The sequence below is a fragment of the Bacillus sp. XF8 genome (genome assembly GCF_017498755.1).
Lineage (GTDB): Bacteria > Bacillota > Bacilli > Bacillales > Bacillaceae_G > Bacillus_A > Bacillus_A bingmayongensis.
This window is the reverse complement of the sequence record NZ_JAGDQK010000002.1, coordinates 1-57671: the sequence shown is the minus strand read 5'-3', so window position 1 is coordinate 57671 and position 57671 is coordinate 1. Positions and strand designations below refer to the sequence as shown.

General features: G+C 36.0%; 54 protein-coding genes, 1 tRNA gene, 4 pseudogenes and 2 other annotated features (1 of these 61 running past the window's edge). Of the genes and pseudogenes, 22 read left to right on the top strand and 37 right to left on the bottom strand.

All coding sequences use genetic code 11. From position 1 onward, the window contains the following. The 5 genes from J4P91_RS00725 to J4P91_RS00705 form a co-directional block, all read right to left on the bottom strand. Positions 1-30: the start of a TasA family protein gene (locus J4P91_RS00725; protein WP_207992579.1), read on the bottom strand. It extends 558 nt beyond the left edge of the window; the window shows 30 of its 588 coding nt (coding positions 1-30); the start codon lies at positions 28-30; its stop codon lies off the left edge, out of view. Positions 31-79: 49 nt separating this feature from the next. Beyond that, positions 80-655, bottom strand: coding sequence for a signal peptidase I SipW (sipW, locus tag J4P91_RS00720; protein WP_017152737.1), 576 nt, complete (start codon positions 653-655; stop codon positions 80-82). Between the two features lie 134 nt (positions 656-789). After that, positions 790-2058 (bottom strand): D-alanyl-D-alanine carboxypeptidase family protein, encoded by a 1269-nt coding sequence (locus J4P91_RS00715; protein WP_207992578.1) that lies wholly within the window; start codon positions 2056-2058, stop codon positions 790-792. 155 nt (positions 2059-2213) lie between these two features. After that, positions 2214-2441: a hypothetical protein gene (locus tag J4P91_RS00710; RefSeq protein ID WP_017152739.1), complete on the bottom strand. Its 228-nt coding sequence runs from the start codon at positions 2439-2441 to the stop codon at positions 2214-2216. 117 nt (positions 2442-2558) lie between these two features. Next, the gene (locus tag J4P91_RS00705) at positions 2559-3104 is read right to left on the bottom strand and encodes a hypothetical protein (protein WP_207992577.1); all 546 of its coding nucleotides are present in this window, start codon (positions 3102-3104) and stop codon (positions 2559-2561) included. A gap of 290 nt (positions 3105-3394) precedes the next feature. Here J4P91_RS00705 and J4P91_RS00700 point away from each other — a divergent pair. Next, positions 3395-3467: transfer RNA gene (locus J4P91_RS00700), tRNA-Val, on the top strand. A 97-nt stretch (positions 3468-3564) separates the two neighbouring features. Here J4P91_RS00700 and J4P91_RS00695 read toward each other — a convergent pair. Next, positions 3565-3690: pseudogene (locus J4P91_RS00695) on the bottom strand (site-specific integrase); the annotation flags it as partial. Positions 3691-3846: 156 nt separating this feature from the next. On the opposite strand from J4P91_RS00695, the gene J4P91_RS00690 reads away from it, so the two are divergent. Together J4P91_RS00690 and J4P91_RS29355 are read left to right on the top strand one after the other, a co-directional pair. Beyond that, complete coding sequence (locus tag J4P91_RS00690; protein WP_207992576.1) at positions 3847-4941, top strand: response regulator aspartate phosphatase; 1095 nt, start codon at positions 3847-3849, stop codon at positions 4939-4941. Further along, on the top strand, positions 4938-5066 hold the full coding sequence (locus J4P91_RS29355) for a hypothetical protein (RefSeq protein ID WP_279538523.1): 129 nt from the start codon (positions 4938-4940) through the stop codon (positions 5064-5066). The genes J4P91_RS00690 and J4P91_RS29355 overlap by 4 nt, the downstream gene beginning before the upstream one ends. 208 nt (positions 5067-5274) lie before the next feature. Here the strand turns inward: J4P91_RS29355 and J4P91_RS00685 are convergent. The 4 genes and pseudogenes from J4P91_RS00685 to J4P91_RS00670 form a co-directional block, all read right to left on the bottom strand. Then, positions 5275-5382: pseudogene (locus J4P91_RS00685) on the bottom strand (helix-turn-helix domain-containing protein); the annotation flags it as partial. A 236-nt stretch (positions 5383-5618) separates the two neighbouring features. Then, entirely contained in the window at positions 5619-5969 is a 351-nt protein-coding gene (locus tag J4P91_RS00680; RefSeq protein WP_207992575.1) for a YolD-like family protein, read from the bottom strand. Continuing rightward, positions 5966-7237 (bottom strand): Y-family DNA polymerase, encoded by a 1272-nt coding sequence (locus J4P91_RS00675; RefSeq protein WP_207992574.1) that lies wholly within the window; start codon positions 7235-7237, stop codon positions 5966-5968. Before J4P91_RS00675 ends, J4P91_RS00680 begins: the two co-directional genes overlap by 4 nt. 266 nt (positions 7238-7503) lie before the next feature. After that, positions 7504-7830, bottom strand: a pseudogene (locus J4P91_RS00670) (VanW family protein); the annotation flags it as partial. Positions 7831-8035: 205 nt separating this feature from the next. Between J4P91_RS00670 and J4P91_RS00665 the strand changes: the two are divergent. Further along, positions 8036-8185: a transposase gene (locus tag J4P91_RS00665; protein ID WP_207992924.1), complete on the top strand. Its 150-nt coding sequence runs from the start codon at positions 8036-8038 to the stop codon at positions 8183-8185. Positions 8186-8441: 256 nt separating this feature from the next. Here J4P91_RS00665 and J4P91_RS00660 read toward each other — a convergent pair whose 3' ends face one another. From J4P91_RS00660 to J4P91_RS00620, 9 genes and pseudogenes are all read right to left on the bottom strand, one after another. Further along, positions 8442-9425, bottom strand: a complete 984-nt coding sequence (locus J4P91_RS00660; RefSeq protein ID WP_207992572.1) for a glycerophosphodiester phosphodiesterase family protein — start codon at positions 9423-9425, stop codon at positions 8442-8444. A 79-nt stretch (positions 9426-9504) separates the two neighbouring features. Further along, positions 9505-10125 carry a glycopeptide resistance protein VanZ-F gene (gene vanZ-F / locus J4P91_RS00655; RefSeq protein WP_207992571.1) on the bottom strand — a complete coding sequence of 207 codons (621 nt, stop codon included), beginning with the start codon at positions 10123-10125 and terminating at the stop codon, positions 9505-9507. 60 nt (positions 10126-10185) lie between these two features. Beyond that, positions 10186-11049: a VanY-A/VanY-F/VanY-M family D-Ala-D-Ala carboxypeptidase gene (gene vanY, locus J4P91_RS00650; protein ID WP_207992570.1), complete on the bottom strand. Its 864-nt coding sequence runs from the start codon at positions 11047-11049 to the stop codon at positions 10186-10188. 117 nt (positions 11050-11166) lie between these two features. Next, entirely contained in the window at positions 11167-12264 is a 1098-nt protein-coding gene (locus J4P91_RS00645) for a HAMP domain-containing sensor histidine kinase (protein ID WP_207992569.1), read from the bottom strand. Continuing rightward, on the bottom strand, positions 12257-12952 hold the full coding sequence (vanR, locus tag J4P91_RS00640) for a vancomycin resistance response regulator transcription factor, VanR-F/VanR-M family (protein ID WP_207992568.1): 696 nt from the start codon (positions 12950-12952) through the stop codon (positions 12257-12259). Before vanR ends, J4P91_RS00645 begins: the two co-directional genes overlap by 8 nt. A 206-nt stretch (positions 12953-13158) precedes the next feature. Beyond that, positions 13159-13734 carry a recombinase family protein gene (locus tag J4P91_RS00635; protein WP_207992567.1) on the bottom strand — a complete coding sequence of 192 codons (576 nt, stop codon included), beginning with the start codon at positions 13732-13734 and terminating at the stop codon, positions 13159-13161. 197 nt (positions 13735-13931) lie between these two features. Next, positions 13932-14018, bottom strand: a pseudogene (locus J4P91_RS00630) (IS6 family transposase); the annotation flags it as partial. A gap of 223 nt (positions 14019-14241) precedes the next feature. Beyond that, positions 14242-14427, bottom strand: a complete 186-nt coding sequence (locus tag J4P91_RS00625; protein WP_017152752.1) for a DUF3976 domain-containing protein — start codon at positions 14425-14427, stop codon at positions 14242-14244. Between the two features lie 229 nt (positions 14428-14656). After that, complete coding sequence (locus J4P91_RS00620) at positions 14657-15076, bottom strand: hypothetical protein (RefSeq protein ID WP_207992566.1); 420 nt, start codon at positions 15074-15076, stop codon at positions 14657-14659. A gap of 1390 nt (positions 15077-16466) precedes the next feature. Here J4P91_RS00620 and J4P91_RS00615 point away from each other — a divergent pair. The 6 genes from J4P91_RS00615 (at position 16467) to J4P91_RS00590 (ending at position 27215) form a co-directional block, all read left to right on the top strand. After that, positions 16467-19352 carry a 2-oxoglutarate dehydrogenase E1 component gene (locus J4P91_RS00615; protein WP_207992565.1) on the top strand — a complete coding sequence of 962 codons (2886 nt, stop codon included), beginning with the start codon at positions 16467-16469 and terminating at the stop codon, positions 19350-19352. Between the two features lie 158 nt (positions 19353-19510). Beyond that, a complete protein-coding gene (gene odhB, locus J4P91_RS00610) occupies positions 19511-20770 on the top strand; it encodes a 2-oxoglutarate dehydrogenase complex dihydrolipoyllysine-residue succinyltransferase (RefSeq protein WP_207992564.1) in 1260 nt (419 codons plus the stop codon). Positions 20771-20953: 183 nt separating this feature from the next. Then, entirely contained in the window at positions 20954-22873 is a 1920-nt protein-coding gene (locus J4P91_RS00605; protein WP_207992563.1) for a putative thiazole-containing bacteriocin maturation protein, read from the top strand. Further along, positions 22873-24822 carry a TOMM precursor leader peptide-binding protein gene (locus J4P91_RS00600; RefSeq protein ID WP_207992562.1) on the top strand — a complete coding sequence of 650 codons (1950 nt, stop codon included), beginning with the start codon at positions 22873-22875 and terminating at the stop codon, positions 24820-24822. Before J4P91_RS00605 ends, J4P91_RS00600 begins: the two co-directional genes overlap by 1 nt. A 111-nt stretch (positions 24823-24933) precedes the next feature. Then, entirely contained in the window at positions 24934-26505 is a 1572-nt protein-coding gene (locus J4P91_RS00595) for a SagB family peptide dehydrogenase (RefSeq protein ID WP_207992923.1), read from the top strand. 116 nt (positions 26506-26621) lie between these two features. Continuing rightward, the gene (locus J4P91_RS00590) at positions 26622-27215 is read left to right on the top strand and encodes a class I SAM-dependent methyltransferase (RefSeq protein WP_207992561.1); all 594 of its coding nucleotides are present in this window, start codon (positions 26622-26624) and stop codon (positions 27213-27215) included. 33 nt (positions 27216-27248) lie between these two features. Here J4P91_RS00590 and J4P91_RS00585 read toward each other — a convergent pair whose 3' ends face one another. Then, complete coding sequence (locus tag J4P91_RS00585) at positions 27249-27659, bottom strand: DUF3908 family protein (RefSeq protein WP_207992560.1); 411 nt, start codon at positions 27657-27659, stop codon at positions 27249-27251. Positions 27660-28314: 655 nt separating this feature from the next. On the opposite strand from J4P91_RS00585, the gene J4P91_RS00580 reads away from it, so the two are divergent. The 3 genes from J4P91_RS00580 to J4P91_RS00570 all read left to right on the top strand — a co-directional run bounded on the left by J4P91_RS00580 (position 28315) and on the right by J4P91_RS00570 (position 32164). After that, the gene (locus tag J4P91_RS00580; protein WP_207992559.1) at positions 28315-29364 is read left to right on the top strand and encodes a Fic family protein; all 1050 of its coding nucleotides are present in this window, start codon (positions 28315-28317) and stop codon (positions 29362-29364) included. A gap of 576 nt (positions 29365-29940) precedes the next feature. After that, complete coding sequence (locus J4P91_RS29655; protein WP_374192007.1) at positions 29941-30123, top strand: aspartyl-phosphate phosphatase Spo0E family protein; 183 nt, start codon at positions 29941-29943, stop codon at positions 30121-30123. Between the two features lie 661 nt (positions 30124-30784). Further along, a complete protein-coding gene (locus tag J4P91_RS00570) occupies positions 30785-32164 on the top strand; it encodes a lytic polysaccharide monooxygenase (RefSeq protein WP_207992558.1) in 1380 nt (459 codons plus the stop codon). Positions 32165-32586: 422 nt separating this feature from the next. Here the strand turns inward: J4P91_RS00570 and J4P91_RS00565 are convergent, their stop codons facing one another. Then, positions 32587-33921 carry an FAD-dependent oxidoreductase gene (locus J4P91_RS00565; protein ID WP_207992557.1) on the bottom strand — a complete coding sequence of 445 codons (1335 nt, stop codon included), beginning with the start codon at positions 33919-33921 and terminating at the stop codon, positions 32587-32589. A 385-nt stretch (positions 33922-34306) separates the two neighbouring features. Next, on the bottom strand, positions 34307-35110 hold the full coding sequence (locus J4P91_RS00560; protein ID WP_207992556.1) for a zinc ribbon domain-containing protein: 804 nt from the start codon (positions 35108-35110) through the stop codon (positions 34307-34309). A gap of 199 nt (positions 35111-35309) precedes the next feature. Between J4P91_RS00560 and J4P91_RS00555 the strand changes: the two genes are divergently transcribed. Then, a complete protein-coding gene (locus J4P91_RS00555; RefSeq protein WP_207992555.1) occupies positions 35310-36143 on the top strand; it encodes a hypothetical protein in 834 nt (277 codons plus the stop codon). A gap of 14 nt (positions 36144-36157) precedes the next feature. Here the strand turns inward: J4P91_RS00555 and J4P91_RS00550 are convergent, their stop codons facing one another. After that, positions 36158-36841: a DUF2278 family protein gene (locus J4P91_RS00550; protein ID WP_207992554.1), complete on the bottom strand. Its 684-nt coding sequence runs from the start codon at positions 36839-36841 to the stop codon at positions 36158-36160. Between the two features lie 100 nt (positions 36842-36941). Next, positions 36942-38438: an L-lactate permease gene (locus J4P91_RS00545; RefSeq protein ID WP_207992553.1), complete on the bottom strand. Its 1497-nt coding sequence runs from the start codon at positions 38436-38438 to the stop codon at positions 36942-36944. Positions 38439-38782: 344 nt separating this feature from the next. Between J4P91_RS00545 and J4P91_RS00540 the strand changes: the two genes are divergently transcribed. After that, a complete protein-coding gene (locus J4P91_RS00540) occupies positions 38783-39145 on the top strand; it encodes a hypothetical protein (RefSeq protein WP_207992552.1) in 363 nt (120 codons plus the stop codon). 63 nt (positions 39146-39208) lie between these two features. Here the strand turns inward: J4P91_RS00540 and trpA are convergent, their stop codons facing one another. Genes trpA through trpE form a run of 7 tightly spaced genes read right to left on the bottom strand, consistent with a single transcriptional unit; the run spans position 39209 to position 45561 of the window. Further along, positions 39209-39970, bottom strand: a complete 762-nt coding sequence (gene trpA, locus J4P91_RS00535) for a tryptophan synthase subunit alpha (protein ID WP_026049265.1) — start codon at positions 39968-39970, stop codon at positions 39209-39211. Between the two features lie 3 nt (positions 39971-39973). Further along, positions 39974-41167, bottom strand: coding sequence for a tryptophan synthase subunit beta (gene trpB / locus J4P91_RS00530; RefSeq protein ID WP_017152774.1), 1194 nt, complete (start codon positions 41165-41167; stop codon positions 39974-39976). After that, positions 41164-41778, bottom strand: coding sequence for a phosphoribosylanthranilate isomerase (locus J4P91_RS00525; protein ID WP_207992551.1), 615 nt, complete (start codon positions 41776-41778; stop codon positions 41164-41166). The genes trpB and J4P91_RS00525 overlap by 4 nt, the downstream gene beginning before the upstream one ends. After that, the gene (gene trpC, locus J4P91_RS00520) at positions 41775-42536 is read right to left on the bottom strand and encodes an indole-3-glycerol phosphate synthase TrpC (RefSeq protein WP_207992550.1); all 762 of its coding nucleotides are present in this window, start codon (positions 42534-42536) and stop codon (positions 41775-41777) included. Before trpC ends, J4P91_RS00525 begins: the two co-directional genes overlap by 4 nt. Further along, positions 42537-43562: an anthranilate phosphoribosyltransferase gene (gene trpD, locus J4P91_RS00515; protein ID WP_207992549.1), complete on the bottom strand. Its 1026-nt coding sequence runs from the start codon at positions 43560-43562 to the stop codon at positions 42537-42539. Beyond that, positions 43559-44146, bottom strand: coding sequence for an anthranilate synthase component II (locus J4P91_RS00510; RefSeq protein ID WP_017152778.1), 588 nt, complete (start codon positions 44144-44146; stop codon positions 43559-43561). The genes trpD and J4P91_RS00510 overlap by 4 nt, the downstream gene beginning before the upstream one ends. Further along, complete coding sequence (gene trpE / locus J4P91_RS00505; RefSeq protein ID WP_207992548.1) at positions 44143-45561, bottom strand: anthranilate synthase component I; 1419 nt, start codon at positions 45559-45561, stop codon at positions 44143-44145. The genes J4P91_RS00510 and trpE overlap by 4 nt, the downstream gene beginning before the upstream one ends. Positions 45562-45612: 51 nt before the next feature. After that, positions 45613-45853: a binding site (T-box leader), on the bottom strand. A gap of 112 nt (positions 45854-45965) precedes the next feature. Further along, positions 45966-46204, bottom strand: a binding site (T-box leader). 307 nt (positions 46205-46511) lie between these two features. On the opposite strand from trpE, the gene putP reads away from it, so the two are divergent. Beyond that, entirely contained in the window at positions 46512-47978 is a 1467-nt protein-coding gene (putP, locus tag J4P91_RS00500) for a sodium/proline symporter PutP (RefSeq protein ID WP_017152781.1), read from the top strand. Positions 47979-48156: 178 nt separating this feature from the next. After that, the gene (locus J4P91_RS00495; RefSeq protein ID WP_207992547.1) at positions 48157-48546 is read left to right on the top strand and encodes an Ig-like domain-containing protein; all 390 of its coding nucleotides are present in this window, start codon (positions 48157-48159) and stop codon (positions 48544-48546) included. 76 nt (positions 48547-48622) lie between these two features. Here J4P91_RS00495 and J4P91_RS00490 read toward each other — a convergent pair whose 3' ends face one another. From J4P91_RS00490 to J4P91_RS00480, 3 genes are all read right to left on the bottom strand, one after another. Then, positions 48623-49066 (bottom strand): PH domain-containing protein, encoded by a 444-nt coding sequence (locus J4P91_RS00490; protein ID WP_207992546.1) that lies wholly within the window; start codon positions 49064-49066, stop codon positions 48623-48625. A gap of 363 nt (positions 49067-49429) precedes the next feature. Then, the gene (locus tag J4P91_RS00485) at positions 49430-49846 is read right to left on the bottom strand and encodes a VOC family protein (RefSeq protein ID WP_017152784.1); all 417 of its coding nucleotides are present in this window, start codon (positions 49844-49846) and stop codon (positions 49430-49432) included. A 385-nt stretch (positions 49847-50231) separates the two neighbouring features. Then, the gene (locus J4P91_RS00480) at positions 50232-51143 is read right to left on the bottom strand and encodes a DMT family transporter (protein WP_207992545.1); all 912 of its coding nucleotides are present in this window, start codon (positions 51141-51143) and stop codon (positions 50232-50234) included. Between the two features lie 207 nt (positions 51144-51350). Here J4P91_RS00480 and J4P91_RS00475 point away from each other — a divergent pair, with 207 nt between their 5' ends. The 4 genes from J4P91_RS00475 (at position 51351) to J4P91_RS00460 (ending at position 55282) form a co-directional block, all read left to right on the top strand. Next, positions 51351-52082: an alpha/beta hydrolase gene (locus tag J4P91_RS00475; protein ID WP_207992544.1), complete on the top strand. Its 732-nt coding sequence runs from the start codon at positions 51351-51353 to the stop codon at positions 52080-52082. A 92-nt stretch (positions 52083-52174) separates the two neighbouring features. Next, the gene (locus J4P91_RS00470) at positions 52175-52693 is read left to right on the top strand and encodes a YjcG family protein (protein ID WP_017152787.1); all 519 of its coding nucleotides are present in this window, start codon (positions 52175-52177) and stop codon (positions 52691-52693) included. Position 52694: 1 nt separating this feature from the next. After that, a complete protein-coding gene (locus J4P91_RS00465; protein WP_207992543.1) occupies positions 52695-53117 on the top strand; it encodes a GNAT family N-acetyltransferase in 423 nt (140 codons plus the stop codon). Between the two features lie 101 nt (positions 53118-53218). Then, a complete protein-coding gene (locus J4P91_RS00460; protein WP_207992542.1) occupies positions 53219-55282 on the top strand; it encodes an ATP-dependent helicase in 2064 nt (687 codons plus the stop codon). Positions 55283-55648: 366 nt separating this feature from the next. Here J4P91_RS00460 and J4P91_RS00455 read toward each other — a convergent pair whose 3' ends face one another. Further along, the gene (locus tag J4P91_RS00455; RefSeq protein WP_207992541.1) at positions 55649-55855 is read right to left on the bottom strand and encodes a cytochrome C oxidase subunit III; all 207 of its coding nucleotides are present in this window, start codon (positions 55853-55855) and stop codon (positions 55649-55651) included. 64 nt (positions 55856-55919) lie between these two features. After that, positions 55920-56279 (bottom strand): DUF1360 domain-containing protein, encoded by a 360-nt coding sequence (locus J4P91_RS00450; protein ID WP_207992540.1) that lies wholly within the window; start codon positions 56277-56279, stop codon positions 55920-55922. Between the two features lie 127 nt (positions 56280-56406). Here J4P91_RS00450 and J4P91_RS00445 point away from each other — a divergent pair, with 127 nt between their 5' ends. Further along, positions 56407-57054, top strand: coding sequence for a CotY/CotZ family spore coat protein (locus tag J4P91_RS00445; protein WP_207992539.1), 648 nt, complete (start codon positions 56407-56409; stop codon positions 57052-57054). Positions 57055-57117: 63 nt separating this feature from the next. On the opposite strand, the gene J4P91_RS00440 is transcribed toward J4P91_RS00445, so the two are convergent. Beyond that, positions 57118-57671, bottom strand: a 554-nt coding sequence (locus J4P91_RS00440) for a CotO family spore coat protein (protein WP_207992538.1), incomplete at its 5' end; no start/stop codon positions are given.

Genomic DNA, 57671 nt, shown 5'->3' with positions numbered 1-57671 from the left:
TCCCATTCCTAATTTTTTCTTTAAGGTCATGTCCATATCCCCCAATGATATCTATCTATTTATAGAGAAAATAACGGAATTACACAGATTGTCCAACATCTGTAGATTTATTTTTCTTTTCATTATCAATGCTGCGGATTGCACTAAAAATAGAAATTATAGAATACAAAAGTAAGCATACGCCTGGAATAATTAAAAGTAAGGCAGCTCCTGCTTTTGAATTTGCATAATTCAACAAATATCCCACATATGGAACTGTAATATCTTCATATTTTCCAATAACATTTTCCGCTAAGACTGGCTTTAAATCTGGGCCATTATTATTGTCACCTTTTGTTTCATACATTACTTTCCCATTTACATCTTTCACACCAATAATACGGTGAGTTACAATTTTTTTCTCATCTTCTTTAAACGTAATTACATCACCTTTTTTATATTTAGATCCATCCTTCGTTGGTTCAATCGCAATAATTGAGCCCGTTAAAAATGTTGGTTCCATCGATCCAGATAGTACCGTTTTAAATTGATATCCCATTACGGTTGGATCCCCACCGCTTGCTTTTGATGAAATGACAACAAACGCTAAGCAAACCATCAAAGCAAATAAAACAAATGAGATGACGTTACTAATAATCTTCAAAACTAGTTTCATCGCTATCTCCTCCTCTTTATTATGTATATGCACATAAAACTAGGATATCCTGTTTTGTTCTTAAAAGAGAACTTAAATTAATACTATAATGAACAATCCAAAAACGCAATAAAAAATAGGCAATTGCTCATTGCCTATTCCCCTTCTGAAACCGCATTCTTTTTAGCTCGTCTTACTACATATAAACCGATTATCATAAAGGTAATAAATCCAATTCCGATACTTGCCATCAACCCAATTGGATACGTAGGCTCAGCTGGCTTTATATTTTTTTGCGGCATTACAAATGTAACATCTTCCTTAGAAAGAACATTAATGCTTTCAATCGTTTGATTATTTTTCGTCACATCTACTGTCCCGATGACATCTCCGCGGTGAATTCCTTTTTGATATAGTTTTTCTTTATCAACCGGAGCCGCTTTAAAAACTGTTTTCACATTCTTTCCTTCATCTTTCTTTAACATCAATTCTGCACTTTTTTCAAGGTCACAATCTATGTTTTTATCTAGATATGTTGTTATCTGATGCCAATTATTTTTATCTAGCACCATTTGCTTTGTAAATTGCGAGAAGGAATGATCCGCGATTTGACGCATATCTTCGTAGATTTCTGGTCTTTGTGAGGCCATCACAACATTGATAATACGATTGCCATCTTTCTCATTTAATAATACAAGTGTATTGCGTGCTTCATTTGTAAAACCTGTTTTTCCACCAATACTGTATGGATTTTCAAAATAGGTAGATTTATTAAAAATAGAAACCGTTTGTTTAGATGTTGTAACCGTTATCCTTTTTGTATTCATAGCTTGTAAAATCTCAGGATATTGCTGAATCCCCCTCGTAATCATTGCCATATCATATGCCGTCGTATAATGATTCGGGTCATGTAAACCATTTGGCGTTATAAAATGACTATCCTTTGCCCCTAACTGCTTTGCTTTCTCATTCATCATATTCGCAAAGTTTTCTATACTTCCCCCAATACGTTCACCAATTACATACGCAACATCATTTGCACTCAGCACCATTAAAATTGTGAGCGCTGTATTACGATCGATCGTTTCCCCTACTTGAAATTCAAGTTGGTAGTTACTCTTTTCCTGATCTAATGCAGGTTGCGAAAACGTAAATTGCTCCTCTGGCTTCACATGCTCCATTAATAAAATAGCAGTCAATACTTTCGTCATACTTGCCGGGAATGCATGTTGATTTGCATTTTTATCGTACAAAACATCCCCTGTTTTTGCATCAATTGAAACTGCAAACTGCCCAAATACAGTTGGAGCTTGGCCAGGTGCCGGCACTGGTGCAATGCCAGTTTCAGCGTACAATGTCATAGGTGTCAAAAAGAGTAAACAAATAACCATAATAAAAACCGAAATTTTCTTACAATTCCTCATATGACTCTCCCTTTTCTATTTTCTTTTTGCTTTATATACTAATTCTACCAATCTGACATGAAATTGGTATTTAACTGGAAAAACAATCACCATTTTTCACTATATCATAATTTTACAAGAAAGGACATAATCATATGCATAAAAATAAGAAGGACTCATTCTTTCTCATCCTTCTCATCAACCAACAAATCTATTAAATTATTCCCAGCTTCCTCTTCTGTAATCTCATCGGTCATTCCCATGAAGGACCAGCCCTTTGAATCCACCCATTCAATAAACTCCTCTAAAAACTCATCATGAGAAACATCAACATCAAGAATCGCACCATTTATTGAAATCGTTCTATTTCTAGGTACACGCATCTTGAAAGATTTTCTTACCATTCGTATATGCTCCTTTAACCTATGAATATTTATAAATCTATTTTCTATTTCTGTTATATACTATTTCTATACAATTGTAAAAAGAAGTTCCTACCAAAACAAATATAAATTTAATATTTATTTGCTATGTTTCTTAATATATTCATCATAAGTAGGTATTTCACTAGCATCACCAGCACCCTCTTTTGCGCTGTTAAATATATCCCTCGCTTTCAATCCGTTTTGTCCGATATCCAGATCATGTAAAATACGGTGAACATATACTAAAGCTGTTGTATCATGATTTTGAACTGAAATATCAAGCAATTTTCTAGCTCGTTCCAAATCTTCTTTCAAATTCCCTTTACATAATGCAGCTGCTTCTTTTAACGTTGTATCAATTAATTTGAACCCCCATTTGTTCTCTTCCCAAGCTGGAGCATCCGCCTGCTCAAACTTCTCATACTTTTCCCAGCCTGTAATGTTATTTAAATCACTATGTGTTGCTCTTATCTTCATTCCAATATCTTTTGATTTATCCACTTCTTTGATTTGCCCAGTCTGTTCAGCCTTCATTTCTTTTTTATCTGCTTTATTGAAAAACATGATGCCACCAAATATCAATCCAAATAAAACAAGGCCTCCCATAACAAAAGCAATTCCTTTTCCTGTCCTTTTAAACAAAGTGACACACTCCTTCAAGTTATTTACCCTTTTAAATTATATTATTTTTAAATCGTATTATAGTATAAAATTAATATTCAACTTGATGAAACGCAAAGAATCAATCCTGCTTCATGAAGGAGTCATCCTCCTACTATTTACTATTAAACTATATGGAAATGTGCTCATAATAAATATAAACATATTATTCTACCAAGTTCCATTTTAAAGGTTATAGTTAAAAAACTATTGTAAGGTGTCACTTATTTTTGTATAATCAACCTAACAGAATTATCAGATATATCAATCATGATCCCGTAGCTCAGCAGGGAGAGCGCCACCTTGACAGGGTGGAGGTCGCTGGTTCGAGGCCAGTCGGGATCATAGTTGTAAAACCGTATCAGATAAATATTTGATACGGTTTTTACTTGTTTGGATTTACTCTCTAAACAGCCAGTGGTCACAGAATTGGTCACATTCCCTACAAAATCTCTTCTATTTTGTTAACCGCATCTTCTTGCATCGTTGGTAGTACATGCGAATAAGTGTCTAATGTGATTTTGATATTACTATGTCCTAAACGCTCGGAAATCACCTTCACATTCACACGTCATTTATTGCTACAAGTACCTTTGAGTCTAAGGTACTTTATTTATCAGAATATTCATAATTTTTTTGATAAATACTTACACACACTCTTCTTTATCCAGATTATGTTATATAATTATTTGAAATAACATATATTTTAGATGAGGAGGATACTATGAACGCTTCATTAAAGGGGAATGAGCAAATCACACAGTTATTAAATGATTGGTATGTAGAAATTCGTGCAAGACGTATAGCTAATGCGCACAAATTAAAAGAAGAAATTGATACTAAAACAGGAACTATTGAGGAAGACCAAAATCTATTAATATACTACTCTCTTCTTAATTTTAGATATCAATATTTGGTCGATAGCTTAAGCATCTCTAAGGATAGCTTTAAACAAAATGATTCTTTTGCAACACCAACAGATAACTTCTTAGCATATTATTACCACTTTTTTAAGGCAATTCATTCAAATATAACTGGCAGTCACACTATTGCTAAAACGCACTACGAAAAAGCTGAAGAGCTTTTAAAACATATACCAGATGAAATTGAAAAAGCTGAATTCTATTATGAATTAGCCATTTTCTATTGTCACACTCAAAAGTATATTCTTACTATTAATTATTTAACGAAAGCTAAAGAAGTGTTCTCTAGTCACAAAGGATATGAATTGAAAGTTGCTTTTTGTAATAACCTATATGGATTAGCATGTAACCATTTAAAAGAGTATGAATTGGCAGAGGAACATTTTGTTTCTGCAATAGATACATTCCAAAAAGAAAAGCAAGACTCTTATATTTTAATTGTGCGTCACAATCTCGGTTTAATGTATGCAAACCAAAATCTTTCTAGTCTAGCTATCCGCTATCTATCTGAAGTTAATCAAAAGTTAACAACTGACTACAAGGCAATTTTCATTCAAGCTAGAGAGCATTTCAAACTAGGAGAAGCAAATATTGCTTCAAAGTTAATTGAAAACGGATTAAATATTTGTAATAATTTAGGTAACGAAGGGTATATACATCATTTTACAATTTTAAAACTAATGAACGACAATGCCTCTACAGAAGATTTAGAAAAAGTTGTTATAGAAGGATTATCCTATTTCGAAAAAGAAGAATTATATGAGTATGTGGAAGAATATGCTGAAAAGTTAGCATTAAAATTTTATCAAGAAGACAATCACTCAAAAGCCAGTAAGTATTTCTATACAGTCAGCAAAGCTAAAGATAAAAATTTTAAAAAAGGAGCATTAAAATGAAGAAAATAGTATTAAGTTTACTCGGAATTTTGACAGTTTTAACTTTAAACTTTGGAGCATCTTCTTCACTAGATGTTCAAAAAACAGTTGAAATCATTACATACACACATGGACATACTGGTTGATTAGTTGTTTATTATTTTACAAATATAATTATAATACAGAAAGAGAGTGGCAATTATCCCACTCTCTTTCTTAATGAAATCTAAGTTTTATTATTTAACTGTTACGTAAGCAGGGTTCGCAGTAATGTAGAAGTACTTATATTTGTACATCTTAGAACTTATTTGAATTTAATTATTTAAACTGTACCAATTAAAAATTCTCTCTAAAAAGAGCAGCGTTATAGATTTGACGACAATATTGTAGCCAACGGTCTAACGTTTCTTTTTGTTCTTTCGTTGGGAAAGTCTCATATTTTTGGCTTAGCAACATTATCATCCCCTCCCTCTTTTTTCGATATAGTTTTTCAGATTCCTAAACACAAAACAGAATGTATGTTCCTTTTTCTGCTAGTACACACAAAGTTACATAAAAAGGAAATAGAAACTTCGTGCTATGCACGGACCAACAGAAGTCCCCTTCCCTACCACCTGGGCTATGCCCTGCACGTGCTTGAGGAAGGGGACTTCTGTTGGAGTACTGTTGGAATACTGTTAAATGCAGTTAAATACCGTCTACTCAGTGTCAATTATATCGATAAATTCAAACGTATTCTTATAATGAAACGCGTCCGTGCATATGACTTTCTTTTCTAAAGGATCGATATCAATAACAGTCATATAACTAGTAAGTACGTAACCATCCTCGTAGTATGTAATTAGTATTTCTTCGTCGGTTAGTAACGAAGTTAGTAGGCGATTCTCAATTCGTTCCTGGGCGTCTTGAGTAACGATAGGCCGTGGTACTTTCGTTTTCTCCTTAATGATTTCTCGTATACCAGCGAATTGTTCCGGCATACTCGCGAACGGCTGCCACTTCACCATCCCTCTTCCCCTCGGTATATTTGCGTTGTTTGCGTTATTCATGATTTATGTCCCCCTAGTAAAGTGTTTCTATATCTTGCGGTTGCACCTTTCGTATATGAAACGCCCCGTAATATACTATTTTTACCGAATCGTGTTCGAATTTCGTCCATGACTCGCGTTAAATTCATTTCCTTTTCTCGCTGTATTACATTATCGAATAGAGAAATTTGCTCTTCTCCTTCGTTTATTAAATTCGTTAGTGAAACACTGACTGATCTAATTGGGTCGCCAGTATATAATTCGTGTAAATAATATGTACAAACGTTGTATATATCCATCGTTAAATTAGTCGCTCGATTTAAGGTATGTGTTTTACAAATACCTCCGCCTCCTCCGTAACCTTTACTGCACCCGACTGAAAAGTGTACGGTTTGAGCGAGTTTATTTTGTCTTCTCAATCGATAGCAAACTTCCTCGGTATGTTCTAATAAGATAATCGGAAATTCATCTATCGTATAATCACGCAATAATATTTGATTTTTAGCTATAGATGTCGTAGCTGGAACGTATTTTTCAGCAATCCTACTTAAGTCAATTCCGTTTGCATGTAGATGAAGCTCCTCGCCTATCATACCGAATGTTTGCTTCAAGTATTTAAGCGGATAATTTGCTAAATCACCGATTGTATAAATTCCTTTTCGGTTTAACTTCGTTTCTGTCTTATACGATATACCCCAAAATTTACTGAGTGGTCTAATGCTCCATAACTTCTCGGGTATATCGTCGTAAGTCCATTGCGTTATTCCATCTTGAATCTTCTTCGCTTCGATGTCCATTGCGACTTTACTCATTAACAAGTTCGGACCAATACCGATTGTGCATTCGATACGAGTACGGTCGTAAATCTCATGTTTAAGTTTCAACGCAAATTCGTACGGGCTATCTGCAAATAAGTGTAAAGAAGCCGTCATATCCATAAAAAATTCGTCTATTGAATACTGGTGAAAGTCTTCTGGTGTTACGTATTGTAGCGCTAAGCTCGTTATGTAATTCGAACATTTAATATACGTATGCATGACTGGATTTACTATAAGTATGTCTGGTCGTTTGGGTATTTCGTATAGCCGGGCCATCTTTTTGACACCCAACGCTTTCAAAGGAGGAGTTGCCGCTAGTACTATCGACCCACTTCGATTAACATCGCCAACTACGGCAAGTTTTGTATATCGTGGGTCTAACCCTCTTTTAATACAACTGACTGATGCGTAAAAGCTACGTAGATCAACGCATAATATAATCCGATTAGGCAAAAGAGAATAATCATACAAGGGAATCACTCCTGATTTACAGAACATTTGTTCTTATTATATACGAACTTGTGTTCTTTTAAAAGTGTTTTTTAAGAAAATATTGGTTAAAAGGAATTCCCAATGCTACATAAAATTAAGATTATTATCACTTAATTTTATTTTTATAAATCGCATGGAAATATTTACTTTAATTTTAAAACGTTATATTCTTATATCCGGACATTATGCATTATTTAAAAAGGGGTTGAAGTTTTGATTAAAACTAGAACTGTTATATTAGTTGTCTTTATAGGGGGGCGTTTATCCGCATGGCGTACAAGCCGCCAGAAGGAAAAAGTTTCGCCCGGCTTCAACAAAAGACCGTTCAGCGTCTTTTCTGCCAGTTTTAGGTTAAATACCTTGTTTTCCTGATACACCATGTCAAAGCCGGTATTGCCGTTGTATAATGCGCAGCCCGCTTCAAAGAGCTTATAGAGCGACTGCTTTTCGGCAATGGTTTCCGCGTAGCGACGGCCATCAAGTCGCATACCGGCATAAAAACATATCTTCCTTTGCATGACCCTAACTGGCAGCAGGAGAGAGAATATCTGCGTCAATCTTTTTCTGCTCATGGTAAGCACCCGCTTTCTCATTTTTTGAACCCACAATGTCTACTGAAGAATTGCGGCGTAAATCGCAAAAGCGTCGTCAATGTGTAAATAATCCGTTGCTCTTGGGAGTATGCGGAGATGCGGATACCGTAAAACCTTTGAGCTGGAGTGCACCCGTCTTGGAAGGACGATAGACATATCGGAACGAATCAAGCCCGAATAGGAGATACTGCTGAAGCGATGGCGCGTTGAAAGGATATTCGCGTGGCTGAATCATTGGCGCAGACTGTCAAAAGACTATGAGGTTAGGAAAAGTTCGGCTGAGAGTTTCATCTATATCGCACATTTTGCCACCTTATTACGCAGATTTGTCTGAGATTTTGTGAATCCCTGTTCTTAGAAAATGCCACGGGTCTTTTTCCGCCTCGCGGGTTATTCTTTGATCGTTGTCGTACTTCTGTTTGAATATAAATAAAGTAAGTTCCATTCATCCAAAAACACCCCTGATTTCCTATACATAATGGAAATCAGGGGTGTTTATCGGTATATAAAACTTCAACATTATTAATAAGTCTTCTTTTAAAATATAAATGGTTAAACAGATGAAAAAACTTCGATTGTTATATCATCCCTTATTTCTTAAATAAAGGTGCTATTTTATCAATGCGATTTGTCCAAATTCCACCTGTATAATCGTCAGGAAGGCGTTTTATATCTTCAGATGAGTCAAATCCACTTGAAAATCCAAACCCATTTCCTCCTACAACGATAACTCGAGTATCTGCTTTATCCATTCGATTAAGAAAACGATTTGGCCATCCCCAAAGCCAAGGAGCTACTTTGTCTGGTATATGTAACTCTCCATGCTTCAGGCTTGAAGGCATGTAGCCAGTCCATCCTAACGCAATATAAGTAAGAAGATCCTTTTTCATGGTTGCTTTTGACATTGTTCGTAAACTAGGGATGCGCTCTTTTATCGCAGCAATTGGTTTATCGCCACCATATACAGTTAGTTGATCAAGGCGTTTCGCTGGTAATTTCTTGAGGTGAGTAGCCAATTGGATTCCTTCATTTTCATCATCACTTTTAATATGAATAAGAAAAGAACGATCTGGAAAATGGTTAAGTACTTCATCAAGTGTTGGCATAAGATTAATCCCTTTACCACGAAACGGGAATGTTTTCCCCCCATTAGCTGTATAACCGTAACCAATATCAAGTGCTTGTAATTCTTTTGTTGTAAAATCTCTTGTAACACCTTTACCATTAGTACGGCAATCAAGAGTCCAGTCATGAAAAATAACAAAATTATTATCTTTAGTTGGTTGAACATCAAACTCTACTAGATCAGCTCCAGCTTTAAATGCCGCTTCCATAGATGGAATTGTATTTTCTAAATAAGAATGTTCAGGTTTATTTATACGTTCTGCTGTACATGTATCACCCTCAATCCCTTCCATGCTAAATGTTTGCGAAAGTCCTCGGTGAGCAAGAAGAAGAGGAGTCCCCTCGTCCCTCTTAGCAAAAAAAGAACTGTTATTTACATAAACAAACACGAATAGGATAAAAATTATCCAAGTCGTTTTACGTTTCAGTAATCTTTTTATTTTGTTCATTGTATTCTCCTCTTAAATATTGGTTGAAATGATTTAAACAATGTTCTTCATTATATATACAGACAATCATAATGTTCATTTAGATAATTCTTCGAAATAAAAATGGATAATGAAGTAATATCATACCTATAAACGAGCAAACTAAATAAAAAATAGCCTCGTATTGTATTACTAGAGAAGATTTATTATCAAGCTTTTTTTCACCTCTTTTATATATCATTTTAAATAAAGCTCTATATAATAAATACCCAATAATCGCCCCTAGGGTGTTCATAAGTAAATCATCAATATCTGTAATCCTATGATTTAGCAATTGACTTAGCTCAATAGCCAATGAAAAAAATAATCCAGCATATGCAACATTTTTAATTGATCTAAACTGCGGCCAAATAGTTGGTAATAAAAAACCTAACGGCATAAACAGAATAATGTTCAAAATATACGTAGTAATGCCTTCAGAAGCAAAAGGGAGTAAGTTGATTTCACTTATACGAATTAATGTTTCATATCTTCCTATTACCCATATATTCCCTATCCCCGTCACCATATACACTAGCGCAAGGTAGAAAAGAAAAACATACACCCATAGAAAATGCTTAATAGATAAATTTTTTTGCGCCTTTAATAAAAATCCAATTTGAAACACAATACAAAAAATAATAGTACAAAAATAAGTATACAAAACTGTAAGTGTAAGCATATAGAATACGTCTCCTAACTTTACATTTAAACCTATGACTTTATCATTTTAGAACCTAATTCAAGAAAATGTGGTCACAATCACTCCATCTATATTATCACCAGATATTTCATACTGTTCATTCGCTGGTACTTCAACTTCGATTGTCTCATTTTGAGAAATGGGATAATATGAAATTGTATATTTTTTCCCATCAACACTAACAGAATTACTCTTTTCTTCTTTTAAATAATCCAAATATTCTTCCAAAGCTAAATTCATTTCCTGCATAATCGCACTGTGAGGCAAGCCGACATAGCGAATATGCCAAGGTTCATATTGAATTCCTGTAACATCCGTTTTATCCAAGGGATAGCGTAAGATAAAGCCGTATTTCCAAGAATTTTCTTCTATCCACTTTCCTTCAGGTGCTTTATCCATCTTCATTTGAGTAGATCCCACATCAAGCGATAACCCTAAATTGTGTTCGCTATGACCTGCTGGCAAAGCATAATCAGAATCCATTTCTTCGTAAAGTCTGCTTTGCTCATCTAAGTCTCGATAACCACTGCTAATTAAGAAATTACTAACCCCATCCTCTTCAGCCGCAGCTATCGTCTCCGAAAATTTTTCAGCTATTTCTTCTGATAATTTTATTTCACTATTAAGTAGCTGGTATCCGGTTGTTAATTCTTTGTGTGTAAATAAATTTATGATATCCGATTTTATACCAGCTTGTTGAACAGCATATTCACTGTTAACCAAAAGCAGATTCCCTTGATAGATCTGCTCTTCTGTAATCTCAATCTTTTGGGTATTTTCAGTAGCTGTATTATCATTTTGTTCATATATTTGATCCTCTACTTTATCTTGGGATATCGGTAATATATTAAAAATAAAAACTAGAAATAATGCAAAAACCAATAAAAATCCCCACTTTTTCATTTTTAGTCTCCTCCTTGATGTAACTTGTTTATAGGATAGGAAAAACTTTTAAAATAAAAAGTGGGGTAAATATTAAATTTTTCTTAAATTTCCACTTGGATTTTATTATTAATCTTCTTAGGAATCCGCCATTGGTAATCGGACTTCAAATATAGTGCGTATTAAATCACTTTCGGCAGTTATTGTCCCATTGTGTTGCTCTGCAATATTCTTCGCAATGAATAAACCGAGACCTGTACTATTTTCTTGATGAGTTCGTGCTTTGTCACCAGTATAAAGCATATCAAAAATATGAGGCAGTTCATCTGGAGGAATGGCATCCCCATAATTGATAACTTGAATAACTACTTCCTCTGAATCAATAAAACCGTTGATATCTACATACTGCCCCTCATACCCATAGCGATTTGCATTAATCAGAAGATTTTCAAACACACGTGCCAACAACTCTCCATCACCCATAATAGATAAAGGAGAAGTAATATTCATTCTTGCTATCAAATCGTTTTTCTCGAAGACAGGATACAACTCTTCTTTCAATTGAATAAGTAGCTCACTTAAATCGATTTGTTTCTTTTCAATTGGTAACATGCCATAATTCATCCTAGTTATTTCGAATAATTCATCAATTAACCTTTCTAAGCGTTGAGATTTGGTAAAGGCAATCGTTAAATAATGCCTGATCTGTTTTTCAGTCAAGCTATTATCCTTAAGGATTAAATCTAAATAACCTAAAACAGAGGTAAGAGGTGTGCGCAAATCATGAGCCAAATTTACTACTAACTGCTCTTTACTACTTTCCGAAAAGTCACCCCTTTCTATGGCTTGTTCCAATTTTTCACTTGCCAGATTAATGCCTTGTGCAATATCACTAAATTCATCATTTGACAATATTTGAACTCGATGCTTAAAGTCACCCTGAGCGAGATAATGAATTCCTTTTGAAATCTCATTGAAATAGGCAGAATAGGGTTTTGTAAGTAAAAAGAAAAATAATATCGAAAGCGTGATAAATAAAAGTAAAAAGACGTTAAGGTCTCCAATATTTTCTATGATTTTGCGAAAATAAGCTAGTGTATCTCCACGACTAACATTTGTATAATAATACAATTGGAGTACTTTAAAGAGTAGGTATGTTATGGCGATAGACAACAACATGCTTAAACCTAACAACATTATCATTTTTGAACGAAAGCTTCGTAGTATTTTACCCATTGAATTTATAACCTACCCCCCATACAGTTTTTATCAATTTGTTTTTTCGTTTATCCTCTTCAAGTTTTTTCCGCAAAGTACGAATATGAACCATAACGGTATTCCTACCTTCATAGTATGCATCCCCCCATACCTTCTGAAAAATATCTTCTGCACTATAAACTTTATTTGGATTACTGGCTAATAAATATAAAATTTCAAACTCTTTCGGTGTTAACTCAATATTCTTACCATATAGAGTAACTGTACGTTGTTCAGGAGAAATCTTTAATCCTCCAAATTCCAAGTTTGAGTTCTGTTTGGTTTTAGGTTGATTCAACTTCATAAAGCGCCGCAGCTGTGCATTTACCCGAGCTACCAATTCAATGGGTATAAATGGTTTCGTCATATAATCGTCTGCTCCAATCACGAGTCCCTGCACTTTATCAAAATCAGACGTTTTAGCGCTCAAAAAAATAATGGGCATATTATGTTTTTCGCGGATGCGACGTGTAACTTCATATCCATCCATTTTCGGCATCATAATATCCAAAATCAGTAAATCAATTGGTTGAGTCTGGATAACATCAATGGTTTCTTGCCCATCCGATACCTTAATGACATGATACCCTTCTTTCTCTAAATGTATAGCAACCAAATCAGCAATTTCAACATCATCATCAGCTATTAATATTGTTATATTTTTCATTTATTCCACTCCTAGACAAAGTTATCATTAATCGTCAATAAGTCAGACGAAGTTGTATCATAAAAAAACATCAGTTTTTGATAGTTAGTTCCGCAAAGTTAGTTTAACAGTGTGACAGTTAGTTGAATAATTTAGAGTTTTTATTTATATTCTATTGTTTCCTTTTCTTCTTTAAAAATATTGCCCATTAGCGGAATACAGAATGGCTAATTATTCACTTCTGATAATTTCCTGTATAATGAAGCCCTAGATACATTAGTAATTTCACAAATTTGATTTACAGTCATATTTCCTTCTTTATATAGCTTTACCGCATAATTCATTCCTGCGTGATTTTTATGATACTTCTTTAATCGACCTTTAAACTTTCCTTCTTTCTTAGCCAATTCAATCCCTTCACGTTGTCGCATCCGAATAAGATCTCGCTCTAATTGGTTAACACCAGCCATTACAGTAATTAAGAATTGGCTGTATGGATTATCTTCTGATAAATCAAGCCATGTATCTTTTAGTGATTTTAAGCCTGCCTTTTTATCTCGTATGTTATCGATTAATTCAAATAGATCTTGTGTACTACGAGTGATTCGAGTTAAGTCTGTAACATAAATGATGTCATCTTCCTGTAAATCCTCTAACATTTTTTGAAGTTGCTCGCGATCCTTTGTTGCTCCTGAAACTTTCTCTTCATATATAATATCCATTCCGATCTCGTTCAGCTGCTGAAATTGTCTTGAAGGATTCTGGCTAGTCGAACTGACACGAATATAACCGATTTTCCGCAAAATATCACCTCATTTTTGAGACAAGTCTTATGAGACGCTCTTAACTATGATTTTATCAGTCTACTACACTTGTATCAATAGAGTGAACCCTACTAATACAAGGATTGCTACCTTAACGTTTTAAATCCGAAAAATCCTGATGTTACCCGAATAAATAATGTTGAAAGAGATGTATAGATTCCTAATGGAATCTGTTCTTATGCAGAAATTCCAAATAGTTGATGAATGAACTTCAATTGATTTTGGACAGACTTGTCCCGTAAAGCAAGTTGTCCTTTTTTTAGAGTACTAGTATCAGTATGTCCAAGTTTATAGGGGATTACTTGCAAAGTTTGCACCAGAGCCGTTTTTCTTGCTCCAATTTTAAACGAAAGAAGAATCTTCATTCTAGCAAATTCAACTTCATCTTATATCGTCCTCTTCGAGAAAAAACAATATAGTTTAACGAAAATAAAAACCCTATTTTTGACAAACTATCAAAAACAGGGTTTTCATCCTATACTCTATTTATAATTTCTTAATCACCAATACAATCAACACAATAATCCCCACAAACATCACCGCTAAACAGCCAATCAGTTTATAAAAACCTCTCTTTGTGAGTGTATTATCTTTCGTAATATCTTTACGAACGAAGAAATACATAAATAGAATTAAAATAATACTTATACCAAACGCATAAAAAAACTGCATTTTTTCTCCTTCCTATATGTAAGACTTATTCTTCATTATTTCCCGCTTAGAACCACTTTACTTGCATATTTCTTTTTTGTAAAAATTCACGGATTTGCTCCACTTCTCTCCCGTTATAGTGCTTCTCTAAAAACATTTAAAATTGATCTTTTATTTTAAAAATTGGATTGTACGTAATCAAAATTCCTTCACGCCTGATTATTTCTTCTATTTCCTCTATTTTCCGCTGCTACTCTGACCAATTTTCCTCAATACATCTCACTTCAATTTTTTCATTTGCATTTGTATAAAATACAAATTTAAAACCAAGCCTATTTGATTTTACATGCTTATAGTCATCATACACTTCTACTTTTTCAATCTCTCCCCAACTAGCCCTTTTAGCACTTCCCCAAAATGGATCCTCAATAACTTCTTTATTACTTACACTAGAATAGTAGAAAAAAAGCAAGTAAATGAGCACCCAAGAAGCACCAAAAATTATAAATAATATACGTCTTATTTGCTTTCTTTTTGGTAATGCACCCAAGAGAATATACAACATAAACCATAGTATGTAAATAAAAGATAACAATGTAACACTTACTTCTTGTTGCCTATCGTACACAATTGGATGAAGTGAATTCACATAACTAATCTTACTTGACATAAAGTGAAACTTTAATCAGTGGGGGTTTTCTCCATCCCCCACTGATTATTAGCCCGCACCAATCGGGCCTTTACGGGCAGTTTATCTCCCACCTAACTTCTTTGCTTTCGCCGAATTTTGAGGTGGGAGTATTACTGCCCTAGAATAGCGGGATAAATGGAACAAAACCGAATATCGATAGAATCATAGAAAACACTATTGGCCCAATAACACTAACATTTTCATTATCCGTTTTCTTTTTCATTTTATTGCCCCTAATTTTCTCTTACATAAAAACATAGCATTCCTTCTTTCGTAAACCTCCCTCATATATGTTAATCCCTTTTATCCTAATTTCCATTTTATAACATCCATTTAATGGAATGTGCAAATTTTAAAAATCTATATATCCTATAACTTCATTCTAAAACGTTTTCTGATTTAAAGATTAACTAACAATACAAATGATTTAGATAAAAACAATTCAATATTCGCCATTTTATAGCACTTTTTTCTCATCGTTTTGACTACAACGACTATTTTTATAACCAAAGTGGCAAAGTATAACGAATGAAAACAACCAAAATATTCGATTTCTTTTTTATTCCTGCATCTATATAAATTGCTACTCTGAAAAACAAAAGCTCACCTGCACTCGTTTCCACTTGGTTTGGGGCTGAAAAAGGATCTAACAGGCGGATTCTCTCTCCCCTCTAGAGAAAAAGATTTTATGTCTTTTTCCATCGAAAGTTTTCGTTATATTAATCCTTCTCAAATTAGAAAAATTAGTATAGCTATATGCACTTTATTTTTTGTACATATACAAATCCTCTTCCTATTTGCATGAAATGAGCTATCGTTTTCAAGCAATTTTCTGCTATATTTGCAAAAACTAACGATTTATAAGTCATTTTCAAATCATAATCATCATTTACAAGCAAATTTTTCTTTTTTCCTTTCAATATTTAACACTATCGAAATAAAGTTTACGATAAATTCATAATTTTTTATTTTTTATACTATATTCTGTTATATTGTTGTATAATATTCTTGAAAGCGGTTATTATTTTAATATACATAAATCAAAAGGATTTTGACGAAACATTCTAACAATTTACTTTATACTTTTATCCGGAAGATTTTGTTTCAACCACGGATGTATCAGATGAAATCACCTATTTTTCCCTTAAAATTCCTTTATAACATGAAAGATTAACTTGGGTGATAAGTAATTGTGAATGTTTTTTTACAAAACGGATAAGTAATAACATTTGGTATTATGTAAATTATTGTAATAACATAAGAGTAAAGATAACATTTACATTCATTACTGGTTCATCAATTATGAAAAGAGTGAAATGCATCCTTTTCACACGAAAAAAGGAATATATGCATTGGGAGGTTTAAACAAATGACGAGGAAGAATACAGCGACAAACCCTTGGGCCAAATTCCATGGTCCGAACCTTGGCTATGTTATTGAACAGTATGATCGTTACGTGACTAATGAAGGTTCTGTTGATCCGGAATTACAAGAGCTTTTTGAAACTTTTGGAGCTCCTACATTCCAAGCTGATGTCGTAACGGGGGACAACAAAGAAACAAATTTTTCTCCTCAAGGTACAGGAAACATTGAAAAAATTCTTAAAGTGGTGCAAGTTGTAGAAAGTATCCGTTCATTCGGACATCTATCCGCTCATATTAATCCGATGGAAGATCCTACTGATGGACAATCCCTTATTCATGAAGCAATGCACGGATTAAACGATGCAGATTTGAAAGCGATTCCAGCAAAAACAGTATGGCCAGATGCGCCAAATGGTATTCACACAGCTCTTGATGTAATTAATAGATTAAAAGATGTTTATACAAAATCTTTAGCCTATGAATTTTCTCATATACAAGATAGTGAAGAACGTAAGTGGTTGCATCAAATGGTGGAATCAAATTCATTGCGTCAACCACTACCAAATAAAAAGCGAACTGCTCTGTTAAAACGTTTAACAGCAGTTGAAGGTTTCGAGCAATTTTTGCATAAAACGTTTGTAGGTCAAAAACGTTTCTCTATAGAAGGCGTTGATATGCTTGTACCTGTACTTGATGAAATTATTTCAGAAGGTGCTAAGGGCGGCGTAAATGACGTTATGATCGGTATGGCTCACCGTGGCCGTCTTAGCGTGCTCGCTCATGTATTAGAAAAACCATATAGTCACATGTTTGCTGAATTTAAACATGCAACTATTGAATCTGATAAATCACAAGATGTAATAAAAAGTAGTGTCGGCTGGACTGGCGATGTGAAATACCATTTAGGTAGAGAACAAGTTGTCGGATCTGAAGAAGCTAGCACACGCGTTACATTAGCAAATAACCCGAGTCACCTTGAGTTTGTTAACCCAGTTGTTGAAGGTTATGCACGTGCTGCTCAAGAAAATCGTAAAAAAGCTGGTTATCCTGAACAAGATGTTTCGAAATCTTTCGTAGTTTTAGTTCACGGTGACGCTGCATTCCCTGGGCAAGGTATTGTATCTGAAACATTAAACTTAAGCAGATTGAATGCATACCAAACTGGTGGAACAATTCATATTATTGCAAATAACTCAGTTGGCTTTACAACAGATAGCTATGATTCTCGCTCTACAAAATATTCAAGCGACCTTGCAAAAGGTTTCGATATTCCAATCGTCCATGTAAATGCTGACGATCCAGAAGCTTGTCTTGCTGCTGCTAACCTTGCAATTCAATATCGTATGCTGTTCAAAAAAGACTTCTTAATCGATTTAATCGGTTACCGTCGTTACGGTCATAACGAAATGGATGACCCAGCAGTTACGCAGCCACAAGTTTATAAAAAAATTAAAAACCACCCAACTGTAAGAGCCTTATATGCAAGCCAATTAGAAGCTGCAGGTGTTCTAAATACAGATGAGGTTGAAACAATTACTCAGTTTATACAAGAAGAGTTAAAAGCTGAATATGCACAAGTACCACCTGCTGATACTAGTGAAGCAGCAATTCATGTTAAAGTTCCAGACGTTGTTGCGAAAGGAATTCAACCGATTGATACAGGTCTTCCACTTGAAACACTTCGCGCAATTAACGAAGGACTTTTAACTTGGCCAGAAGGCTTTAACGTATATCCAAAAGTGAAGAAGATTCTTGAGCGCCGTAAAGATGCTCTTGAAGAGAACGGTAAAATTGAATGGGCACTTGCTGAATCGTTAGCATTCGCTTCTATTTTACAAGAAGGCACGCCAATTCGTTTAACTGGTCAAGATTCACAGCGTGGTACGTTCGCACACCGTCATATCGTACTACATGATACAGAAACAAACGAAACATATTCACCGTTGCACCGATTACCAAATATCAATGCATCATTCTCTGTTCATAACAGTCCGCTGTCTGAAGCTGCTGTTGTCGGTTATGAATATGGTTATAACGTGTTCGCTCCAGAAACTCTTGTTATGTGGGAAGCGCAATATGGTGACTTCTCAAATACTGCACAAGCATTATTTGACCAATATGTTTCAGCTGGAAGAGCAAAATGGGGACAAAAATCAGGTCTAGTTCTTCTTCTGCCTCATGGTTATGAAGGTCAAGGACCAGAGCACTCTAGCGCACGTCCAGAACGTTTCTTACAGCTTGCTGCTGAAAACAACTGGACTGTTGCAAACTTAACAAGTGCGGCACAATATTTCCATATCTTGCGTCGTCAAGCGTCAATCCTTGGTACAGAAGCTGTTCGTCCATTAGTCATCATGACACCAAAAAGCTTACTGCGTCACCCACTTACAGCTTCATCGGGTAGCCAATTAAGTGAAGGACGCTTCCAACCTGCGTTAGAACAAGAAAACCTTGGCACAAAACCAACCAAAGTAAAACGTCTTGTTTTAACAACTGGTAAAATGGCAATTGATTTAGCTGCAGAGATTGAGTCTGGTAAACATGAGTACAATTTAGATGAAGTTCATATTGTTCGCATTGAGCAATTGTACCCATTCCCTGCTGAAAAAGTTCAATCTATTATTAAAGGATTTAAAAACTTAGAAGAAATCATTTGGGTACAAGAAGAACCAAGAAACATGGGTGCATGGCATTACATGGCTCCAATTCTGTTTGAACTTGCTGGAGATAAAGTAAAAACAGGTTATATTGGACGCCCAGACCGCTCAAGTCCATCTGGTGGCGACCCACATGCACACAAAGCAGAACAAGAACTTATCGTTGCACACGCATTAGATACAAAATATAACTTCCGTCAAGACAAACAAGAAATCGAAGTTTATAGCAACTAACAACGAAAGTGATGTGCTCTAGCTCATTTGGGCAGAGTTCCTTACACTCAAAATCGTAAAGAATTTCTGCCCAATCAAGCTGGAAAAGATGGAGATTACCAAAGAAGAAAAAAGAAGACAAAACACAACGTTAGGCAAATAAGGGGAGGACATTTAAAATGATCGAAATTAAAGTACCTGAGCTTGCAGAATCTATTTCAGAAGGAACTATCTCACAATGGCTTATCAACGTAGGCGACAAAGTTGAGAAAGGTGGCAGCGTTGTTGAGCTTGAAACTGATAAAGTCAATGTAGAAATCATTGCAGAAGATTCAGGTATTGTATCACAACTACTAGGAGAGCCTGGGGATACAGTTGAGGTTGGTGACATCATTGCAATTTTAGATGCAAACGGCGCTGCAGTAAGTACACCTGCTCCAACAGCAGCTCCAGAACAACCAAAACAAGAAGTTACTGAAGCACCAAAAGCTGAGGCTCCAAGTGCAACGCAAAATAAAACAGCTTTACAAGGTCTTCCAAATACAGATCGCCCTATCGCATCACCTGCTGCTAGAAAAATGGCACGTGAATTAGGAATTGACTTAAATGAAGTACGCAGCACTGATCCACTTGGCCGCGTGAGACCGCATGATGTACAAGCACATGCTGCTGCACCAAAAGCAGAGCCAAAACAAGAAAAAACAAGTCCAAAACCAGCTATGGCTACTGAATTTGAAAAACCAGTTGAGCGCGTAAAAATGTCCCGCCGCCGTCAAACAATTGCAAAACGTCTTGTAGAAGTTCAACAAACATCTGCAATGTTAACAACATTTAACGAAGTTGATATGACTGCAATCATGGAATTACGTAAAGAACGTAAAGACTCATTCGAGAAAAAACATGATGTTCGTCTTGGCTTTATGTCATTCTTCACAAAAGCAGTTGTTGCAGCATTAAAACAATTCCCATTGTTAAATGCTGAAATTCAAGGTGACGAGCTTATCATTAAAAAATTCTATGATATCGGAATCGCTGTAGCAGCTCCAGATGGATTAGTTGTTCCAGTTGTACGCGATGCAAACCAATTGAACTTCGCTGAAATCGAAAGCGAAATTCGTGAACTAGGTAAAAAAGCACGCGATAACAAACTTACATTAAAAGAACTACAAGGTGGTACATTTACAATTACAAACGGTGGTGTGTTTGGCTCCCTTATGTCAACACCAATCCTAAACAGCCCACAAGTAGGTATTCTTGGAATGCATAAAATTCAAGTAAGACCAGTTGCAATCGATGCAGAACGTATGGAAAACCGTCCGATGATGTACATTGCTCTATCTTACGACCACCGTATTGTTGATGGTAAAGAAGCAGTTAGCTTCCTTGTTGCTGTTAAAGAAATGCTTGAAGATCCAAAATCATTATTATTAGAAGGTTGATAGACTTTCGAAATACAAAAGGCTGTATGAAAGAATCGATTTATTCGATCTTTCATGCAGCCTTTTTTTATTAAGCAGAAACTCTAAAATAATAACAATCAGTTAAAATTCATAAGGGACAAATCACAGTACATACACTAACAATGTGTGCCTAGAACAAATTTACTGATAAGGAGGAATACAATGAGTGCTCTGCCCGCTTCCACAAAACTAAAAATGAACAAGGATACCTTTTTCCTTCCCGACTCAAACGGGGGTGTCTATTTTCGAAATAACTCCAGCTCATTCCGGATGCAAGGTAATGGTATCTATGAATGGATTGAAAAATTAATGCCTATGTTTAATGGAGATCACACTTTGGAAGAACTAACAAGTGGACTCCCCCTCCCTTATCAAAATAGAGTGTTTGAACTTGGAGAACTTTTGCATCAAAATGGTTTCGTCCGAGATGTAAGTCAAGATTCTCCTCATCAATTAGAGGATGCATTACTTGAGAGATACGCATCGCAAATTGAATTTTTAGATACTTTCTCTCACTCAGGTGCCCTGAAACTTCAAATGTATCGACAAGCTAAAGTCTTAGCAATTGGATCCGGATCTATTTTCACTTCATTAGTTTCTTCTTTACTTGAATCTGGTTTACCCGAATTTCACTATCTGATTACCGATCCTGATGCAACAAATCTCTCTCGGCTAAACGAACTTGTGCAAAAAGCCTATACTGCCGATCAAGATGTACTTGTTCAAGAAATAGATACAACGATAGATTGTTCTTTGCAAGAAATTTTTCAACCCTTTGATTGGATTCTATATGTATCTCAAAATGGCAATATCGAAAAGCTAAGGGCTATACATGCAATTTGTAGAGAAGAAAAGAAAAACTTTCTTCCCGCTCTATGTTTGGAGCAAAAAGGCTTAGCTGGTCCTGTCATTACTTCAGACTCTGAAGAATGCTGGGAATCAGCATGGCATCGCATGCATGAAAACGCTCTTCACCAAGATCAATCACCAGAACCATTCTCTCCAATTGCTGGTGCTATGTTAGCAAATATTATTGTTTTTGAGTTATTTAAACATGTTACAGATGCTTCGAATAGGGAGAAAAACAAGCAATTCTTTTTACTAAATTTAGAAACGCTTGAAGGCAATTGGCATAATTTTATTAAACACCCACTTATAGCCACTAAAAGCTTTACGATAGAAATGATACAAGACCTTGATGAAACTCTCAAACAACATGCGGATCAAAATCATTCGAATGAACTTTTTCGTTTTTTTGACCAATTAACTTCAAGAACTTCTGGAATTTTTCACATATGGGATGAACAAAATCTAAAGCAATTACCGTTGTCTCAGTGCTATATTCAAGTCGCAAATCCGTTATCAGAAGGACCCACTACCCTCCTTCCTACGATAATTTGCGGTGAATTGACTCATGACGAAGCACGCCGCGAGGCAGGGCTAACTGGGATTGAAGCATATGTAACTCAAATGATTCATTTTCTCCTTCCTGAACAAGATGAATTTATTGGAATTGGTGCTGGGGAAACAATGCTAGAGGGTGTTTATCGTGCGCTACAAAATCATTTAACACACACATTGAGAACGCGACAATTGAGTCAAACAGAAGAAATTGCAGAGCTACACTTAACAGAGATTCATGACAAACATTGCCGTTTTTATTTAGATGCACTCCGCACAATACACGGGACACCAAAAATAGGAATTGGCGAAGAAATACTAGGTTTCCCTGTTATTTGGGTCCGCGTACACAACCAGTGGTATGGTAGTGCAAATCTAAATATGACACTAGCACTAAGAAGCGCATTACAACAAGCACTACTTCATTTCCAAAATCAAGAGCCTCCCTATAACTCTAATATATTATGGGAATCATCTGTCCTTTTACACGATGCAGAGTCGTTTAGAACTGAAGTACAAAAAGAAGAAGAGATTCCACATTTAGAGTCCTTACAATTAGCTTTACAGAATTTAAAAGAACATAATCTTCACCCCTACGTCCTCGACCTAGCAATTGAACCATTTTTAAAAGAAGGATTAGGTGGTGTAGTTGGTGTGGTAATAAAAGAGGAGGTAGACTGATGGATCGTAAAATATTAATTGTAGGAGACGGCACACTTGCAAACTATGTAAATCAGCAATTGTCGGTTCACTACCCTATCATTCATCAACATACGATCGAAGAATCCCTCCCTGAAAATATTCATCTCGCTCTTGTATTACACGATGGTTCTCCTCCCTCCATACATCAGAAAGCTGAACAAATATTTCGATCTGCTAACATCCCTTGGCTTCGTGGCTTTACTTCATTCGGCGAAGGGATTATTGGTCCTTATGTTAAACCAAATAAACCAGGATGTTCCTATTGTGCCGATGCAAGACGTTTTATAGCTGGCTTTGACCAAAAGGAAATGTGGGAATTACAACGGAAATATTCCTTACAAACGGATGATGTCATACAGAGGGATGTATGTGCAACGCAAACTGGATTACTACAAATGTGCCAGCTTATTCACGCTGAAACAGAAAAGATATTAACAGAGGGGCATACCTCTTTAGCAGAAGAACTAATTTTACTTAACATGCAAACATTTCAATGTTCACGTCATTCCTTTCTTCCTGATCCTCTATGCCCAATATGTAGTACAATACCAGATGACACTGAAGCTGCTGCCTACCTTTCTCTACAACCAAGTTTTAAAACAAATAGTGAGAGTTATCGTTGTCGTTCTATTGAAGATTTAAATACATTTTTGACGCAAGATTATTTAGATTATCGGACTGGACTTTTAAACGGGAAAATGCAACATTCCTTATTACCATTCGCTGACGTAATTGTAAATATGCCGTTACTTTTAGGTAATGAAGGGGTTGCAGGTCGAACACATTCATTCGTAACTAGCGAGGCAACCGCGATTTTAGAAGGGTTAGAAAGATACTGCGGAATGACTCCTCGCGGGAAACGGACGAATGTTCATGGTAGCTACCGAGATTTCGAAGATACAGCCATCAATCCTCTCACAATTGGTGTACATACGGATGAACATTATAAAAAAGCAGATTTCCCGTTCAAACCATTTGATCCTGATCAACCTCAAGATTGGGTATGGGGTTATTCTTTATCACAAGACCGTCCAGTCTTAGTTCCAGAATCAATTGCATATTATAGTCTAGGACACAGGGATGCTTTTGTCTATGAAACCTCAAACGGCTGTGCAATTGGAGGTAGTTTAGAAGAAGCGATTTTCCATGGTATTTTAGAAATAGTCGAACGCGATGCTTTCTTGCTAACTTGGTATGCGCAATTGCCACTTCCCCGCCTTGATTTAGCTTCTGCGGATGATGTGGAATTACAATTGATGATTGAACGAATGCGCACCATTACAGGCTATGATTTACATGTTTTTGACGCAACGATGGAGCATGGTATTCCAAGTATATGGGCAATTGCAAAAAATACAAAACAAGATGGCATGAACCTCGTCTGTGCAGGCGGTGCTCACATGGAACCACTACGAGCTGTTAAAAATGCTATCCATGAATTAGCAGGTATGTTGCTTACAATGGATGAAAAATTTGAAGCAAACAAGCAAAAATACGAAAAATGTTTACGTGATCCCTATCTTGTCACTCAAATGGAAGATCATAGTATGGTATATGGCTTACTAGAAGCCGAGGAACGCCTTCAATTTTTATTGAATGACGATCGGCATGTACAAACATTTCAACAAATGAATCAGCTAAAATCTATCGATAGGGATCTAACTTCGGATCTTCGCCATCTTTTAGATCGACTACATCACTCAGGGCTTGAAGTAATCGTTATTGATCAAACTGTCCCTCTCATACAGAAAAACGGGCTATCTTGTGTGAAAGTACTGATTCCTGGTATGTTGCCAATGACATTTGGCCATCACCTTACTCGTGTAAAAGGACTACAAAGAGCACTTACCGTACCAATGGAACTTGGATATATCGATAAGCCTCTTACATTTGAACAACTTAATCCACATCCACATCCATTTCCATAAGCCATAATAAAGTGAAACTTCCATCAGCGTTTTTTTCTTTATCCCCCCCCTCTCCTTTACTTTTGCTAAGTGTTGAGGTGGGGGTATTCGTGATAAGGAGGTCGATTGTTGATGCAACTAGAAACATTTCTACATCATTTACATTTTTCTACCGATGAAATTATGCCCCAAAATAAAGAAGTCGACTGGGCTGATGCCCCCCTTCCCTATAAACTATATCGTAATCTCCCCAGCATTCCTCTTTCTTTAGAAATACCGTTAACGCTACGCGATCAAAATATGTCTAACGAACCCACTTTAGAGCAAATCGGACATTGTCTCTGGTATACATTTGGCCTAACTCAATTATGTCAGCCTTCTTTCAATTTAACTGAAGAGCAAACAACAACAAATATATATCGGAGATTTGTTCCTTCAGGAGGGGCTTTATATCCAAATGAATTATATTTATATTTAAGAATTGAAACTATCCCATATGGCATCTATCATTACGACGTAGCACATCATCGTCTGATTTTGCTCCGGGAAGGAAATTTTGATTCTTATCTCACGCAGGCACTTGGGAATCGCTGTGATATATCCGCTTGTTTCGGTATTACTTTCGTATCAACAATGTTTTGGAAAAATTTCTTTAAATATAATAATTTTTCTTATCGGCTCCAAGGTCTAGATGCCGGCGTACTCATCGGTCAATTACTAGAGGCCACGAAACAATTCGGCTATACCTCTGGTGTATATTTTCAATTTCTTGATCGAGCTATTAATCACTTACTCGGACTATCTGAACAAGAAGAAAGTGTATACGCAGTTATTCCGTTATCTAACAAGCCCACAGCAGAATGGTTTCACCAAAATCATACAGCAACAGAAAACATCTCGTCTCACGAACTGTCTGAACTTCTTCCTCTTTTGCAACATGAACACTTTGTTCGCTCACAGGACGTTACAGCGTATCCTATGCTAATAAAAATGAATACAGCATCCATATTAGAATCAACAGAATCATTCCGTACGTTGCATGAAGAGGCGGAGGTTCCACACAATATGCAATCTTTCGTACTTCCCGAAGTGGAACGATTATCATACGATTTCGCAGCCGTTTGTCAAAAACGCTATTCACCTGATATAGACTTTGTCTTAAAAAAAATAAATGGAACACAACTCGCTACCTTGCTTCAAGAAGCAAGCCTTTCCTTTCCGTATCAAAATGATTTAGACGGAAAACATACCAATCCAAAAGCACGCGTCTCACTGTACGGATGCTTTTATAACGTAGAAGGTTTGCCAAATGGTGCATATTCCTATAACAGCGCTGCCCATACATTAGAAGAAATTCAACATGGAGATCTACGCCACCCTTTACAATCTGGTATGACAATGGACAATGTAAACCTCTTTCAAGTGCCACTCTGTTTACATGTAATGGGAAATAAAGATTATTTAAAAAACGATTTAGGTTATAGAGGATATCGGATTCAACAAATGGAAGCTGGAATGCTCGTACAAAAGCTCGTCTTAGCAGCCTCAGCTATGGATATGGGAGGACATCCGCTCTTAGGATTTGATGCAAACTTATGTGACAAACTGTATGAAACTGATACAACTGGAAAAACGACCCTCATTCAAATTCCTGTTGGTTTCTATCGACCTCGCACTTGGTTAAAAGGATATTTGCATAGTTAAAAATACGCCCTTTGCTAGCACCGTGTACTGAGCGAAGGGCGTGTTTTTTAAAGGAATTTGGATTACCCAAAGTGAATATACAAATTTAGGAAATTTATATATAAGGAGAGATCAGGTTGAGCGTATTACAAAAATTAATTGAACAAGCTAAAAACCCTAGAGGTTCTATCGGTTCTTCTATGCTTTGTATTATGAATACTGTACATACAAGGCTAACGAATTGGGCTTTGCAAAAAATAAATATACGTAAAGATGCAGTAATACTAGACATTGGATGTGGTGGCGGTAAAACGATACATACCCTTTCCAAAATGAATCCCGCTGGAAAAATATACGGGATTGATTACTCAGAAAAAGCAGTAGAAAATTCGATAAAATCCAATAGAAGTGATGTGAAAAATGGAAAAGTTATGATTCATAGAGCAAGTGTATCTTCTATTCCATTTGATGATAACTTTTTTGACCTCATTACAGCCTTTCAAACTCATTACTTTTGGCCAGATTTAAAAAATGATATCAAAGAAGCTTTTCGCGTCTTAAAACCAAACGGCTCCTTTATGATTGTAGCTGAAGTCTTTAAAATGAATTATCATATGCAACAATTTAAAACAACCGAAGAATTAGTAACTCTTTTTAACAACACTGGGTTTCAACATATAAAATATTACGAAGAAAAAGGATGCCTTTGTATAGTCGGGAGTAAATCATAAAAAAGCAGACCTTCTAAGGTCTGCTCTTTTCTACTAAATCAATTTAAATATACTCTTAATCTGTCTTGCAAATAACCAATTTTTCGTTCCGCAGTTATCATTTAAACTATCTAGCATAATAGAATTTCCATTAGAGAACTTCAACTCTAATGTTGTATTTTTATCATTTGTTTTTAGGCTTATGTCTGTAATGTTCTCATACTTTAATTTTTCAACTTGAATAGATTCTTCTTGCGCCATGCCCATGATAACATGGTCTTGGAAGAAAAAGTAGACTTCAGCTTTTTTGCCAAAGCAAAATACATTTTTCGGATAAATTAATGTAGCGTTATCAATCGCAACACAGAGTTCTTTCATTTCTTGAACAACTTCTCCAAAATCCTCCTCATGTCTTGCATTTAACTCCGCAATCCACTCTTCTACTGTTTTCATATTTATAGACATCGTTTTATCCTCCTGCATCATTCATTGCTAGCTTTCTTGTCATGTATTCATATGATTTACGATATTTATTCTCAGCTTTTTTTCTATATATCGTACTTCTTATGTATAAAAAAATAAATACTATATGAAAATATAATAGATAAGTACTGTATTTTTCAAGAGCAAATAGTATTTCATACATCTTTTGTATAACTTGATATTTTCAAAATAAAGAAAAACAGCCCTTATTTACTATCGCCCGCAAATAGCGGGATAAATTTTAAAATACATATAGATTATATGGAAATCTAGTTCTACCCTTCCATTAAAACTACTTTACTATTATATTTAATACCTTAGATGTATTTCTTTCATACCTTATCATCGGGCTATACCCTGTACACGATTGAAGATGGAGTATTCTTGTCTATTTTAGATAAAATAGACATGTTTTATTTCATTTTTACTGCTTTTGCACAACGAATAATAGTACTTTGTTACAAAATTGCCTTATTTATCTTTGAATCAACGCTGTAAATACTATGAAAAGTTCAAAAAATAATCAGAGATATTTTATAAATTACAAACTTTATTTTTTAATTTTGTTGTATTATTTATCTTTAGAATGGAACGTACGTATGTCTTAACACATTTATAGGGTAAAGGAGGGAACAAAATGAGAAACTTTTTCGAAGAAAAATATGTCAGTTTAGAAAATAAGAAGGAACTTCTAAATTTAGTAAGTGAAATTAGTGAATACAAAGGAAAACTAGAAGTTTATCAACATCTCAGACCAGAATTATTTAATCTTTTGGAGAAAAATATTCCACTACAATATATGAAGAATTCTACTATTATGTATGAAAATATTACATTCTCAAATAAACAGTTACAAAATTTAATACTTAATGATATGGCCCCTCAAACAATAGAAGAGGATGCCTTAGTTTGTTATTATACAACATTAGAACTCATACAAAAAAAATACCATACATTGCCTATTAAACCAGAGACGATTCAAGAACTGCATTTCCAACTATTAAATTACTCCACTTCCGAAAGTGGGAATTGGCGAAAAACAAAACCTATTTTACCTAATATTCCAGAGTTTAATATTCATCCTAATCAGTACAAAGCTATTTCATATGAAGCAATTCCACAAGCTTTGCATCAACTATGCGAACAATATAATACATTAAGATCTAATGGTGATTTTCATTCACTCTTACTAATCCCTCGATTTATATTAAATTTCCTGTGTATTTATCCTTTTAATAAAGGAAATGGAAGGCTGGCACAAATCTTAATTCAATTGTTATTAATTAAAAGTGGATATACATTTGTAAAATACATATGTATAGATAAATATATTAAAAAGCACCAGTTAGATTACTATACTGCACTTTATAAATCTGCGGCTAACTGGTACTATGGCGAACACTGTATAGGTTTTTGGTTAAAAGTCTTTTTAACTATTGTTTTAGCAGCATATCAAGAATTACACACTCTAGTAAGAAGTCATATAATTACTCATACGAAAAGTAAAAGAATCAAAAAATACATAGATGAACAAAAACATTCTTTCACTAAAGAAAATATTCGTAATGCTTACCCAGATATAGGTGAAAGTACTATTAATAGGACATTGCATTCCTTACAGTTACAAGGATATATAAAACTAATTTCAAAAGGGAGAAACGCACAATGGATAAAGCTTAAGTCATAAATATTGTATATAAACCGTATTCAATTAATACATTCCCATGAGTATTTGAGCATTAGCACTCTGTTTCCTTCAAAATTTTCCATAACGAATAGGTTGCCTTTGATCAAAATATTTGTCTAAATATTGAACTTTTAACTTATTGTTATGTTTTTCTTAAATCTTTTTTTATCAGAATGTAGAGTTTTAACTATATTTGTTCGATTCCCTATAATAAAACAGAGGAAAATCTACTTAATATTAGTCTAAAAGTATCCTTTTGTGTTCATATTGCATAAATTTTCGTCAATATGTATTATTAAAAAATGCAGACTTTTTAAACTTAACACTTAACTCTTCCTACTACATTCATTTAATATTTAGTAAAATTACTACATATACATGAAAGGCAAATGGAGTGAAGAATTCATAATAAGGTGCGAGAAAACAATATTATTTTTTATTAAATAGTACAATAATGATTTATGTTTTCTACAAAAAGTACTGATAGATCATTAACATGCTGTTGCTTTTTAATAATAAAAAAGACACTTTTCTTACATTACTTCTATAATTAGAGAAGAATTGCTATATTTGGAGATGACTATGCTAAATCATAAAATCGAGGAAAAAAAGAAAGAATTGATTCACCTAGTTACAAAATATGGTTTCAATCATCATAAAGTCCTTAACCTTAGCCAAGAGGTAGATTACTTAATTTATAAAGTAATGCAACAAACAAAAAATTCCTCATGTTACAAAACTATTGGTAAAGACGTATAGATATCTATAATAATTATTTAATAACATCAGCATGTTGTACAATCCTAATAAAAATAGTATATTAGTTGTTTTTTATTCAGCTAATAGCAATGTAACACTAGCTTTAGTATAAAAACGTGGGGATCTATTATTAAGAAAAGCACTGAAATGAGTGCTTTTCTTTTTATTCTCTTGAATTTCCTACATCAAACTTTTCCATCCCTTCTCTATCCCTCACTTTAATTTTATATCACTAATAAAACTTGCTAAGGTTGTTCTTTAACTATCAATAAGTAAAGTGTGAACATTTTATGAAAATTTATAGCGTTGTTCGCTTCTGTCAAACAGTAAATAACGCAATAATGTAATATATTTATTTTATTTAGGACCAATTTTCATTACCTAGTACAAAAACTTATTCATTTTATGCAACTATTGTCATATTAATACGAAGTTTGTTTGATTTTGTGTTCACAGCTATCATACTAATAGAAATAAAATTTTGCACAAACAAAAATAATATTACCTTTTAGCTAATGGTGTCTCTCTTACTTTATAGATATTTAAAAGTATTCTTTTCTAATTGAAAGTATAAGAAATAATCAGCATAATAGAATTTTCTTTTTACCTGTTTGCATCAAAACCCTCATGCTTGCCATAAAAAATACAGGGGGACACAAAAATGAACAAGAAGTTTGCATCTAAATTTACAAAACTAAGTAAAAGTAAAAAGGGGGTAAGTGCTGCCATATTAGCAGCTGGAATCATAGGAATTACAGCAGTTCCTGAAAGCGCATACGCACATGGATTCGTTGAAAAACCGGGAAGCCGTGCCGCTTTATGTAGTCAAAATTACGGCGCACTTAACTTAAATTGCGGAAACGTAATGTATGAGCCACAGAGTCTAGAGGCACGAAAAGGATTTCCACAAGACGGACCAACTGATGGTAAAATTGCCTCTGCAGGTGGCCTGTTTGGTGGAATTCTCGACCAACAAACACCAGATCGTTGGTTCAAGAACACGATTACAGGGGGAGCAAATACCTTTACGTGGAAATACACTGCAACACATCCGACAAGCAAATGGCACTATTATATTACTAAAAAAGGATGGGATCCAAATAAACCACTAACCCGCGCTGATCTTGAACCAATTGGAACTGTTGAACATGACGGTTCTCAAGCAACGAATAACCTAACTCATACAATTAACGTACCAACTGATCGTAGTGGTTACCACGTTATTTTAGCCGTTTGGGATGTATATGATACTTCAAATGCTTTCTATAATGTAATTGATGTGAATTTAGTAAATAATGAAACTCCAGATACGGAAGCGCCAACTCAGCCAACAGGATTAGACGTAACGAACGTTACCTTTAACAGTGTCAATCTAAAATGGGAGCCTTCTACAGACAATGTAGGCGTGAAAGAATACCAAGTATTACGTGATGGACAAGTAATTAAAACTGTAGTTGGAACATCATTCACAGATAAAAGCTTACAAGCAAATACAGAATATACGTATACAGTAAAAGCATTAGATGCAGCTGGAAATGTTTCTGAAGAAAGTCAAGCTGTAGTTGCAAAGACAACAGATGAAGTTCCAGATACAGAAGCACCAACGCAACCAACTACACTACATACTATGGGAGTAACAGCCTCAAGTGCGGACTTAATGTGGAGCGCATCAGAGGATAATGTAGCAGTTGATCATTATGCTGTATATCGAGAAACAGCAGGAGGACAAATGACTGTAGTTGGAACATCTCAAACTACATCCTTTATGGACATGAATCTACAAGAAAATACAACATATAAGTATGCAGTTACTGCAGTAGATGCAGCTGGAAATGAATCTATTAAAAGTAACATTTTAACTGTAACTACAAAAGAGCAAGGTTCATCTTATGAGCAATGGGATCCATCTAAAGCATATAAAAAAGGCGATAGAGTAGAACACCAAGGCAAAGTATACGAAGCTGTTCAAGATTATCAAGGGAACGGTGACCCAACTTGGATATTTGCCTTATCATTATGGAAACCAATTACAACTAAGTAATATGTAATATACAAGAAAATCTAGAGGGTTTTGGTGCAAAAAGTTAAACAGAAAAATCTTTTCCACATAGAATACGAAACGAACAATACTCCACTTTTACTGGGGTATTGTTTTCGATTATGGGATTCTATTACTAAATAAATTGAAACTTTAATCAGTGGAAGTTTTCTTCATCCCCCACTGATTATTAGCCCTCACCAATCGTACCTTTACGGGCAGTTTATCCCCCACCTATCTTCTTTGGCTTCCTTAACATCTCTTACTGCCTACAAATAGCAGGATACATATATTCAATAGAGGTAAATAGAAGTAATACACACAACATGGTTCAAGATTCACTCTTGAATCATGTACATTAGTTTTTATACCCTCCACTTACCACGAAAAAATAGCACTTCATCAAGAAGTGCTACCTTTATCATCTATTCCGCTCGCCGTGCTGCTTGTTGAATTGGATCCCAAACACTATTATACGGCGGTGCATAGCTTAAATCGACATCCTCTAAATCGTGGATACTCATTTTATGAAAGAGCGCCATTGCAATAACATCAATTCGTTTATCCACGCCTTCTTCTCCGATAACTTGTCCACCAAGCAATTGTTTCGTATCTGAACGATATAATAATTTCACATAAAGTGGCGTTGCATTTGGATAGTAACCCGCCATACTTGTTGAATCTACCTTCACCGCCCTATATGGTAATTTTAGTCCGTGCGCTTCTTTTTCATTTAAACCCGTTCTTGCTAATGTAAGTCCCATAAATTTAATAATGCCCGTACCGAGAGTACCTTTAAATGCTCTTCGTTTATCAACCATATTTAGTCCAGCAAGACGCCCTTGTTTATTCGCAGTTGTACCGAGCGGAATATGGTCCTGTATTTCCTTTACAACATGATAGTGCGTTGCACAATCTCCCGCAGCATAAACATCCTCGACATTCGTTTGCATATAGGCATTTACTTCTATGGCCCCTTTATTATTTGTACGTATATCGGTTCCTTCAAGAAAATCTGTATTCGGTTTTACACCAACGGATACTAAAACAAGATCTGTTTTGTATGTTCCTTTATCTGTTTCAATCCATTCGACTTTCTCATTTCCTTTAAAAGTTTTTACATTTTCATTTGTTAAAATTTCAATATTATGTTTCGCCGCTTCTTCATGTATATGTGCTGCCATATCAGCATCATAAATCGTACCGATATGATCATTTCGTTCAATCATTCGTACCTTTTTCCCAAGTTCCACAAATGTTTCAGCCATTTCAAGACCAATTGCCCCGCCGCCGATAATTGTTACTTGCTCAACATTTTGTTCTTGTAACGTCTCCAATATTCTATGGGCATCCGGAATTGTTTTTAAAAGGTGAATACCTTGCAACTCCCTCCCTTCCCAATCTGGCATAACAGGTCTAACTCCTGTCGCAATTAACAAGCGATCATATGTAAATTGAAATGAATCTTTCGTCTCTGTATGTATACCATGTACGATTTTGTTTTCAGTATCAATTTTCGTTACTTCATGATTTGTTTTAGCATCAATTCCATACTTATCACGAAATGTGCTAACGCCTCGTGCAATTAATTTTTCAGTAGAAACAATCATACCGCTAATAACATATGGAAGACCGCACTGCGCATATGAGTATATTTCTCCTTTTTCTAATGTAACAACTTTTGCTTCTTTATCATTTCTAACAATTTGCATTGCCGCACTCATACCAGCTGCATCTCCGCCAATAATTACATAGTTCAACTATATCACTCCTTTAATTATTCTCTACTGTTTTACCGTATCCAAATTCCATTGAATTAAATCCTTTTCTTATTCACAGTATGAATTCTTCTACACTTTTTAACAACAAAAAGCACTTTTCACTAGTATTGAACTACCCCCACCTTCACTTCGTTTAGAGGAGGGGGTCTTCTCGGTTAAAATGATAAAAATAGCAAAAGAAGATAGATGAGTAGCGTTATCCATCTATCTTCTTACTCAAATAAGGAATTCATCTCTATTCCATTGCATTCGTTATTCCTTTGACTTTATAAGCTCATCATTATACGCCTCAATATCATCCAACTCTCTTGTATAATACGGAGTCACATAATTTTGACTTTGTTTCATAAGTACAACCTTTTCATTAGAAGATTTTTAACCCGCTAGTTAAGGTATCAACTATTGTTTTTATATAAGACCAAAGCACAATCCAGCTCGCAATTGAAATGCAAATATATGCGATAATAAGTGTATAAACTGGATCTACTCCACCACGATCTAACTTTAGTATTGAAACAATTGTACAAATAGTCATTCCCGTCACAGCAAGCCCTAAAAATAGCGGTGCTAGAAAACTTAACAAAAAGCTAAATAAGAGTGCAATAACAAGTACAGCGACAGCTGGTGTTGATACTGTCCCCCACACCCCAAGCGTTTCTAAAAAAGAAAAAGATGATTTCATGAGTTTTCCACTTACAAAAATGATACCTCCAATAAAAAGAAATAAAATTAATAAAAAGAAAAAGACTTTAACTGATTCCCCGAAAAAAGAAGGGGTTGCTTCAGGTGCAAAACCAGCACCTCCTATAATACCCGTTGCAATCGATACAGTGGCACTCATCATTCGGTAAAACAAACAAGCAAATAAAAAACAAATAAGAACAAGACTTGCAATCCCATTTCTTATCTCAATATGTCCACTTTTCATAATTGCCGACGGAGATTTTAATGCATTCTTAAAAAACTGAAAATATCCACTCGCAAATTGCTTCGCCTGCTCTACCTTCTCATTCGAGCCTGCTGCCTGCGTAGATGCAGAGCGGATCAACTGCTGTTCTCCTTCTGCACGATTCTCTACGACTTGTTCCGTCAGTGTCAGTGCATGCCCGCAATTCCCGCAAAATTTCGCTTCACTTGTATGCTCAGTTTTACAATTTGGACACGTCATCTTAGCATCTCCCCCTTAGCATGTATCTTCTAAGCTGCTACAAATTCAATATATGTGTAAGGAAACAAAACATGCCTACAAGAAAAAGCTATATATTCTATACATTTCCATCGTATCTATTCTGGTAATCTACTAACAAAGTGGTATGATAAACAATATCAAAAAGAATTTCGTAAAATACATAGATTGGATGAAGAATATGGAATTTGCATACTCAATTTTTCATATATTCCTGACTAGCTTGATACAATTATTTTCATTACTAGGTGTCATCATTTTAGTTGGTTTTTTATTGGGTTATTTAGAATCTCTTACACGGGCGTATTGGACAAGAGCTTTTGGCAAAAAAGGCTTCCTTTTATCAGCTTGGATTGGTGTTCCCGTACATGAACTTGGACATGCTGTTATGTGTATCGTATTTAGACATCAAATTGTAGCAATGCAGCTCTTTCCAACCGATACAAGTAACGGTTATTTAGGTTATGTAAGACACCAGTATAATCAAAGAAGTATCTATCAAAGGATAGGAAATTTCTTCATCGGAGTTGCTCCTATTTTTTCAGGAATGGCCACCTTGATATTTTTGATGTATTATTTCGTACCACAATCCTACTTAGTATTTATACATGCCCTTGAAACAAATACTCAAACTACTTCTATTAATATCGATATGTTGCAAAATATTTTTGTATCATCATTTCTCTTATTAAAAAGTCTTTTTACGATTAGTAACCTTTCTACCCCTTCCTTTTGGCTGTTTCTTTTCATCGCGATTTGTATCTCTGCACACATTGCCTTGAGTAAACCAGATATAGAAGGTTCATTAGATGGTGTGATTACTATATTTATCGTCTTGTTCCTATTCAATACAATAGCAGGATTGTTTCATTATGATAGTAATCAGCTGATAGGTAATGTAGTGAAATACAATACGTACTTACTCGCTTTCTCTAGCATCGCTATACTATTTTCATGTATCGCTGTATGTATCAGCTTTATATTCTACAAAATTAAAACAGCTAGTTCGAGATGAACTAGCTGTTTTAATTAATTTTTACTCTTATAATCGCACTGCTCCACTGGAACCCGAGCATGCCCTTCTTCATCCGTACACCAAGACTGCGACTGAAACGCAAGGAAAATTCCGACCCATTTCTTCTCTTTCTCGAAGTGGATTAATATCCCGCCATCTTGCCATACGCCATCATCCTTTTCCCACTTTTCCACATTCCCTTGATTCATGTGAATATCATGTATACCATTACCGGGTTTAAAATGAAAATATCGATCTGGTGTATTATTTTCTGGACCCCATCGTTCTCCAAATGCATAAATAATTGCCTTTTCCTCTATTGCCTGTTTTATATAGTGTTCTATTTTTTCATTTAAATCATTGTTAGCTCCCGATTTTTCTGGTGGCAAAGGAATCATCTGTTTCGAATTGAATAAATTTCCCCTCACATAATCTAGTGCAACCTCTGGCTTATTGTTCTTAATTTCAGTAAATCCAAATGGCAATGTCGGTAAAATAGTAATGGCTTCCGACTTAATATTTTCACTGGCATAATATAGTACTTCTGATGGATAGCTCTGTGATTTCACATTAATTGCAATACGATAGTCTACTCCTAGTTCATCTTGCAAATGAACTTGATAATGAGGTGTTTTCCCTTTTCCAATCATAGATTGTAGTGCTGTGCCTTTTAAAACGCCGTAGTTTTTTAGGGGCATGGGATCATCTCCTCTTCATATAATAGAAACACTTGTTCTTTTATAAATTATCCACTGACAAACGAAAATCCTCCTAAAGAAGAGGATTTCATCAAATATTTCATTGCAATACATACCACCCGGCAACTTCCACCACTACAATCAACACCGCTCCAAAAATCATAAGCGTTGTCTTCTTTAGTAGTTCATTCTCACGAAACGGGATATTACATAAATAGGCCCCAAGTGTAATCCGTGATGGACAAGCAATTGTCGCTACAGATGATGCTGTATTTTGAAGAGTCGTAACATATTGCCACGGAAGCCCTACATTCTGCGCTGTTTGCATTTGTAGTTTAATAAACATTGCATTTGATCCTGCGTTACTTCCCGTTAAAAAACCACCAATTGCACCAATGAAAGGGGCCACAAAGACAAATAACGTTCCAAATGTATTTCCAGCTGCTTCCGCTAACAATGTGTGCATACCCGCGGCACCCATTAGTTCTGAAATCGCAATGAACATTGTCGTTGTAATAGCGAAAGGGATCCATTGTTTTATCGTTTGAGATAAAGATTGTTTTATAATAGTAGAAGGAATACGGAAGAAAACGATGGTAAATAAACATGTAACACCAAGCCAAAACCCAGGCGAATACAATAGTTCAAGTTTGTAAGAATATGTTGGTAGATCCAGAACAGCATAAGATTGTAACATATTATGTAACGACGGAATTAAACGAGAGAGTAGTATACAAATTGTTAAAAATAAGTATGGACTAATAATTTTCACAATAGAAACTTCTCGTTCTACAGTTGCAGCATGTTCTGATAAAACTTCCTTTCCTTGCCTCGCTGTTATTTTAATGATGAGAAATCCAAATGTAATTGTAACGATTGAACTTAAAATCCCAGCCAATTCCACACTCACATATGCATTAGAAAGATAGATTGATAAAGAGAATAAGAGAAAGAAGCCGACTGCTTCCTTCCATTTCTGCATAACTGCAGACCAACCACCAACTACATACAAAGAAAGTAAGACAAAGTATGCAAAGAAAGGAATACTTAGTAATGCTGTACTGGAACCCAAGTTTACTAATGGCATATTCACAAGCTGCGATCCAATAATCGTTCCTGTTGCCATCGCTCCCCATGAACTTGCTAATAATCCAATAAACGAGAGCAAAACAGCTTGGAACGGTTTATAACCGAGCGAAAGAAAAATAGGAGCTGCCACCATAAAGCCAATTCCAAACCCACTTACTGATTCAATAAGAGGACAAATTCCAAAACACATTAAAAGCATTTGTAATAAACGATCATGTGTAACCTGTTCCATAAATCTTGCAACCTGATCAATGTACCCCATTTTATTCATGAGGTGAAATAAAAGGATACCAAAGAACAAAACATATCCAACAATAAAACAAATTAAACCACCTTTAATTGTTGCATGTACAACCTCTCCCATCTGCAAGCGAAACATCGGTGTTAGTAAAACGATTCCACCACATACAGCATAGGAAATCAATGAAGCTTTAAGCGATGTTTGCTTAAATACAAATAAACAAATAAAAATCATCATAATTGGAATAAGAGCCAACAATACGGCCATACCATCATCTCATTTCTTATAAGATACAATTGTAACTATTATATAACAGTTGACAGAATATTCAATTCACTTCGCAGCAGTCTCTCAAATTTCTTAATGTCATGCAGTAGTAGCAACATAATACTCATATGTTAACTTGGTGTATATAAAGTGAAACTTTAATCAGTGGGGGTTTCTTCATCCCCCACCTAATTTCTTTGCTTTCGCTGAATTTTGAGGTGGGGGTCTTACTGCCCACAAATAGCGGGATAAAATCTACGTCAAGAAATACCCGTCATTGTTATTATCTAAATGGTATAATTTAGATAACGGTGTTCAATTTTACAAAGATCAGGAGGGGGCATATGGGAAGAGAAGTACAGTTTGATAACGATAGTATGACGCTAAAATTAAATGGAATAACAGGGTTCTTCGCCTTAAAATTAAAATTAAAAATCCCTTATAATACTATTCAAAATGTATATGTTGACTATTTTGATGCTCCACAATGGATGCTCCGAATGCCTGGAACTTCAATTTCAGCACTTAACATTTTTGAAGGTAGTTTTAAATATAACGATGAATGGTATTTTCTCTCTTATGAAAACAGAGTACCTCTTGTAATGATCGAACTAGAGGGTCATGAAAAATACAAATATGTCTTTTTTGAAATTGATGATCCTACTAAAATAGCCGCTGATATTAGGAAACACATAAGGGATTTATAAGTGTAATAAGTCTAAAACATTTTTTATGAAAAAGAGGCTACCTTAACAGGTAGCCTCTTTTTCTCATTTCACCGCAGCAATTAATTCACAAATTTCCTCTTGCTTTTCTTTTTCTAACAACTCAATCACTTTACTTCCTACAACAACTCCGTCACATACACCAATCATTTCCTTTATTTGCTCAGTTGTCGATATTCCGAACCCCGCAACTACCGGAAGCTGAACATGCGCTTTTACATTCTCTAAGTAGCTATGCAATTCTTGCTTAAAGTCACGTCTAACTCCAGTGACACCCGCTACCGTTACTGCATAGACAAACCCTTGTGACTCACTCGTAATCTTTTCAATTCGTTCAACTGGACTCGTTACTGTTACAAGTGGAATAAGAGCAATATTCGCATCACGAAGAAGCAGTGCAATAATATCTTGTTCTTCATATGGCAAGTCCGGGACAATAATCCCATCCACACCGGCTTCAAGACAGCTTCCAATAAAACGTTCTTTTCCAAAAGCTAAAATAGGATTCAAATATGTCATGAGTACAAATGGAATTTGTACTTCTTGTCTTACTTCCGCTAATGCTTGAAAGATTCCTCCGAGCGTTGTTCCATTATCTAATGCACGTTTTCCTGCCCTTTGAATTGTGGGACCATCTGCAACTGGATCAGAAAAAGGAATGCCAATTTCAACAATGCTTGCTCCCGCTTCATCTAAGAAACGAATTTGTTCCTTTAATTTTTCTAAACCACCATCTCCCCCCATTACATACGGGATAAATGCTTTTTTTCCATTTTGAAATGCCGCTGTAATTCTTTCTACTCCCATCATTTACACCTCTTCCATATAACGTTTTATACTTTCCACATCTTTATCACCACGGCCTGATAAACAAATGACAAGTCCTTCATCTTGTTTCATTGTAGGCGCGAGTTTTAGTGCATATGCTACAGCATGTGAGCTTTCTAATGCCGGGATAATCCCTTCTTTTTTCGTCAGTAATTGAAATGCATGTAATGCTTCTTCATCTGTAATTGAGTTGTAAGAGACACGGCCGATATCTTTTAGCAAGCTATGTTCTGGCCCAACACCTGGATAATCGAGCCCTGCTGAAATAGAATGCGCCTCCTGAATTTGTCCTTCTTCATTTTGAAGAAGATACATCATCGAACCGTGCAGGACGCCAACGCTTCCCTTTGTTAATGTTGCTGCATGCTTCTCTGTATGAACCCCTTTCCCTGCTGCTTCGACGCCGTAAAGAGCAACTTCTTCATCATGTACAAATGGATAAAACATGCCCATTGCATTACTTCCGCCGCCAATGCAAGCAACAACTGCTTCTGGTAATTTTCCTTCTAACGCTTCATATTGCTTCTTCGTTTCTTTCCCAATTACACTTTGAAAATCACGTACAATTTGCGGGAATGGATGCGGCCCAAGAACAGATCCCATTACATAGTGCGTATCGTGCACATGTGCAACCCAGTAGCGAAGCGCTTCGTTTACTGCATCTTTTAACGTCCTGCTTCCTGTTGTAACGCTTTCCACTTTCGCTCCTAATAGTTCCATTCGGAAGACATTTAACTTTTGACGTTTTACATCCTCTTCTCCCATAAAAATGACGCACTCTAAACCGAGTAAGGCGCATACCGTCGCTGTTGCAACTCCGTGCTGTCCAGCTCCTGTTTCAGCTACAACCTTTTTCTTACCCATTCGTACTGCAAGAAGCGCCTGCCCAATTGTATTGTTAATTTTATGAGCTCCTGTATGATTTAAATCTTCACGCTTTAAATAAATTTTGGCGCCTCCGCAATACTTTGTCAGATTTTCAGCAAAATAAAGCGGTGTCTCCCTTCCAACATACGTTTGTAAATAATGCTCTAATTCTTGCTGAAACGCTTCATCTTGCATCGCTTCTTTATATGCTTCTTCTAATTCTAAAACAGACTGCATTAATGTTTCTGGAACGTAACGTCCTCCGTATATACCGTAGTGACCTTTTTCATCTGGATATGCATATTTCATATGGAACACTCCTTCGCTTTTATAATAAATTGTTTTATTTTCTCGCTATCTTTCTTGCCATCTGTTTCTACGCCACTACTGACATCCACCATATATGGCTTCACTGTTTCAATCGCTTCTGTAATATTTCCATGATGTAATCCACCAGCTAAAATGCTCTTTTTACGAATTTCATCTGACATCTGCTCTAGTAACGGCCATGAAAATGTTTTGCCATTTCCACCATGAAACTTTTCTTTCGGGCTATCAAATAAGATAAAATCAACTTCATAGTCTGTTGCCTGTTTTATATCTTCACTCGAATTTACACCAAGCGCTTTTATAGATGGAATATTCAATCTTTTTATATGATGATTCCCTTCATCTCCATGCAATTGTACATGTGTTAAGCCACAATTATTTACGATTTTCTGGATGACTTCTACCGATTCATTTACAAAAACGCCCACTTTCATTACGCCAGCTGGGAGCTCATCAATAATTTCTTTTGCCTTTTCAGGCGCAATTTCCCTTTTGCTTTTCGCGAACACAAATCCAATGGCATCTGCGCCATATTCACAGGCTCTTTTTGCTGTTTCTATATCGGTAATGCCGCAAATCTTTACTTTCATATCGTCACCTTCAGCGATTGAAAAAAGTCTTGTACGGAAGGTGCAGTCATCAGCGCTTCCCCAACAAGAATTCCTTTTGCACCAGCTTGCTTGACACGCATGATATCTTCTTTCGTATGGATTCCACTTTCACTAATCCAAAGCATATTCTTTTCATTTAATCGCTTCCCAAGCTTTTCTGTTGTACTTAAATCCACTTCAAATGTTTTTAAATTCCTATTGTTTATTCCAATCACATGAGGGTTTAGTTCTAGTGCTACCTCTAATTCTGCTTCATTGTGAACTTCTACAATTGCCTCTAATCCGATTTCTTGTACGTATTCATATAACTCTTGTAACTTTTGCTTCGATAATGCCGCAACGATCAGTAAAATGAGATCAGCTCCCGCTTCATACGCACGGTCAATTTGAATGGTATCGATAATAAAATCTTTACATAATAGCGGAATATTACTATGTCTTCTCGCCGTTTCTAAATCGTGAATAGATCCTTTGAAAAATTGTTCATCCGTTAAAACCGAAACAGCTCCTGCACCACATTCTTCATACATTTTTACTTGTTTCGATACGTCTACATGTAAATTTATATCACCTTTAGATGGAGATGCTCGCTTCACTTCAGCAATGACTGTGAAGTTTTTCAATGCTTCTACAAGAGAGTATGACTTACGCTTTTGCTTCACCAGCGTATATGTTTCGTGCAGCACTTCTACTTCTTTTTTCTTCTGCTCGACAATCTTGTCTAAAATTGTTTCCATTTAGTTCACCTTCTCCAATCTGTTATGACTTGCGTGAATTAATGCATTCAATTTCGCTAACGCCTTTCCAGAATCAATGCTATGAGCAGCTAAGCGAATTCCTTCTTCAATCGTCTCTGTTTTTCCGTTTGCAAAAAGAGCAAGACCTGCGTTTAATAGCACCGTATCACGGTATACACTCTTTTCCCCTTGCAATACTTGCAGTGTAATATTGGCATTTTCTTTTGCATTCCCGCCCCTTATCTCTTCATTTCTTACTCGTGAAAATCCATACTTTTCTGGAACAATAGTTACTTCTATAATCTCGTTATCCTTTAAAATTACAACATGATTTTCTCCCTGCAGAGATGCTTCATCTAAAAATCCACTTCCATTTACAACAAGCGCTTGTTTTCTACCAAGCTTTTGCAATACTTCTGCTACTGGCAATAACATATCTCGTTTGTATATGCCAACAAACTGTGTTTCTAAATCAATCGGATTGGTAAGCGGACCAATGAGATTAAAGATGGTCGGTACATTTAGCTCTTTTCTTATTTTCATAATGCGTCTTAATGCCGGATGCATAGCCGGTGCAAATAGAAAAGCAATGCCGACTTTTTCTAATAAATAATCAATTTCTCTCGGTGTACATGCAATATTTACGCCAAGCTCTTCTAATAGATCTGCACTTCCTGTTTTACTAGAAACAGCGCGATTTCCATGTTTCGCCACCTTCACGCCAACCCCGGCAAGTACGAAAGCAGATGTTGTACTAATGTTAAATGTTTGTGCACCGTCTCCGCCCGTTCCGCAATTATCCATGGCTCCTTTTATATGACTTGCAAATGGTAATGCCTTTTCCCGAAGAGCACGAACAAGGCCGTATATTTCACCTGAAGTTTCTCCCTTTGCTTTTAATAATGCTAAAAAGGCAGCAATTTCGCTTTCTAATGTATTCTCATTTAAGAGCGCAAGCCCCGCTTCATACATTTCCTGTTCTGTTAAGTTCTGTCCATCTACTAATTTCCGAAGATAACTGTTCATACTCGCTCCCCCTCTTTCACATTGGATAAAAATGCACGTATTAATTTCCCGCCCTCTTCCGTCGCAATTGACTCTGGGTGAAACTGAAGTCCAAAGAGTGGATAATAGTTATGGCGAACTGCCATGATTTCCCCATCATCCATCGCTGTTGCTAATACATCAAAACACTTTGGAATCGTGTGCTTTTCCGCTACGAGTGAATGATAGCGCATCGCAGTTAACGGCTGTGTGACATATGAAAATATCGATGTGCCATTATGTTTTACACGTGATGTTTTCCCATGTTTTATATGCTCCGCCCTTACAATTTCACCGCCAAATGCAGAAACAATTGCTTGGTGCCCTAGGCAAATACCAAGAATCGGAATTTGTTTATAAAAATGCCTGATCACCTGGGTGCAGATCCCTGCATCCTCTGGTTTTCCCGGTCCTGGCGAGAGAATAATTGCGTTTGGTTTCATTTCTTCCAGTTCTTGAATCGTCACTTTATCATTTCGCAGTACAATAATCTCTTCCTCATATTGCCCTAATAATTGATACAAGTTATAAGTGAATGAGTCATAGTTATCGATGAGTACAATCATTTCATTACCTCCAAAAGAGCTTTCGCTTTATTTAACGTCTCCTCATATTCAGAGGTTGGGTTGGAATCATAGACAATACCTGCTCCCGCCTGCACATATGCTTTTTGATCCTTTACAACCATTGTGCGAATCGCAAGCGCCATATCAAGGTTTCCGGAAAAAGCTATATATCCTACCGCTCCGGCATACACATTTCTTTTTTCAGTTTCTAATCCATTTATAATCTCCATCGCCCTAATTTTCGGTGCTCCAGATACAGTACCAGCCGGCAAACAGTAGGCTAATGCGTCAAAACAATCCATCTGTTTTCGCAATGTTCCGGAAACTTCAGATACAATATGCATGACATGTGAGTACTTCTCTACTTTCATATACTTATCGAGCCCAACAGAGCCGACTTCGCTCACCCGCCCGATATCATTTCGCCCTAAATCTACAAGCATCATATGTTCTGCACGCTCTTTTTCATTTGCTAAGAGCTCTTTCGCGATCTCTTCATCCTCCGCTTTTGTTTTTCCGCGTGGTCTTGTTCCTGCAATCGGATTTGTCATCACCTTATCATCTCGTACTGAAAGTAAGCTTTCCGGTGAAGAACCAAGTACAACATAATCCTGGAAATCAATATAAAACATATACGGTGATGGATTTGCAATGCGAAGTTTGCGATATAGTGCAAATGAATCGCCTATAAATTCACTTTGCAAACGCTGAGATAACACCACTTGAAAAATATCACCAGCTCGAATGTATTCTTTTGCCTTCTCTACCATTTCGCAAAATTTTTCTTCTGTTATAGAAGAAGTAAAGGCTAGGGAAGGCGGCATTTCTGACACTTGTTCCTTCGCTCCTTTTAAAATACCTCGTTTATATACCTGCAGTCTCTCATACACTTCTTCAAAAGAGTCTGTATCATCTTCTCTGTATACATATACAAACGATAATTTTTGACGTAAATGATCGTATACAATAAACTCCCGGTACAATAATACATGAACTTCTGGAATATCTACCGGGTCAAACAGTTCTTCTCCAATATCTTCATATTGCCGAATCACATCATAACCAATATATCCAACTGCCCCTCCGCAAAATGGAAATGGACTTTCTATCCCTGATGGCGCAAGAGCCTTTTTCAATACTTGTAATACATTTTCTTCTATTTGCTCAAATCTACCATTTATCGTAATTTCTACCTTCGCACCGCTACTTTTGATTTCTCCATATGGATCACATCCTAAATAGGAATAACGACCTTTATCTTGATGAAGCTGCGAGCTTTCGAGTAAAAATTTTTTCTCACCTTTCATCTGGCGATATAAAGCAATCGGCGTTACGCTATCTCCTTCTTCTTCATCAATTACAAGAAATGTTTTCCCTTGTTTCTTTTGTATCATAAATTGTTCTGTCGTTATCATGACTTTCACCTCACTCTGAAAAATAAAAAAGTCCCCTACATATCGAAATATGTAGAGGACGATAAATTTACCGTGGTACCACCTCATGTTGGATGCAGAAGCATCCCGCTTTATTCAGGTACAAATATATACCTTATCCTTGTAACGGCGGAACCCGGGTTGCCTACTTATATCTGTTCAGCATACCTCTCGTAAGCCCATTCCGCATATGGCACCGCACCGGGCTCCCACCTATCCCCGGCTCTCTGGAACGTCTCCAATATACGTACTCTTCTTACTTAAACGATTTTACTTATTCATTTTTATATGGGATGTTCAAAAAGTCCGTTAAAGATAACTATCGCATTTCTTTATCCTCCTCTTTGAACAAACATTTATACACAAAAAGGGAGTACTCATCCTATAGAAAGGACGGGTACTCCCGTGGTGCCACCTTAATTCGTTACAAATGTAACGCACTTTGCCGTATCAAAAGTTAATACGTGTCTCTTGTATCGATGAGATCCTGTCGCCAAAGCCTACTTCTTTCGGTTCGGTTTGGAAGCTCCGAAGGCCATTCCATATTAATTCCATACTGATTCGCACCAACCATCAGCTCTCTGACATGTTCATAATATGTACTCTTCTTCATCAACGCTTGCATTTTTTTAAGTTGAACTCATTATATTCCTTTCCTTTTTCATAAGTCAATAATTTTTTTAAAATTTTTATTTATTTCTCCATTCAATATTATATTGACAAAACAACCTGTTTCTATGTAAATATAATAAATACTCTATTAATATTAAGGTTTTTTGTCAGAAAATTATATATTCTAAAAATAAAACGATGTCAAAAAACGCTTACATTTCAGAAAATTCATATTTGTATATGGATTTTCTGAAATAATCATGATAGATTATAAACATGCAAAGTTCATCAAAAGACATTACAAAAGGAAGGGGAACTACATGAGTACGCAGATGTTAATTTTAATTTCTATCTCTATTTACATGCTCGGGATGCTAGTTATTGGCTATTTTGCCTATAAACAAACATCCAACTTAACAGATTATATGCTTGGCGGGCGTACACTAGGCCCCGCAGTAACAGCATTAAGTGCTGGAGCAGCCGATATGAGCGGCTGGCTGTTAATGGGATTACCCGGTGCAATGTTTAGCGTTGGATTAAGTAGTAGCTGGATTGCGATTGGCCTAACACTTGGCGCCTACGCAAACTGGATCTATGTCGCTCCTCGCTTACGTACCTACTCAGAAATAGCAAACAACTCTATTACTATTCCAGAATTTTTAGAGCATCGTTTCCATGATGCATCTCATATGCTACGTCTTGTTTCTGGACTTGTTATTATGATCTTTTTCACATTTTATGTAGCTTCAGGATTCGTCTCAGGTGCTGTATTATTCGAAAATTCATTTGGCTTAAATTATCATGTTGGATTACTTATTGTTGGAGGCGTTGTTGTAGCTTACACATTATTCGGCGGCTTCTTAGCTGTAAGTTGGACAGACTTCGTTCAAGGTATCATTATGGTGGTTGCTCTTGTACTTGTTCCAGTCGTAACAATTATGCATGTAAACGGCCTTGGACCAGCATTTGATACAATTAAATCTATTGACCCAGCGCTATTAGATATTTTTAAAGGAACATCCGTATTAGGTATTATTTCATTATTCGCCTGGGGTCTTGGTTATGCTGGACAACCTCATATTATCGTGCGCTTTATGGCTATTTCATCTGTAAAAGAAATTAAAAGTGCACGCCGAATTGGTATGGGCTGGATGATTTTCTCTGTAGCAGGAGCTATGTTTACTGGCCTTATCGGTATCGCTTACTATTCAAAAGCGGGATTAAAGCTCTCTGACCCAGAAACAATTTTCGTTGAACTAGGTAACATTTTATTCCATCCATTAATTACTGGATTTTTATTAGCAGCTATTTTAGCGGCTATTATGAGTACAATCTCTTCTCAGCTTCTTGTTACATCAAGTGCAGTAACGGAAGACATATATAGAACATTCTTTAAACGTTCTGCATCTGATCGCGAGCTTGTATTTGTTGGTCGTATGGCCGTTCTTGTTATTGCACTTATTGGTTGTGGATTAGCATTTAAACAAAATGACACAATCCTATCGCTTGTTGGCTACGCTTGGGCTGGCTTTGGTTCTTCATTTGGTCCTGTTGTTTTACTAAGTTTATACTGGAAACGTATGACAAAATGGGGTGCGCTAGCTGGGATGATTGCTGGAGCTGCAACAGTTATTACGTGGACACAATTTAAGTTTTTAAAAGATTTCCTATATGAAATGATTCCAGGTTTCACAGCAAGTTTACTAGCAATTGTTATCGTTAGTTTACTAACAAAATCTTCAAAAGAAGTTGAAAAGCAGTTCGAGGAATTCGAAAAAACTGCATAATATTTTTAGAATAGAGAACCTCCGCTTTTATGATAAAAGCGGAGGTTCCTTTCTTTTATTCATTGTTCGACAATTTCCTCCTTGAAATTAACAATTTCTTTATATTTCGTTAAATTTACCATAACACTACTTCGTTATAGTATTAGTACCAACACTTATACAGAAAGGAGATTTCAGAATGATGGCATCACTACAACACCAAAACTCAAAAAAACTATCACTTATTACAAATGCTTCTTGTCCAAACATACAGTCAAAACCTCAAATTTCACTCGCTCCTTCTGTTGTATCTGTAATTGGTGTGCATATACAAAAAAATAAACTAAAAATAAAAGTAGGACAAAGCGCTGAATTATCTGCTTCTGTTCTCCCGATTCAAGCAACAAACCAAGAGCTTATATGGAAAAATATGAACCATGACGTCATAACAGTTATCACAGAGAAGGACAAAGTAATTATAACGGGAAAGAACCCTGGACGGGCCGTCATTATCGTAACAACTGCTGAAGGGAAATTTCGAGATTTATGTGTCGTTCAAGTTCAGCCATTTATGACAAATCCGAAGTAAAATTCCTTGCTTTGTTTAGCTCATGTAATTCTTTTTATAAAGATAAAAATAAGAGTGGCCCTTGAGACCACTCTTATCATTCATTTATTAAGTTATTTGCTACTTCAATTTGTGGATGAATGCTTTTTATAAGAGAAACAAATTGCTGCGCTTCACGCGGAGAAACAAATTGCTGCGCTTCACGCGGAGAAACAAGTTCTGTTTCAAATTGAGAACCGTAAAGGATTTCAAGTCTATCAAAAGACAGTGCAGGAGCTGCTAGTGGATTTTTTGTTGTTGTAATCTTTCTTATATCTTTGATTGAAATTCTTTTTTTCATCGGGCCATATCGAATGATGATTTGTTCCTTTTCTACCTTATACCCTGTTGTAAACCAGCTCCAAATGAGAAGAATTGCAAAAGGAACCGTGAAGAATAGAAGAAAATAATCTCTACCTGCAAGAAAAGGAGCAAAACAAGCAGCTACCCCCGCCAAATAAATTGGATATAACCATGCATCTTTTTTAGATGGAAAGTACATATAAAACCACCCCTACACCCACTATATACCAATTTCTATTAAAAGACTTACAAACTATATAAAATTATTTAATTTTAAAAACTAAAACACGTATAACCCCGTTCTGATTTTAAGAAGGGGTTTTTAAATTTAAGTGTTATTGCACAATTGTGCCCTATTCTGGAATGGTCCTTTACTAACATTACCTCGTGAAGCCCTTTTCACTTTTCTTGTGCTTTTTGTCTCCAGAATAGTAGTTTAATACCGAACAGTTGGGGTAAGCATAACATAAATCGAGACAGCTGCCACTGCACAGATAATTGCTACGCCCCACAGTGCAATTCACCAAGCCTCGGTGAACTGTGAATGCCGTCGGGACGAGGGTCACGCTTTTCTGGTCGAACCCAGAACCTCTAAATAGTGCTGATTGTACATAATGCCTAAGATGTTCCCAAAGGGATCGACCACGGAAGCAGTAATGAACCCCTCGCCGCGCTCTGTGGGTGCCTCGTACTCTTTCGCTCCCATAGACAGCAGCTTTTTGAAAGTTACTGTTACATCGTCGACGTGCCAGTACACTACAGCACCGGCCGGGCCGGTCGCTGAACCATCGGGCGCGTAGCGGCTATCTATCAGGCCCAGCTCGTGCTGGTAGTCGCCAAGGCGAAACTCGGCATATCCTGGACGTTCGAAGTATGGTTCGATGCCCAATAGCTCGGCGTACCACTTCTTTGCCGCTGCCAGATCATCCGTCCAAAAACTGACTGTGGTTAGTCCTCGTAATGTTTGTGTGTCGCTCATAATCGATTTCCTCCTTAATGTTGAGTAGTACGTCCCGATGCTAAACTAAATAACATCTTCTGAATTAACTTCAATTTACTTACGAATAATCCTTTCTCTTATTCAAGAAAATGGCCCTTTAATGGAATACTATGACTGACGTTTGTGAACATCTTTATTGTAAATGTAACGATTTTATTGTTACTCAACAAAAAGGAGATCTTCACTCGTGTTCTCTCTTTGATTCCACTTGGCATGGGGCTAAAAAAAGGAACTGATCGCTTCTATACACGGCCGAATCCTCTCTCCCACCCACAAAGAAAGGTTTTTATATCAATTTTTCAATTTATATAGAAAAAAGCTGTTAGGATTGCCCCTAACAGCCTACTAATTATCTATAAATACGCTACAGCTCTTGCGTAAATGCTGCACTTTGTACTGTTTCTTTCTGCACCCGTTTTTGCTGTTGCAGCAAGAAAATAAACACACCACATAATACGAGAACGCTACCGATAATTTGCATACTATTCAGCTTCTCACCTAATAAGAAAAAGGCAAGTATTGACGCCCCAACAGGTTCTCCTAAAATACTCATTGAAATTGTCGTCGCATTCACATAATTTAATAGCCAATTATTAATCATATGTGAGGCTGTTGGTACAATCGCAAGCAAAATGAAAATCCACCAGTCCCATGTAGAATATCCTGTAAACGGCACACTCATTACTACGTTATAAATAGCGATAAATATCCCCGCAAATGCAAACACAGTAAAACTATAAATCCAGTGTGAAACTTTTTTTACTGTTGTTTGCCCAATGAATAAATAACCAACAACTGCAATTACACTTAAAAAGGATAAAATATCTCCAATTATCGCTTCTCTGCTTAACCCTAAATCTCCCCATCCAATGCACATCACACCAAGAATCGCAATTCCCATTGTTACAACTGCCGAATATGTCGTCCTTTCTTTAAACAGAAAAAAACCGCCAACTAGCGATACAATGGGCTGGAGCGCTAAAATAATAGTTGAGCTTGCTACAGTTGTAAATTTTAAAGATGCAAACCATAACAGAAAATGAATTGCTAAAAAGAATCCTGATCCTATCAAAAACAACCAATCTCGCCTTTGAATTCTGCCAAACTCTTCACGTTTCTTCCAAACGATTGGAAGCATAAAGAGTACAATGATCCATAATCGATACATGCTTAAAATTGAAGATGGTGCTGAAGACATCTTTACGAAAACAGCTGCAAATGAAATGGCTATAATAGAAACTGCTAACGGTAATGCAATTGATTTTTCTTGTTTCAAATTGATTTCACCCCTCTCCCCTGTAAAAATCCCACTTCATTATAGCTTTTTTCTTTTATCATATAAATACTAATTTTTTAGATTCTTCACACCATTATGGTAAAATATAAAATGAGAAGCATAGCAGTGAATGTGACCTTTCATTTTCACTATTCGCGCTGCCCTCACGGAGCAAAACACAGTATATTTTTATTTAGGGGGATTTACATGAATCAAGCAACAGGGAGAATCGAAGAACTTTCATTTTACAGTACATCGCTTCAAGAAGAGATGACACTTCTCGTCTATTTACCAGCTAATTATACGCCGCTGCACAAGCACACCGTTGTCATTGCGCAGGATGGAAGAGATTATTTTCAGCTTGGTAAAGCGCACCGCGTAATTGAACGTCTTCGTGAAAATGAAGAAATTGACCGAACAATTATTGTCGGTATTCCATATAAAAATGTACACGATCGGAAAGAAAAATACTTTCCAAACGATGTAAAAAATAGCGCATATATTCGTTTCCTGGCTCACGAACTCGTGCCATATATTGATGAAAATTATCCAACATACCAAATGGGAAAAGGTCGTGTATTAATCGGTGATTCCCTTGGGGGTACAGTGTCCTTTATGACAGCACTGATGTATCCGCATACATTCGGTAAAGTCGTTATGCAGTCCCCGTTTGTCGATGAAACAGTGCTTAAGTTAGCGAAGGATTTCACAGAAACACAAGCATTGGACATTTATCATGTCATTGGGACAGAGGAAACCGCTGTGAAAAGAACAGATGGACAAGTTTCTGATTTTGTAGAACCAAACCGTCAATTGCACGCGCTACTAACAGAAAAAAACTTTACAACACACTATGAAGAATTTGAAGGCAATCATACGTGGAAATATTGGCAAACAGATTTACCAAAAGCATTTTCTCATATTCTATCAATGAAATAATAGGAAGCAGTGTTCAGAATTATTTGATATAATAGAAAAAGAGATTTGTTTTCTCAAAATCTAACTAGACTTACAAAGGGAGGAATTAAAAGATGAAACTAGGCATTGTAATTTTTCCATCAAAAATGATTCAAGATAAAGCAAACGGATTGCGTAAGCGTTATGATCCGCATTATGCATTGGTTCCACCACATATCACATTAAAAACACCCTTTGAGGCACCAGATGAACAATTAGAAGCGATTGTTGGGGAACTGCATACAATCGCAAACAAAACAAATCCGTTTACCCTTCATGTTGGAAAGGTAAGCTCATTTGCACCTGTTAATAATGTTATTTATTTCAAAGTAGAAAAAACACCTGAACTTACATTCTTAAACGAAGAAATGCATAAAGGATTCTTCACACAAGAACGCGAATACGCTTTTGTACCACACTTAACAATTGGACAAAATTTATCAGATGCAGAGCATGCTGATGTATTAGGTCGCTTACGTATGAAAGACTTTTATTATGAGCAACCAATCGACCGTTTCCACCTTCTATACCAATTAGAAAACGAAACATGGACAGTACATGAAACATTCCATCTTGGAAAGGAGAACAAATAATTTGCAAGCACAAATCGTACAAACAGATGAACAACTAAGAGATGCATTCTCTGTACGTAAACAAGTCTTTGTTGAAGAGCAACATGTGTCTGCGGAAGAAGAATACGATCAATTTGAAGAAATCGCCAAACACATTGTTATCTATGATGAGGATATTCCAGTCGGAGCAGGTCGCTTTCGTATTGCCCAAGGCATCGGAAAAATGGAACGTATATGCGTTCTCCCTTCCCATCGCAAAAAAGGAATCGGAAAAATCATTATGGATGCGCTTGAGGCATATGCCAAGGAAGAGTCTCTATCCAAATTGAAACTTCATGCGCAAACACACGCGGAAGCCTTTTATAAGAATCTCGGATATCAAACTGTTTCTGATGTATTTATGGAAGCTGATATTCCACATGTTGTGATGATAAAAGAAATATGATTTTCTAAACAGGAGGTAACCCCCTCCTGTTTTTTACATTGCTATTTTCTTTTTCTTCCGCTAAAGTTAAAAGTTGATGCTATAGTTTTGAAGGTGAATGTATGACTCAAGAAAAATTTTCGCAAAAAACATTAACGCACGCTAGCGTTCCGCAGGCAACCTATCATATTCCGAAAACCTCTGTCAATTTAATTGTAGAGAAGGATAATGATGCAGCTTATTTTCGTGCTCTGGAACAGCAAGGTGTTTATTTAAATGAAAAACAATTAGAAGCAGTCAGAACAACAGAAGGTCCCGTTCTTACATTGGCCGGGGCAGGAAGCGGGAAAACATCTGTTTTAACAACTCGCGTTGGCTATTTAATTAATGTGAAAAATGTTCATCCACGCAACATTTTACTGCTTACGTTTACGCAAAAAGCTGCTGAAGAAATTCGAAGCCGCGTAGCAAGCTTACCTGGTATGAATCATGCCGCAAGTCGCTACGTTGTCGCAGGCACATTCCATTCCGTCTTTTTAAAATTGCTTCGTAGCCAAGGATATAACCAGCAAATTTTAGCAAATGAAAAACATAAACAAATTATGATAAAGAAAATCTTGAAAGAATTGCGCTTAAAAGACGATTATGATGCAGAAACTATGCTCGCAATGATTTCACTCGAAAAAAACAAATTAAATCGTCCAAAAGATGTACAAGCAAAAACGCCTGTTGAACAAGAATTTCGTGAAGTGTATGAACGTTATGAAGATGTAAAACAAAGATATGGATATATAGACTTTGATGATATCTTACTAGAAACATTCTATATGCTTGAAAATAATGCACCTTTATTAACGCAGTTACAAAAGAGATTCCATTACATCGAAGTGGATGAATTTCAAGATACGTCTTATGCACAATATGAGATTGTAAAACTATTAGCCACACCGCGAAATAATTTATTTATCGCAGGTGACGATGATCAGGCCATCTATGGCTGGCGCGGTGCAAGCCATCAAATTATTTTATCATTTCCAAAAGAATTTGAAGATACAACGATTATTGCTTTGAATACAAATTACCGTTCGAATCCATTTATCGTTGGACTTGGAAACGAAGTCATTAAACTGAATCAAGAACGTTTTAAAAAAGAATTATATTCCGTTCATGAAGAAGGCATACAACCCTTTTATGCGCGTCCTGCAACTACTCTTGATGAAGCGAATCAAATTTTACAACTCATTCAAGATAAAGTAGCAAGCGGTGAACGATCGTATAAAGACTTTTGCTTATTGTATCGGACACATTCTGTAAGCCGTTCTTTACTCGATCAACTTACAATTCATAAAGTTCCATTCATTAAACACGGCGCAAGCCAATCATTCTATGAACATTCTTTAATTAAACCAGTATTAGATCATCTGCGCCTAGCATATGAACCGTTTCGAATCGAATCGCTCTCAAGCATATTGCCAACGATGTATATTGGTCGTGATGAATGCATTTCATTTATTGAACGTGAACAGTGGAAATACGGCGAAGGAAGATTCCCTTCTCTCCTCCATTTTCTATTGCTTAATCCGAGTTTAAAACCATTTCAAGTCAAAAAAATAAACGACCGAATTGACTTCATTAAATTTATTAAAGAATTAGAACCAAAAAAAGCACTAAAAGAAATTATTAAAGGTAAAGGTAAATACTTAGAGTACTTACAAAGTAATGATCGTTCTTCCTTTACAATGCATAAAGACATACAAGAAGAAATGCTCGAAGAACTGATGGAATCAGCAAATCGTTTTACTGATATTCTTGCTTATTTAGAATTTGTCAGTACGGCGATTCAAAGCCAAAAAGAAATGGAAGCATTGAAAACAATGCACGAAAAAGATGCTGTATCCCTTATGTCCATTCACAATGCAAAAGGCCTGGAATTTCCATGTGTCTTTTTACTTGGAGCAAGCGATGGCATACTGCCTCATTCTTCTTCTTTAAAAGACGCAAATGACCGCGTGACGGACACTTCTGAAGCGTTAGAAGAAGAAAGAAGGTTAATGTACGTTGCGATCACTCGTGCAAAAGAAGAGCTTTATATTTCCTCACCGCAATTTTTCAGAGGAAAAAAATTAGATATATCTCGTTTTTTATATATTGCGCGAAAAGATTTACCGAAGAAGTTAGCACCTTAACATGTGGTGCTGGCTTTTTTTCATATATTCCTCAAATAATATCCTTCCCTAACCTACTCACATTCTAATAATGTAAATTGAGGATAGGGAGTTTGACCAACATGAACTCCAATCGTAACATACACACATTTGGAGATATGGAATCCAATTATAATTTGCTAAAAAACCCGAAACTACACAATAGCTTCGTTATATTTGTGTAGTTCCATAAATATATTTCCTAATCGGGGACAAATTTTTCATCTAGGAATATCATATTGAAACGGCTTTACACATAATCCAATATCCCCCTCTAACTTTCCACCTTTTTATCACCTGAAATTTGCATACAAAACCAAAAACACTCACGATAACATGAGTGTTTACTTAACCTTGATTTTGTTGATTTGGCAAAATTTGTTTCTTCCCGCTACAATTACAGTTTTTCTTTTTGACATATCCTTGTTGTTCTAGTAGCTGATGCTGATGCAATTGTTGTTGTGCCTGTTGATTCTTCATATGTTGCTGCATTTGATGCCAATATTGAATGTTATGATATGGATCCGGTTGCTGATAATTTGTCATCGCAAACATCTCCTCTATTTTTTTACGCTCGATTTACTATATGAACAATCCCTCTGTTTCGTTCCCTCATTTCTTATTCTTCCACCAATCGACTAACAATCGTCTCAATAATTGCCGCAACTCCTGCAACTGCTAATAATAATATAATTGGCTCCATTACTTTTGGAATCCAATTATGACATAACAATAAAAATGCGCTCGCCCATATCCCTGTACACCAATAACAACTTAACAATTCCCCTATCCATTTTCTCAATCCCGTTCCTTTTATTTTCATATAAGTGGCAATACTTCCATCAGGTTCGGTAATTTGTACCTCTTCAATAAAAGGCGCCCGTAAAAATGATGTGATTTTATCATAGACAATAAGCCGCGTTAACCGGAAAGCCGCACATGCAAAAATAAAGAACATAAGCCAACTTGTAAATAACATTTCCCTCTCCTGCCTTTTCATTATTTCTACCCATATAAAAAAAACTCTGTAAGATGAGTAACCGATTCACCCTTGCTTCAATATTCTATTAATGTAAATCAAAACTCAATGATAAGGAGTGTATAGAATGAGTTGCAATGATGACAAAAAGCACTGTTCCGATGTCAATTGTGTATGTGACGTCGTGAATTTTATCAACGAACTACAAGACGTACAACTTGATAGTTGCCCGACTGGTTGCGAAAATCCGATTCTAGGTGCAAACTGTGGTGGTACTTCCCCAATCGCTAATACCCGCCCTTTCGCAGTATTTGATAAAAAAGGGGGCATTTTCTTACCAGCAGGCTGCTTTAACGTTATTAATACAGCATCTGTAACAGCTGATGCTTTTGAATTGCCAATCCCTGTTCCATCCCCATTTTTACGCGTTGAAAGTGTAGATGGCGATTGTTGTGCGGTTCTTAGAGTATTAATACCAGATGTATCTAATCTTAGCGCTGGTGCCTTAGATGATCTTATTAGAGAATTATCACTATTCTTACCAACTGCAGGGCTTCCATCAACACAGGCTGATTTCCAAGCAATCGCAAGAGCTTTAATTTGCAAATATCAAAACGGTATTACTTTCAGAGATACTGGAGGAGGTTCAGGAGTTGTTCCTAGACTTACAACAGAATTCTTTGGTTTAGCATCTACTAACTTCTGTATTACAGTGGATTTACGATGCTTCTGTGCAATTCAATGTTTACGTGACACTTTCGTTGGAAGAGTGTAATTTTATTGTAAAACCCAAAAACTATGAGGTGACAGAGTATCTGTCACCTTTCTATATTTGTTCCTATAAACCCATCATTTTAATGTGAACGATATCTTCGAATTTAACTTTAATTTCTTTTGTTTTCTCCATCATTTTGATTGCTACATACCCTTCTTCATAAGAAAGTACGTACCCAGTTAAATTTTCTTTTACTGTTTTAATTTGACATCTTACTTTCGGAATATACTTAGGTTTGTGTATTAAAAAATAGAGTTTTTCTTCATTATTCATCTCTTTGAAGGACTTTCTCTTCTGCACTCCTTTAGATAAACCTACTTCCTCATTTTTCTTCTCGGTTACTATTGGATTAGAAAATAATTTATTCTCTTTTGCAGCCATTCCTCTTGTTTCTGTTTGCTCATCTTTAAGTTGTTCACCATCAGTTTGCTGCTCTTTTGTAAATTCCACCTGTTCCTTTACTTCTTCAATGATTCCAGCTTCCGCTATTACATTCGCTTCCTTTACTTCTTCAATGACTTCAGCTTCCGTTATTACATCCGCTTCCTTTACTTCTTCAATGACTTCAGCTTCCGTTATTACATCCGCTTCCTTTACTTCTTCAATGACTTCAGCTT

Coding starts and splice junctions, on each gene's coding strand:
- J4P91_RS00495 (WP_207992547.1), top strand. CDS start 48,157: ATGATGGCATCACTACAACACCAAAACTCAAAAAAACTATCACTTATT.
- J4P91_RS00715 (WP_207992578.1), bottom strand. CDS start 2,058: ATGAGGAATTGTAAGAAAATTTCGGTTTTTATTATGGTTATTTGTTTA.
- J4P91_RS00710 (WP_017152739.1), bottom strand. CDS start 2,441: ATGGTAAGAAAATCTTTCAAGATGCGTGTACCTAGAAATAGAACGATT.
- sipW (WP_017152737.1), bottom strand. CDS start 655: ATGAAACTAGTTTTGAAGATTATTAGTAACGTCATCTCATTTGTTTTA.
- J4P91_RS00645 (WP_207992569.1), bottom strand. CDS start 12,264: ATGGGTAAAATACTACGAAGCTTTCGTTCAAAAATGATAATGTTGTTA.
- J4P91_RS00625 (WP_017152752.1), bottom strand. CDS start 14,427: ATGCAGTTTTTTTATGCGTTTGGTATAAGTATTATTTTAATTCTATTT.
- J4P91_RS00585 (WP_207992560.1), bottom strand. CDS start 27,659: ATGTCTATAAATATGAAAACAGTAGAAGAGTGGATTGCGGAGTTAAAT.
- J4P91_RS00570 (WP_207992558.1), top strand. CDS start 30,785: ATGAACAAGAAGTTTGCATCTAAATTTACAAAACTAAGTAAAAGTAAA.
- J4P91_RS00485 (WP_017152784.1), bottom strand. CDS start 49,846: ATGAGCGACACACAAACATTACGAGGACTAACCACAGTCAGTTTTTGG.
- J4P91_RS00545 (WP_207992553.1), bottom strand. CDS start 38,438: ATGGCCGTATTGTTGGCTCTTATTCCAATTATGATGATTTTTATTTGT.
- J4P91_RS00460 (WP_207992542.1), top strand. CDS start 53,219: ATGACTCAAGAAAAATTTTCGCAAAAAACATTAACGCACGCTAGCGTT.
- J4P91_RS00525 (WP_207992551.1), bottom strand. CDS start 41,778: ATGAAAGTAAAGATTTGCGGCATTACCGATATAGAAACAGCAAAAAGA.
- J4P91_RS00555 (WP_207992555.1), top strand. CDS start 35,310: ATGGAATTTGCATACTCAATTTTTCATATATTCCTGACTAGCTTGATA.
- J4P91_RS00450 (WP_207992540.1), bottom strand. CDS start 56,279: ATGTTATTTACAAGTTGGCTTATGTTCTTTATTTTTGCATGTGCGGCT.
- J4P91_RS00660 (WP_207992572.1), bottom strand. CDS start 9,425: ATGAACAAAATAAAAAGATTACTGAAACGTAAAACGACTTGGATAATT.
- trpE (WP_207992548.1), bottom strand. CDS start 45,561: ATGATAACGACAGAACAATTTATGATACAAAAGAAACAAGGGAAAACA.
- J4P91_RS00540 (WP_207992552.1), top strand. CDS start 38,783: ATGGGAAGAGAAGTACAGTTTGATAACGATAGTATGACGCTAAAATTA.
- J4P91_RS00600 (WP_207992562.1), top strand. CDS start 22,873: ATGGATCGTAAAATATTAATTGTAGGAGACGGCACACTTGCAAACTAT.
- trpB (WP_017152774.1), bottom strand. CDS start 41,167: ATGAAATATGCATATCCAGATGAAAAAGGTCACTACGGTATATACGGA.
- vanR (WP_207992568.1), bottom strand. CDS start 12,952: ATGAAAAATATAACAATATTAATAGCTGATGATGATGTTGAAATTGCT.
- trpC (WP_207992550.1), bottom strand. CDS start 42,536: ATGGAAACAATTTTAGACAAGATTGTCGAGCAGAAGAAAAAAGAAGTA.
- J4P91_RS00445 (WP_207992539.1), top strand. CDS start 56,407: ATGAGTTGCAATGATGACAAAAAGCACTGTTCCGATGTCAATTGTGTA.
- J4P91_RS00620 (WP_207992566.1), bottom strand. CDS start 15,076: ATGTCAAGTAAGATTAGTTATGTGAATTCACTTCATCCAATTGTGTAC.
- trpA (WP_026049265.1), bottom strand. CDS start 39,970: ATGGGAGTAGAAAGAATTACAGCGGCATTTCAAAATGGAAAAAAAGCA.
- J4P91_RS00560 (WP_207992556.1), bottom strand. CDS start 35,110: ATGACGTGTCCAAATTGTAAAACTGAGCATACAAGTGAAGCGAAATTT.
- J4P91_RS00595 (WP_207992923.1), top strand. CDS start 24,934: ATGCAACTAGAAACATTTCTACATCATTTACATTTTTCTACCGATGAA.
- vanY (WP_207992570.1), bottom strand. CDS start 11,049: ATGAAAAAGTGGGGATTTTTATTGGTTTTTGCATTATTTCTAGTTTTT.
- J4P91_RS00680 (WP_207992575.1), bottom strand. CDS start 5,969: ATGAATAACGCAAACAACGCAAATATACCGAGGGGAAGAGGGATGGTG.
- J4P91_RS00455 (WP_207992541.1), bottom strand. CDS start 55,855: ATGTTTGCGATGACAAATTATCAGCAACCGGATCCATATCATAACATT.
- J4P91_RS00605 (WP_207992563.1), top strand. CDS start 20,954: ATGAGTGCTCTGCCCGCTTCCACAAAACTAAAAATGAACAAGGATACC.
- J4P91_RS00490 (WP_207992546.1), bottom strand. CDS start 49,066: ATGTACTTTCCATCTAAAAAAGATGCATGGTTATATCCAATTTATTTG.
- odhB (WP_207992564.1), top strand. CDS start 19,511: ATGATCGAAATTAAAGTACCTGAGCTTGCAGAATCTATTTCAGAAGGA.
- J4P91_RS29355 (WP_279538523.1), top strand. CDS start 4,938: ATGAAGAAAATAGTATTAAGTTTACTCGGAATTTTGACAGTTTTAACT.
- J4P91_RS00550 (WP_207992554.1), bottom strand. CDS start 36,841: ATGCCCCTAAAAAACTACGGCGTTTTAAAAGGCACAGCACTACAATCT.
- vanZ-F (WP_207992571.1), bottom strand. CDS start 10,125: ATGCTTACACTTACAGTTTTGTATACTTATTTTTGTACTATTATTTTT.
- J4P91_RS00615 (WP_207992565.1), top strand. CDS start 16,467: ATGACGAGGAAGAATACAGCGACAAACCCTTGGGCCAAATTCCATGGT.
- J4P91_RS29655 (WP_374192007.1), top strand. CDS start 29,941: ATGACTATGCTAAATCATAAAATCGAGGAAAAAAAGAAAGAATTGATT.
- trpD (WP_207992549.1), bottom strand. CDS start 43,562: ATGAACAGTTATCTTCGGAAATTAGTAGATGGACAGAACTTAACAGAA.
- J4P91_RS00580 (WP_207992559.1), top strand. CDS start 28,315: ATGAGAAACTTTTTCGAAGAAAAATATGTCAGTTTAGAAAATAAGAAG.
- putP (WP_017152781.1), top strand. CDS start 46,512: ATGAGTACGCAGATGTTAATTTTAATTTCTATCTCTATTTACATGCTC.
- J4P91_RS00470 (WP_017152787.1), top strand. CDS start 52,175: ATGAAACTAGGCATTGTAATTTTTCCATCAAAAATGATTCAAGATAAA.
- J4P91_RS00510 (WP_017152778.1), bottom strand. CDS start 44,146: ATGATTGTACTCATCGATAACTATGACTCATTCACTTATAACTTGTAT.
- J4P91_RS00690 (WP_207992576.1), top strand. CDS start 3,847: ATGAACGCTTCATTAAAGGGGAATGAGCAAATCACACAGTTATTAAAT.
- J4P91_RS00475 (WP_207992544.1), top strand. CDS start 51,351: ATGAATCAAGCAACAGGGAGAATCGAAGAACTTTCATTTTACAGTACA.